Annotated in this window: 51 protein-coding genes, 2 tRNA genes and 1 pseudogene; 20 read left to right on the forward strand and 34 right to left on the reverse strand. The window is 58.3% G+C overall.

The window, feature by feature from the left end; all coding sequences use genetic code 11:
* Window positions 1-164: 164 nt before the first annotated feature.
* From AXW11_RS08625 to AXW11_RS08635, 3 genes are read right to left on the reverse strand one after another with little or no spacing between them, the layout of a single operon-like run.
* Entirely contained in the window at window positions 165-1,691 is a 1,527-nt protein-coding gene (locus tag AXW11_RS08625; protein WP_036204071.1) for a tripartite tricarboxylate transporter permease, read from the reverse strand.
* Window positions 1,691-2,137 carry a tripartite tricarboxylate transporter TctB family protein gene (locus AXW11_RS08630; RefSeq protein ID WP_036204068.1) on the reverse strand — a complete coding sequence of 149 codons (447 nt, stop codon included), beginning with the start codon at window positions 2,135-2,137 and terminating at the stop codon, window positions 1,691-1,693. The genes AXW11_RS08625 and AXW11_RS08630 overlap by 1 nt, the downstream gene beginning before the upstream one ends.
* On the reverse strand, window positions 2,134-3,111 hold the full coding sequence (locus AXW11_RS08635; RefSeq protein WP_036204065.1) for a Bug family tripartite tricarboxylate transporter substrate binding protein: 978 nt from the start codon (window positions 3,109-3,111) through the stop codon (window positions 2,134-2,136). Before AXW11_RS08635 ends, AXW11_RS08630 begins: the two co-directional genes overlap by 4 nt.
* A gap of 266 nt (window positions 3,112-3,377) precedes the next feature.
* Here AXW11_RS08635 and AXW11_RS08640 point away from each other — a divergent pair, with 266 nt between their 5' ends.
* Together AXW11_RS08640 and AXW11_RS08645 are read left to right on the forward strand one after the other, a co-directional pair.
* The gene (locus AXW11_RS08640; RefSeq protein WP_091644349.1) at window positions 3,378-4,970 is read left to right on the forward strand and encodes an ATP-binding protein; all 1,593 of its coding nucleotides are present in this window, start codon (window positions 3,378-3,380) and stop codon (window positions 4,968-4,970) included.
* Entirely contained in the window at window positions 4,967-5,647 is a 681-nt protein-coding gene (locus AXW11_RS08645; protein WP_041333487.1) for a response regulator, read from the forward strand. Before AXW11_RS08640 ends, AXW11_RS08645 begins: the two co-directional genes overlap by 4 nt.
* A 16-nt stretch (window positions 5,648-5,663) precedes the next feature.
* On the opposite strand, the gene AXW11_RS08650 is transcribed toward AXW11_RS08645, so the two are convergent.
* The 11 genes from AXW11_RS08650 to AXW11_RS08700 all read right to left on the reverse strand — a co-directional run bounded on the left by AXW11_RS08650 (window position 5,664) and on the right by AXW11_RS08700 (window position 18,167).
* Window positions 5,664-7,016, reverse strand: a complete 1,353-nt coding sequence (locus AXW11_RS08650) for a sigma-54-dependent transcriptional regulator (protein WP_075195997.1) — start codon at window positions 7,014-7,016, stop codon at window positions 5,664-5,666.
* The gene (locus AXW11_RS08655; protein WP_091644352.1) at window positions 7,013-8,827 is read right to left on the reverse strand and encodes a sensor histidine kinase; all 1,815 of its coding nucleotides are present in this window, start codon (window positions 8,825-8,827) and stop codon (window positions 7,013-7,015) included. Before AXW11_RS08655 ends, AXW11_RS08650 begins: the two co-directional genes overlap by 4 nt.
* Before the next feature lie 113 nt (window positions 8,828-8,940).
* The gene (locus tag AXW11_RS08660; RefSeq protein WP_075195999.1) at window positions 8,941-11,121 is read right to left on the reverse strand and encodes a TRAP transporter permease; all 2,181 of its coding nucleotides are present in this window, start codon (window positions 11,119-11,121) and stop codon (window positions 8,941-8,943) included.
* A 90-nt stretch (window positions 11,122-11,211) separates the two neighbouring features.
* Entirely contained in the window at window positions 11,212-12,192 is a 981-nt protein-coding gene (locus AXW11_RS08665; protein WP_036204049.1) for a TAXI family TRAP transporter solute-binding subunit, read from the reverse strand.
* 241 nt (window positions 12,193-12,433) lie between these two features.
* On the reverse strand, window positions 12,434-13,423 hold the full coding sequence (gene lhpI, locus AXW11_RS08670) for a bifunctional Delta(1)-pyrroline-2-carboxylate/Delta(1)-piperideine-2-carboxylate reductase (protein ID WP_075196000.1): 990 nt from the start codon (window positions 13,421-13,423) through the stop codon (window positions 12,434-12,436).
* Window positions 13,424-13,523: 100 nt separating this feature from the next.
* Window positions 13,524-13,949 (reverse strand): secondary thiamine-phosphate synthase enzyme YjbQ, encoded by a 426-nt coding sequence (locus AXW11_RS08675; protein WP_075196001.1) that lies wholly within the window; start codon window positions 13,947-13,949, stop codon window positions 13,524-13,526.
* A gap of 14 nt (window positions 13,950-13,963) precedes the next feature.
* A complete protein-coding gene (locus AXW11_RS08680) occupies window positions 13,964-15,031 on the reverse strand; it encodes a succinylglutamate desuccinylase/aspartoacylase family protein (RefSeq protein ID WP_036204041.1) in 1,068 nt (355 codons plus the stop codon).
* 1 nt (window position 15,032) lies between these two features.
* Window positions 15,033-15,938, reverse strand: coding sequence for a 30S ribosomal protein S6--L-glutamate ligase (gene rimK / locus AXW11_RS08685; RefSeq protein WP_036204038.1), 906 nt, complete (start codon window positions 15,936-15,938; stop codon window positions 15,033-15,035).
* Window positions 15,935-16,420, reverse strand: a complete 486-nt coding sequence (locus AXW11_RS08690) for an ATP-dependent zinc protease family protein (protein ID WP_087148985.1) — start codon at window positions 16,418-16,420, stop codon at window positions 15,935-15,937. Before AXW11_RS08690 ends, rimK begins: the two co-directional genes overlap by 4 nt.
* The gene (locus AXW11_RS08695) at window positions 16,413-17,273 is read right to left on the reverse strand and encodes a mechanosensitive ion channel family protein (protein ID WP_041336562.1); all 861 of its coding nucleotides are present in this window, start codon (window positions 17,271-17,273) and stop codon (window positions 16,413-16,415) included. The genes AXW11_RS08690 and AXW11_RS08695 overlap by 8 nt, the downstream gene beginning before the upstream one ends.
* A 75-nt stretch (window positions 17,274-17,348) precedes the next feature.
* The gene (locus AXW11_RS08700; protein ID WP_036204032.1) at window positions 17,349-18,167 is read right to left on the reverse strand and encodes a DUF432 domain-containing protein; all 819 of its coding nucleotides are present in this window, start codon (window positions 18,165-18,167) and stop codon (window positions 17,349-17,351) included.
* Between the two features lie 106 nt (window positions 18,168-18,273).
* Between AXW11_RS08700 and phrB the strand changes: the two genes are divergently transcribed.
* Window positions 18,274-19,674 carry a deoxyribodipyrimidine photo-lyase gene (phrB, locus tag AXW11_RS08705; protein ID WP_091644354.1) on the forward strand — a complete coding sequence of 467 codons (1,401 nt, stop codon included), beginning with the start codon at window positions 18,274-18,276 and terminating at the stop codon, window positions 19,672-19,674.
* Between the two features lie 139 nt (window positions 19,675-19,813).
* Here the strand turns inward: phrB and AXW11_RS08710 are convergent, their stop codons facing one another.
* Genes AXW11_RS08710 through hemA form a run of 4 tightly spaced genes read right to left on the reverse strand, consistent with a single transcriptional unit; the run spans window position 19,814 to window position 23,774 of the window.
* A complete protein-coding gene (locus AXW11_RS08710) occupies window positions 19,814-20,572 on the reverse strand; it encodes a HesA/MoeB/ThiF family protein (RefSeq protein ID WP_041333477.1) in 759 nt (252 codons plus the stop codon).
* Window positions 20,559-21,410, reverse strand: coding sequence for a peptide chain release factor N(5)-glutamine methyltransferase (gene prmC, locus AXW11_RS08715; RefSeq protein WP_041333476.1), 852 nt, complete (start codon window positions 21,408-21,410; stop codon window positions 20,559-20,561). Before prmC ends, AXW11_RS08710 begins: the two co-directional genes overlap by 14 nt.
* Entirely contained in the window at window positions 21,403-22,488 is a 1,086-nt protein-coding gene (gene prfA, locus AXW11_RS08720) for a peptide chain release factor 1 (RefSeq protein WP_085681512.1), read from the reverse strand. The genes prmC and prfA overlap by 8 nt, the downstream gene beginning before the upstream one ends.
* On the reverse strand, window positions 22,485-23,774 hold the full coding sequence (hemA, locus tag AXW11_RS08725; protein ID WP_091644357.1) for a glutamyl-tRNA reductase: 1,290 nt from the start codon (window positions 23,772-23,774) through the stop codon (window positions 22,485-22,487). The genes prfA and hemA overlap by 4 nt, the downstream gene beginning before the upstream one ends.
* 231 nt (window positions 23,775-24,005) lie before the next feature.
* On the opposite strand from hemA, the gene AXW11_RS08730 reads away from it, so the two are divergent.
* The 9 genes from AXW11_RS08730 (at window position 24,006) to AXW11_RS08770 (ending at window position 31,657) form a co-directional block, all read left to right on the forward strand.
* Window positions 24,006-25,754 carry a tetratricopeptide repeat protein gene (locus tag AXW11_RS08730; protein ID WP_091644360.1) on the forward strand — a complete coding sequence of 583 codons (1,749 nt, stop codon included), beginning with the start codon at window positions 24,006-24,008 and terminating at the stop codon, window positions 25,752-25,754.
* Complete coding sequence (gene lolB, locus AXW11_RS08735; RefSeq protein ID WP_036204017.1) at window positions 25,751-26,389, forward strand: lipoprotein insertase outer membrane protein LolB; 639 nt, start codon at window positions 25,751-25,753, stop codon at window positions 26,387-26,389. The genes AXW11_RS08730 and lolB overlap by 4 nt, the downstream gene beginning before the upstream one ends.
* Before the next feature lie 5 nt (window positions 26,390-26,394).
* Complete coding sequence (gene ispE / locus AXW11_RS08740; RefSeq protein WP_091644403.1) at window positions 26,395-27,243, forward strand: 4-(cytidine 5'-diphospho)-2-C-methyl-D-erythritol kinase; 849 nt, start codon at window positions 26,395-26,397, stop codon at window positions 27,241-27,243.
* Between the two features lie 19 nt (window positions 27,244-27,262).
* A tRNA-Gln gene (locus AXW11_RS08745) sits at window positions 27,263-27,337 on the forward strand.
* 52 nt (window positions 27,338-27,389) lie between these two features.
* Window positions 27,390-28,340 (forward strand): ribose-phosphate diphosphokinase, encoded by a 951-nt coding sequence (locus tag AXW11_RS08750; protein ID WP_036205696.1) that lies wholly within the window; start codon window positions 27,390-27,392, stop codon window positions 28,338-28,340.
* Between the two features lie 155 nt (window positions 28,341-28,495).
* Complete coding sequence (locus AXW11_RS08755) at window positions 28,496-29,149, forward strand: 50S ribosomal protein L25/general stress protein Ctc (protein WP_036205694.1); 654 nt, start codon at window positions 28,496-28,498, stop codon at window positions 29,147-29,149.
* 30 nt (window positions 29,150-29,179) lie between these two features.
* Entirely contained in the window at window positions 29,180-29,767 is a 588-nt protein-coding gene (gene pth, locus AXW11_RS08760) for an aminoacyl-tRNA hydrolase (protein WP_041333474.1), read from the forward strand.
* A 36-nt stretch (window positions 29,768-29,803) separates the two neighbouring features.
* The gene (gene ychF / locus AXW11_RS08765; protein WP_075196009.1) at window positions 29,804-30,895 is read left to right on the forward strand and encodes a redox-regulated ATPase YchF; all 1,092 of its coding nucleotides are present in this window, start codon (window positions 29,804-29,806) and stop codon (window positions 30,893-30,895) included.
* Window positions 30,896-30,916: 21 nt separating this feature from the next.
* Window positions 30,917-31,657: a 4'-phosphopantetheinyl transferase family protein gene (locus AXW11_RS08770; protein WP_091644362.1), complete on the forward strand. Its 741-nt coding sequence runs from the start codon at window positions 30,917-30,919 to the stop codon at window positions 31,655-31,657.
* Between the two features lie 2 nt (window positions 31,658-31,659).
* On the opposite strand, the gene fhuF is transcribed toward AXW11_RS08770, so the two are convergent.
* Complete coding sequence (fhuF, locus tag AXW11_RS08775) at window positions 31,660-32,430, reverse strand: siderophore-iron reductase FhuF (RefSeq protein WP_177190661.1); 771 nt, start codon at window positions 32,428-32,430, stop codon at window positions 31,660-31,662.
* A gap of 220 nt (window positions 32,431-32,650) precedes the next feature.
* Here fhuF and AXW11_RS08780 point away from each other — a divergent pair.
* Window positions 32,651-32,727, forward strand: a tRNA-Met gene (locus tag AXW11_RS08780).
* 111 nt (window positions 32,728-32,838) lie between these two features.
* Window positions 32,839-33,264 (forward strand): PACE efflux transporter, encoded by a 426-nt coding sequence (locus AXW11_RS08785; RefSeq protein ID WP_041333471.1) that lies wholly within the window; start codon window positions 32,839-32,841, stop codon window positions 33,262-33,264.
* On the opposite strand, the gene AXW11_RS08790 is transcribed toward AXW11_RS08785, so the two are convergent.
* The 7 genes from AXW11_RS08790 to AXW11_RS08820 form a co-directional block, all read right to left on the reverse strand.
* Window positions 33,257-33,958 (reverse strand): transporter substrate-binding domain-containing protein, encoded by a 702-nt coding sequence (locus tag AXW11_RS08790; RefSeq protein WP_091644365.1) that lies wholly within the window; start codon window positions 33,956-33,958, stop codon window positions 33,257-33,259. The two genes, AXW11_RS08785 and AXW11_RS08790, sit on opposite strands and share 8 nt — an antisense overlap.
* A gap of 106 nt (window positions 33,959-34,064) precedes the next feature.
* On the reverse strand, window positions 34,065-34,502 hold the full coding sequence (locus AXW11_RS08795) for a VOC family protein (RefSeq protein WP_091644368.1): 438 nt from the start codon (window positions 34,500-34,502) through the stop codon (window positions 34,065-34,067).
* Between the two features lie 104 nt (window positions 34,503-34,606).
* Window positions 34,607-35,611, reverse strand: a complete 1,005-nt coding sequence (locus AXW11_RS08800; protein ID WP_091644370.1) for an oligopeptide/dipeptide ABC transporter ATP-binding protein — start codon at window positions 35,609-35,611, stop codon at window positions 34,607-34,609.
* The gene (locus AXW11_RS08805; protein ID WP_036203948.1) at window positions 35,608-36,576 is read right to left on the reverse strand and encodes an oligopeptide/dipeptide ABC transporter ATP-binding protein; all 969 of its coding nucleotides are present in this window, start codon (window positions 36,574-36,576) and stop codon (window positions 35,608-35,610) included. Before AXW11_RS08805 ends, AXW11_RS08800 begins: the two co-directional genes overlap by 4 nt.
* A 19-nt stretch (window positions 36,577-36,595) precedes the next feature.
* Complete coding sequence (gene oppC / locus AXW11_RS08810; protein ID WP_091644373.1) at window positions 36,596-37,528, reverse strand: oligopeptide ABC transporter permease OppC; 933 nt, start codon at window positions 37,526-37,528, stop codon at window positions 36,596-36,598.
* Entirely contained in the window at window positions 37,528-38,448 is a 921-nt protein-coding gene (oppB, locus tag AXW11_RS08815; RefSeq protein WP_036203943.1) for an oligopeptide ABC transporter permease OppB, read from the reverse strand. The genes oppC and oppB overlap by 1 nt, the downstream gene beginning before the upstream one ends.
* 8 nt (window positions 38,449-38,456) lie before the next feature.
* Window positions 38,457-40,199 (reverse strand): peptide ABC transporter substrate-binding protein, encoded by a 1,743-nt coding sequence (locus AXW11_RS08820; RefSeq protein WP_091644376.1) that lies wholly within the window; start codon window positions 40,197-40,199, stop codon window positions 38,457-38,459.
* A gap of 145 nt (window positions 40,200-40,344) precedes the next feature.
* Between AXW11_RS08820 and AXW11_RS08825 the strand changes: the two genes are divergently transcribed.
* From AXW11_RS08825 to AXW11_RS08835, 3 genes are all read left to right on the forward strand, one after another.
* Entirely contained in the window at window positions 40,345-41,622 is a 1,278-nt protein-coding gene (locus AXW11_RS08825; protein WP_036203937.1) for an O-acetylhomoserine aminocarboxypropyltransferase/cysteine synthase family protein, read from the forward strand.
* Between the two features lie 140 nt (window positions 41,623-41,762).
* Window positions 41,763-42,809: a lipoyl synthase gene (lipA, locus tag AXW11_RS08830; RefSeq protein ID WP_036203934.1), complete on the forward strand. Its 1,047-nt coding sequence runs from the start codon at window positions 41,763-41,765 to the stop codon at window positions 42,807-42,809.
* A 104-nt stretch (window positions 42,810-42,913) separates the two neighbouring features.
* A complete protein-coding gene (locus AXW11_RS08835; protein ID WP_091644379.1) occupies window positions 42,914-45,400 on the forward strand; it encodes an efflux RND transporter permease subunit in 2,487 nt (828 codons plus the stop codon).
* 167 nt (window positions 45,401-45,567) lie between these two features.
* Here AXW11_RS08835 and AXW11_RS08840 read toward each other — a convergent pair whose 3' ends face one another.
* A complete protein-coding gene (locus AXW11_RS08840) occupies window positions 45,568-46,008 on the reverse strand; it encodes a Spy/CpxP family protein refolding chaperone (protein WP_036203929.1) in 441 nt (146 codons plus the stop codon).
* Between the two features lie 220 nt (window positions 46,009-46,228).
* Here AXW11_RS08840 and ylqF point away from each other — a divergent pair, with 220 nt between their 5' ends.
* The gene (gene ylqF, locus AXW11_RS08845) at window positions 46,229-47,116 is read left to right on the forward strand and encodes a ribosome biogenesis GTPase YlqF (protein WP_041333456.1); all 888 of its coding nucleotides are present in this window, start codon (window positions 46,229-46,231) and stop codon (window positions 47,114-47,116) included.
* Here ylqF and AXW11_RS08850 read toward each other — a convergent pair.
* Together AXW11_RS08850 and AXW11_RS08855 are read right to left on the reverse strand one after the other, a co-directional pair.
* Window positions 47,089-47,910 carry a helix-turn-helix transcriptional regulator gene (locus tag AXW11_RS08850; RefSeq protein WP_228301253.1) on the reverse strand — a complete coding sequence of 274 codons (822 nt, stop codon included), beginning with the start codon at window positions 47,908-47,910 and terminating at the stop codon, window positions 47,089-47,091. The genes ylqF and AXW11_RS08850 overlap by 28 nt on opposite strands.
* Before the next feature lie 40 nt (window positions 47,911-47,950).
* Complete coding sequence (locus AXW11_RS08855) at window positions 47,951-48,475, reverse strand: Mpo1 family 2-hydroxy fatty acid dioxygenase (RefSeq protein WP_091644382.1); 525 nt, start codon at window positions 48,473-48,475, stop codon at window positions 47,951-47,953.
* Between the two features lie 218 nt (window positions 48,476-48,693).
* Here AXW11_RS08855 and fabB point away from each other — a divergent pair, with 218 nt between their 5' ends.
* Entirely contained in the window at window positions 48,694-49,902 is a 1,209-nt protein-coding gene (gene fabB, locus AXW11_RS08860; protein WP_075194951.1) for a beta-ketoacyl-ACP synthase I, read from the forward strand.
* A 13-nt stretch (window positions 49,903-49,915) separates the two neighbouring features.
* Here fabB and AXW11_RS08865 read toward each other — a convergent pair whose 3' ends face one another.
* Complete coding sequence (locus AXW11_RS08865) at window positions 49,916-50,794, reverse strand: sugar nucleotide-binding protein (protein WP_075194950.1); 879 nt, start codon at window positions 50,792-50,794, stop codon at window positions 49,916-49,918.
* 249 nt (window positions 50,795-51,043) lie between these two features.
* Between AXW11_RS08865 and AXW11_RS08870 the strand changes: the two genes are divergently transcribed.
* Entirely contained in the window at window positions 51,044-51,403 is a 360-nt protein-coding gene (locus AXW11_RS08870; protein ID WP_075194949.1) for a hypothetical protein, read from the forward strand.
* 4 nt (window positions 51,404-51,407) lie between these two features.
* Here AXW11_RS08870 and alr read toward each other — a convergent pair whose 3' ends face one another.
* From alr to AXW11_RS08890, 4 genes and pseudogenes are all read right to left on the reverse strand, one after another.
* A complete protein-coding gene (gene alr, locus AXW11_RS08875; RefSeq protein ID WP_091644385.1) occupies window positions 51,408-52,508 on the reverse strand; it encodes an alanine racemase in 1,101 nt (366 codons plus the stop codon).
* The gene (gene dnaB / locus AXW11_RS08880; RefSeq protein WP_036203907.1) at window positions 52,508-53,905 is read right to left on the reverse strand and encodes a replicative DNA helicase; all 1,398 of its coding nucleotides are present in this window, start codon (window positions 53,903-53,905) and stop codon (window positions 52,508-52,510) included. Before dnaB ends, alr begins: the two co-directional genes overlap by 1 nt.
* Before the next feature lie 183 nt (window positions 53,906-54,088).
* Complete coding sequence (gene rplI / locus AXW11_RS08885; protein WP_085681535.1) at window positions 54,089-54,535, reverse strand: 50S ribosomal protein L9; 447 nt, start codon at window positions 54,533-54,535, stop codon at window positions 54,089-54,091.
* A gap of 20 nt (window positions 54,536-54,555) precedes the next feature.
* Window positions 54,556-54,781, reverse strand: a pseudogene (locus AXW11_RS08890) (hypothetical protein); the annotation flags it as partial.

The raw sequence follows: 54,781 nt of genomic DNA on the forward strand, positions 1-54,781 counted from the left end.
CCTTACCGGGCCCATAGGGGACTTGCACCCCCAAGTCATCCGGCCAGCACCACCTGCACCGGAACAGCGCCGTCAAGGCGCTACGCGCCATGCCTGGCGCACCACAAAAAAGCCGCACCGGTCATCCGGTGCGGCAAAGCGGAGGTTAGCGACCGGGAACCGAATCAATCGCTGGCCGGGCTTTCCTTCATCGCTGCGTTCATGCGGCGACGCAGCACCGGACCCACCACATAAGGCAACACCAGGCTCAGAGCGGCAACCAGCCAGAAGCTCTTGGCCAGGGTGCTTTCCCACAGAATGCTCCAGTCGCCGTCTGACAACACCAGGGCATGCCCCAGGTTCTTCTCCATCTCCGGTCCGAGCAATAGCCCGAGAATAATCGGCACCACCGGAATTTCCAGTTTGCGCAGGAAATAACCCGCCACGCCAAACGCCACCATGAAATACAGGTCGAAGGCGCTGTTGCTGATGGAATAGATGCCCACGAAGGCAACCATGGTCACAATCGGCAGCAAGTACATGGGCGGCACCGACAGCAGGCGCACAAAGAAGCCAACCAACGGGATGTTAAGCACCAGCAGCAGCACATTGCCAATCAGCAGGGCGGCAATGACGCCCCAGACAATATCGGCGTTCTGGGTAAACATCAGCGGGCCCGGTGTGATGTTCAATGAAATCAGCATCGCCAACAGCACCGCGGTGGTACCGCTACCTGGCACGCCCAGGGTCAACATGGGTACGAGCGCGCCTGATGAGGCACCGTTGTTGCCCGCCTCAGGCGCCACCACACCCCGGATATCGCCCTCGCCGAACGTGCCCTTCTTGCCTATCACGCTCTTTTCGAGGGTGTAGCTGATAAAACTGCCCAGGGACGCACCGGCACCCGGCAGCACGCCGGAAATGAATCCAAGCACGCCGCCACGAAGCTGGGTGGGAACCGTGGAGACCAACTCCTTGAAGGTAAGGGTCAGCTTGCCCACGTTCATTTTCTTACGCCCACCGCCCATGCGCGACTCGACGAAGAACAACAACTCCGAAATGGCGAAAAGGCCAACAATCGCCAGGATGAAATCGATACCCTCGTACAGCTCCAGCACACCGAAGGTGTAGCGCTGGGTGCCGGTGGAGATATCGATGCCCACGGTGGAGATCATGATCCCCAGGGTCGCGGCAATCACCGTCTTCATCGGGTTCTTGCCGGTAATACCACCCAGGGTGGCGAAGGCCAGCAGGAACAGCGCGAAATACTCCGCCGGGCCGAAACTCAAGGCAAACCTCGCCAGCACCGGGGCAAGCATGATCAACCCGATGGTGCCGATCAGCCCACCGGCAAAGGACGCAATAGCAGAGATCGCCAGCGCATCGGCCGCCCGCCCCTTTTGGGCCATGGGGTAGCCATCGAGGCAGGTCATCATCGCCGGTTCGTCACCGGGAATGTTGAGCAGGATGGAGGAAATACGGCCGCCATACATCGCGCCGGCGTAAACCGATGTCAGCAGGATCATGGCAGTTTCCGGCGGCAAGCCAAGGGTAAACGCCAACGGGATGAGGATCGCCACACCGTTTGCCGGCCCCAGGCCGGGCAAACAACCAATCAGGGTGCCCACGAAAGCACCGAAGAGCGCAAACATCAGGTTGTACGGTGTCAGGGCAACCGCAAACCCCTCCATCAGAAAACCGAGCGTTTCCATCAGTTCACCTCCAGGATGCCAGCAGGCAAGCTCAACGCCAGGCCATAGTTGAACAGGACGAACACCACCACGGCGCTGATCAGGCCCGTTAAAAAGGCATTCCTGGCGGGCGCGCCCATGCGCCAGCTAAGGGTGCCAACCGCCAGGGTTGTCGAGATGACAAACCCCAGGGGCTCAAGCAGCATCGCGTAGACCACCAGCACAACCAGCGACACCACCAGCTCAACTGCGGACCGGCCCAGCGGCCACTGGGCGTCGGGGTCCGGCTTGACCATCAGGTAGATGCTGCCGGCAACCAGAACCACCGCAAGGATGGTTGGAAAGGTTTCCGGCCCAACGGTTTCGGCGCCGCCAAACGGCTCGGGCCACTGCTGTGCAACCCAGCCGTAAGCCACTGCCAGAACCATCAGGCCCAGGCCAAGAAGCCGATCACCCAGGCCTGTCATTTCAGCAGTCCTATTTCGCGGGACAGGTTCTCGATGTCCTGTACCTGTTGCTCGACAAAGCTGTCGAACTCATCTGCAGGCGGATGGAACGGGATGAGACCATTGGCCTTCATCACCTTTTTCCACTCCTCACTGGCATACAGGGTATCGACGGTCTCGACCCAAAACGCCTTGGACTCACTGGAAGCACCCTTGGGCATGTAAAAACCGCGCCAGTTCGGGCCAACGGCGTCAACGCCCTGCTCTTTTGCGGTCGGAATATCGGAAAATTCACCCGGCAGGCGCTCGTCGGCCAGCACGGCCAGAACACGAAGGTCGCCCGACGACAGGAAACCGGTGACTTCGGAGATATCACCGGTGAAGGCGTCGACCTGGCCACCGACCACCTGGGTCATGGCCTCACCACCGTTATTGTAGGAAAGGTACGGAATGGCGGGCAGTCGATCGGCGCCGGCGGCCTTCGCGGTGATCAGCACCTTCAGATGATCCCAGCCACCCCGGGCACTGCCGCCCGCGAACTTGACGGATTTCGGATTCTGCTTGATGGCATCGAGCAGTTGATTCAGGTTCTCATACTGTGAGTCCTTGCCTACGGCAATGACGCCGTAATCCGCGCCCAGCGCGCCAATCCAGGTCACCATATCGGCATCCAGCCCGGGGAACTGTTTCTGGGCGAGACGGGTGGTGGTTGCCGTTGATGCGGCGACGATCAGCTTGTCATCTTCCGCTCGTTTGCTGACCGTGTGAGCATAGGCAACACCGCCGCCAGCACCGGCCATATTGATGGTCTGTACGGTGCCATCAACCAGGCCAAGGTCCCTCATTACATTACCAGCGCTGCGACAGGTAAAGTCCCAGCCGCCACCCGGGTCGGACGGGGCGATGCATTCCACTTTTCCGGAGGGTTGCCATGCCATGGCATTAAGGCTGAAAGCCGCTGCCGCGATAAACGACAAGCTTCGTTTGAGAGTCATGATTGTCACCTCTGTCTTGTTTTTGTGATCGCTTCCAGGGTACGGGCCCGCGTTCAGGGCCAACGTGAAGCGCTACCTGACTGAGGTTAAAGATTCACCACTGAGGCCAGAAGTTTGTGCGCGTAATGCCTTTAAAGAAACTAAAGGGCGTTTCGTTCATAAAATTTACGGGCAATCGTAAAGCGGGTGTTTTAACCTGACCCCATAACGACAACAAACCAATCACTGCTGACAACGTGTTCCGAAAAACCAAACTGAAAACCCGAATGATCCTCACGCTCGGATTCGTCAGCGCAGCGCAGACGATCCTCATAGGCGTGTTCGCCGGCTATTACCTCAGCGACTCCCTGTTTGATGAAATCGGACAACGGGCTCTCATGGTGTCGAAGACCGTCGCGGCAGCCCCCTCGGTGATCGAGGGAGTACGCGAGCGTGATATTGAAGGGCTGAACCGGCTGGCAAATCGACTGACCCGCACCAACGAAGCTTTGTTCATCGTCATTGGTGACCACCAGGGCATACGCCTGGCACACCCCTCCCCTGATCGCATTGGCCACTCCATGGCCGACGATGACGGTGACCTGGGCCGGCGTGCCCTGGTTGATGGCAAGGCCTATGTGGCAAGGGCCACGGGCAGCCTCGGCGAATCCATGCGTGGCAAGGCCCCGGTGATCGAGCCAGAAACTGGCGAGATCATCGGCATTGTCTCCGTGGGATACGGAGTTGACCAGGTGGATGCCACCATCAAACGCTACAGCTTCGTACTGTATACCGTGGTTGGCCTTACCCTGCTGGTCAGCATACTTATCGCGATGGTGATCGCCGGGCGCTTCAAGCGCGCCATTTTCGGCCTGGAACCGGAAGAAATCGCACGCCTGTTCCAGGAGCGGGACGCCACCTTGCAGTCCGTTCGGGAGGGCATCATCGCCATCAACCGCGACGGTGTGATCACGACCTTCAACCGCACCGCCCTGGAAACCCTGGGTATCGACCCCGACACGCCGCTGTCAGGCCGTCCCATTCTCGATGTTCTGCCCGAAAGTGACCTGCTGTCGGTACTAGAATCCGGCACGCCGGACTTCGACCGCGAGGTCTGGCTGAGAAACCGACAGATGATCGTCAACCGCTTACCTGTTCGCCAGGGCGCTGAGATTACCGGTGTTGTGGCCAGTTTCAGGCTGAAGGACGAGGTGGATCAGGTCAGCCGGCAACTGACTCGCATACAACAATACGCAGATACCTTGCGAAGCCAGACTCACGAATACTCGAATAAGCTCCACACCATCGCGGGCCTGATCCAGATTGAAGCCTATGACGACGCGTTGAATCTGATCGGCAGCGAAGTCAGCGACCATCAGGCACTGATTCACCTGCTTCTGGAAGCCGTCCCCGATCCGGTTATCGCCGGTTGCCTTATGGGCAAGTACAATCGCGCCCGGGAGATGGGGCTGGGCTTACAGATCGATGCCGAAAGCCGCATGGTGGATATACCCGCCGACATGCCACGGGATCAACTGGTGAGTGTCCTCGGCAACCTCATCGACAACGCCCTCGAGGCCACCCTTCATCAAACGGGCGAAGGAGGACGGGTTCAGCTATCCATGACAGACTTGGGGCATGAACTGATCTTTGAGGTTGAAGACCAGGGGCCCGGTATCCCGGAACAATCTCAACAGAAGATCTTCGAAAAAGGCGTAACCACCAAGGCGGGCGCTGAAGAACACGGTTATGGCCTGCACCTGGTGCGTCAGTTCCTGAATCGCTGGGGCGGCTCCATCACGGTGGAGAACCTACCGGGTGTGGGCTCGCGATTTACCCTTTACCTTCCGAAAACCAGTCAGGGGAGTGACAGTCATTGAATACCCTTCGGATCCTGATTGTTGAGGACGACCGGCAGATCGCCGAAATCCAGCGCCGGTTTGTTGAGCGACTCGAGAATGTGGAGCTTTGCGGCATTGCCCACAGTCTGGGGGATGCCCGCGACCTTATCGACGTTATGGCCCCACACCTGATCCTGCTGGATATCTATTTTCCCGACGGCAATGGTCTGGATCTGCTGCGGGAACTCCGGGCGCGGGATAGCAGCAGTGACGTTATTCTTATTACCGCCGCCAAGGAAGTGGAACCGCTCAAGAGCGCCCTGCGCGGCGGCGTCTTCGACTACATCCTCAAGCCCCTGGTTTTCGAACGCCTTGAGGAAGCCGTCAACCGTTACCGCGACCACTTGCGGCAACTGTCTGGCCTGGTGCAAATCGCCCAGAAAGAAGTCGATGCCCTGCTGCCCAGAGGGTCAAGCGAAGCCAGTCAGCCCGCACCCACAGACAGACTGCCCAAGGGCATCGATAGCATCACATTGGATAAAATTCGCGAGGTGGTTTCATCCGGCCAGTGGAGTGCCGAGGAAGTCGGCCAGGCCATGGGCGCGTCACGAACGACAGCGCGACGCTACCTGGAATTCCTCGTTGGCCGGGGGGAGTTAACCGCGGAAGTTACCTACGGCAGCGTCGGTCGACCGGAACGGCGGTATCGCGTCTGAACCCCTGCCTTTAGGGTCAATCCCGGAACTGAGACTTGTCCAGCCCGTACTTCTTCATTTTGTCGTACAGCGTCTTACGGGCAATGCCTAGCTGGACCATGGTGTCCTTAATGCTGCCATGGCAGGCATTGAGCGCACTGACGACGGCGGAACGTTCAAAGTCGTCCATCATCTCGGACAGAGTCTGGCGCCCGGACACATTGGCGGTGACGGAGGAATCGTTTTCGTCCAACGCCGCTGGCCCCAGCAGAACGTAGCGCTCGGCCAGGTTCCTTAACTCCCGCACATTCCCCGGCCAGCTATGCTGCATCAGACGCGCGGCCTGGCTGGCATCCAGCGGGATGCTTTCCCGGTCGTAACGGGCTGCCGCAATCAGCACAAAATGGTGAAACAGAACGGGGATGTCGTCCTTGCGTTCGCGCAGTGGCGGAATATCCAGCTTCACCACGTTCAGCCGGTAGTACAGGTCAGCACGGAACTCGCCTTCGTCGCTGAGCTGCTTCAAGTCAGCCTTGGTGGCGGCGATAATGCGAACATCCACATTCTGCACCTGATTGCTGCCCAGGCGCTCCACACGCTGTTCCTCGAGCACCCTCAGCAGCTTTACCTGCAGGGCCATGGGCATGCTTTCCAGCTCATCCAGGAACAGAGTGCCCTTGTGCGCGTACTCGATTTTTCCGATGCGGCGTTTTTCCGCACCGGTAAAGGCACCGGCTTCGTGACCGAAAAGCTCGCTCTCGATCAGATTCTCGGGCACAGCACCACAGTTGATAGCAACGAAGTTGTGAGCGCTTCGGGGGCTGTTCTCGTGGATATAGCGGGCCAAGGCATCCTTCCCCGAACCGGTCTCACCGTGCAACAGGATATTGGCGGAGATATCCAGTACCGGGTCGATGGTCGCCATCACTTTCTGCATACCGGCTGAATCCCCCAGGATTCGGGGGCCTGGCCGGGCCAGATGCTTCAGCTGAGCCTTCAGCCGCCGGTTTTCCAGCGCGAGGTGGCGCTTTTCCAATGCATGGCGAAGCAGCTCCAGGAGCTCGTCGTGATCAAAGGGTTTTTCGATGAAATCATAGGCGCCCTGCTGCATCGCGGTGACGGCCGTGCTGATATCGCCCTGCCCGGTCAGGATGATCACCGGGATGGTTTCATCCATGGCGCGAATCCTGTCGAGCATTTCCAGGCCATCCATTCCCGGCATGTTGTAGTCACATAGCACGACGCCCTCATAGTCCTGTGAGATGCTCTCAAGACCAGACCGCGCATCCTCGAAACACGCAATGGAAAGGTCTTCCAGGGTAAGGGTTTGCGCGATGGCCTGGCGGATGTGCGGGTCATCGTCCACAAAAATTACCGATGCGTCTGTCATTCGGTGGCCTCCCGCTTTCTGAGTGTCAATACGAACTCCGCGCCCGGTCCGTCGCTCCGGTTACGCCCCGTCAGGCTGCCGCCCAGCGCGTCCACGATCTGCCGGGATATCGAAAGGCCCAGCCCGAGCCCCTGCTTCACCGATTTGGTGGTGAAAAAAGGCTCGAAGATCCGCTCCGTACTGCCCGGCAGGCCGGAACCATTATCCCGCACAAGGCAATACCAATGCCCGTCATCTTCTTCCACATCAATGGTGATCTCCGGCCGTTCGCTGCTTTCGACTGCCTGAATGGCGTTCGCCACCAGGTTCACCATAACCTGTTCGATCCGGATCAGATCTCCATGGCACTGTACCGGTTGTTCCGGGCGGTGCCATTGAATGGAGATATCGGATCGGCTCTCCTGCGCCGCCATTATCTTTAGGGCACCGTCGACCGATTGCCGCAAATCAACCAGTGCCGGTGGCCCTTCCGATTTGCGGGCAAACACCTTGAACTGGCGGGTAAGCTCCGCCATTTTGTCACACAGGGTGATGATCTCTGAAAGGTTGGCATCCACCGTCTCCGTCGCCCCTTTCTCAAGGAACCGACGACTGTTGCGGGCATAGGTCTGAATCGCCGTGAGCGGCTGGTTAATTTCATGGTTCAGGCCCGCAGACATCTGACCAAGCACGGCAAGCTTGGCTGCCTGGATCAACTCATGCTGGGTTTCCCGGAGCTCATCGCGGGTTTTCTCCCGCTCGCGGATTTCATCCAGAAGTTGCTGGTTGGAACGCTCAAGCTCCGCCGTTCTGCTGGCGACGCTGAGCTCAAGCTGCTCTCCCCTGTGTGCCAGTTCAGCCTCCCGCCGATAGCGTTCCCGCAAATACAGCGAGGCGAGCAAGCCGACCACGAAGATCGCCACGCCCACCGCCGCAAACCCAAGCCGACTCCACAGCACGGTGCGGGTACTGACCATCACCTGAAGCGTCCAGTCCAGACGTGGCAGAGGTGTAAGCACCCTGAGGTATTCGCGGCTTTCTCCATCATTGTGGATACGCATGGTCCCTGCCATGTCGGAAAGCCCCCAGGGTGATCCCAGGCTGTCGAAATCAATCGGCGAAAGCTCACGGTCAGGGTAACGCTGGCGAGACTGCTCACTGGGAGCGCCGCCGCTGTCACCGGTAAAGTTCCGGTACAGCCACTCGCTCTTGCTGGACAGGAAACTGATGCCAGCGTCGTCCAACACGACCATTTCCGAATCCCTCAATGAGGCGGGGCGACGCCACTGTGATTCCAGTTCATGCACCAGCACTTTCATGGCGATAACACCCAGAATCTCGCCGCTGTCATCACGGACAGGATGGGAGAAATACAGCCCGCGGACATCGGAGGTGACGCCCAGGGCAAAATAGATGGCGGAATCCCCGCTCGCCATGGCGTCCTGAAAATAGGGCCTGAAATCAAAGTTGCGGCCCACAAAGCTGTCCCTGCGCAGATAGTTGTTAGCCGCAATAGTGGTTCCGGAGGCATCCATAAGATAGACATCCGAACTGCCGACGATGGTCGCCATTCGCTGCATCTGGTCGTTAGCCCGCAGAAGTGTACCTGGGTCACCCGGTGATGCCAGGGCTTCTGCCAACAACGGATGCTCGGCCATCAACTCGGGGATGGGCACATACCGGTTAAGCTCATTGGCCACAAGTTGGCGATAGCGAAACGACTCTTCCACGCTCTCCTGTTCAACCTGCCGGTAGCCATACCAGCCACCCAACATCCATGAGAAGGCCAGAGTCACCAGAAAAACAAGAAACGCGATAATCCGGTAGGACATACACTCCGGTTCCTGAAAAACCGTTGAAAGCCGCTAGAGTATAGCCCTGTCCGGGCCAGGGCAATCGAGTTTCAACTCGGCCGCCCTGGCCCGGACACTCCAGCCGCTGCTGTTCAGGTGCTCGCCGGACGCAGTTTGCTCTGACGCTGCGCCAGGAACGCAACCACCGCCAGAGCAATACCGCTGAGGTCTGTCCATAAACCGCCTTCGATCATCAGCAACGCCGCACCGATCAGCAGAAGACGGGTGATCACACCGGCGGAGGCCCGCGCAAACCAGCCCAGCACACCACCGGACAGCATATACACTCCGAACAGAGCGGTGATCAGTGCGCGGGCGATATCAAACCAGCCGGCATCCATCAGCAAGGCGCCGTTGTAGAAAAACATGAATGGCACGATGAACGCTGCAATACCAATTCGGAACGAGGCCACGGAGGTCTCCATCGCATTGGCGCCCGAAATCCCGGCAGCCGCATAGGAGGCCAGTGCAACCGGCGGGGTAATGGCTGACACCACCGCAAAATAGAACACGAAGAAGTGTGCTGTAAGTGGCTCGATGCCCAACTGAACCAAGCCCGGGGCGACCACCGACGCGGCAACTGCGTATGCGGCTGTGGTTGGCATGCCCATACCCAACAGGATCGAGATGAACATGGCGAAGATCAGCGCCAGCAATTGGCTGGCCTCGGCCACGTCCAGCAGCAACACGGAAAACCGCGCTCCAACACCGGTCAGGGAAATGACGCCCACAATCACACCGGCCGCCGCACATACCACAATGATCTGGATGGCCATGTACGACGCAATTTCCAGCGCCTCAAGGATCTTCCGTATGCCCATTTTGTTGGGCGAGAACCAACTGACAACTGCGGCAGACACGGTGGCAAGCGTACCGGCCCGGATCACTGAGTAGCCCATGAAGAGCGCCACAATCAGAATAATAATGGGCACAAACAGGTAGCACTGCTTCACCATGGTCTTGAGCTTGGGCAACTCATCCTCGCGCATGCCACGCATGCCGGTCTTCGCCGCCTCAAAGTCCACCATGAAATAGACCGAGGCGAAGTAAAGGATGGCCGGGATGATCGCCGCAATGGCAATCTCGGTATAAGGAATGCCGGTAATCTCAGCCATGATGAAGGCGCCCGCCCCCATAATCGGTGGCATGATTTGCCCACCGGTAGAGGCTGCCGCTTCCACGGCCCCTGCCGACCGTTTGCTGTAACCCACCTTTTTCATCAGCGGAATGGTCAAGGAGCCGGTGGAGACCACGTTGCCAGCGCTGGTTCCGTTGATCATACCCATCAGGCCGGAGGCAAAAATCGACACCTTGGCCGGGCCACCCCGGGTGCGACCCGCCGCGGCGAAGGCGAAGTTCACGAAATAATCGCCCACTTTTGACGCCTGCAGGAAGGCGGCGAAGACGATAAACAGGATGATATAGGTCGACGACACGGCGGTGGTCGGGCCGAGGATACCAGCGTCGGTATACACCTGACTGAAGAAGCGCTGAACCGATAAACCAGGATAACCCAGGAAGCCAGGCAGGTAGGGCCCAAGGAAGACATATACCAGGAAGACCAGCCCGATAATGACCAGAGCCAGACCTGCCACCCGGCGAGTCAGCTCCATGATCAGGGCTGTGCCGGCAATGGCCGCGAATGAAATGCCGACCGGCGCAAACGAGGTGCCCGTGGACATGCGCATGGAGGTGTTATAAACCACCAGAAAATAGGCAGCGACCGCCACCGAACACACAATCAGCACCAGATCCGGCACACTGAAGCGGGAGCGCTCGCGCTGGTGAAACCAGCTCATCACGATACCGATCGCACTGGCGGCCAACAGCGGCCAGCCGAAATGCCAGGTTTCGAGGTCAACTGGAACTCTCTGGGTGCCATCCAGGATCATCTGGTGGAATGAAAATGTCTGGTACAGCGCGTATAGGGCCGGCACCAGAGCCACGGCACCAATCCATGTTGTCCAGCGATGGCGTGCGGGACCGTCTTCGGCGGAGACAAAACGGGCACCGGCAAACAGGATGAAGCCCAACACCAGGGCCCCCGCAATGTGGACAATCCGGAAAGACCAGGTTTCCAGCGGCGCAATGTTCAAGCTGTAAAGATGAAACGACGAGTAGGCGATGGCCAGTAACGTCACGAGTTTCAGCATACCGCCTTCAAACAGGCGGCGATTGGCCTCAACCGGCTCTTCATCGACATCGTGGGCCAGGACGTGGTCATCGCCAATGTCGTTCACCGGGTGTTCTTCGGGGTGTTGCTTGTCAGTCATGATAGACCCTGCTCACGGGGAAACGGGGCCGGCGGTTCGCCGGCTTTGCTCAGGAGGGCCACCACCGCGACCCTCCTGAGCACACGATGGTTACTGATTGATCTTGCTGTCTTCGATCGTGTAGCCGTTTTCGTTGAACCAACGAGCTGCGCCAGGATGCCAGGGCAAGACGTTGTTCTTCGTGTAGTTTTCCGGAATGGAGTTTTTGGCGGCCTTGTGGATGGACACCATCTTGTCGTTGTTCTCCATGGTCAGCTTGGTAATTTCATACACAAAGCTCTCCGGCATGTCGCAGTTGACCATGGCGAAGTTCCACATGGAGACCACGCGGGACGGCTCATTCAGGGACTGGTAGGTGCTGGCTGGAATGGTGAATTCCGATACCGGGAAATTCGCAGTCACCTTCTTGGCCTCTTCATCCGTCATGCCGATGATGGTCACATCGGTCTGCACTTCCAACTGGCTGACGGCCGGGATAGGAATACCGGCGGCAAAGGCCACCACGTCAATCAGACCATCCTGCAACTGCCCGCCCAAGTCAGACCAGCTACCGTTGCGGCGTTCAAAATTGACGCCCAGGGTTTCCATGATGCGGGGGAAATAGGTGTCGGATGTGGAGCCGGCCGGCCCGAATCCGATGGTGGCGCCATCGGGAATATCAGAGATAGACGTAATGCCGGAACTGGAAAGTGCGGTGACGGAAAACGGCGTTTCATACATGGGAAACATCGCGCACACATTGTCCATTTTCATGCCCGGTGCCAGTGGGCTGTTACCGTCGATGGACTCCTGCGCCGGCCCCATGGTGGTCAGCCCGAACTTCAGATCGCCAGTATGAACCAGCGCCATATTCTGCATCGGACCACCGGTAATTTCAGCACCACCGGATACGCCCAGGTTCTCGGCGACAAAGTTTGCCCATCCGGACCCATACGCAAAGTAGGTTCCCCCCTGACTTGCGGTACCGACCGTGAAGTTATCCGGCCAATCAGACCGGTCCTGAGCAATGGCGGGACTGGTGGCGGCAAACGTTGAGACAAATGCCATGGCAAAGACGGATTGGGTTTTCATAGAGAATGCTCCCGTTTCGTTGTGTTTGTTGGGTGCTAGAACGGAGCCCAGCAGGTTCCGGTTGGACACTTACAGCAACGAACAACAGCAACTAGCAGGCCAGATACGGCAACTAATTGATCTTACAAATATTTCATTAATAAAGCCGGGGCAGATCAAGCAGTAGCGGGTAACATTCCACCCATTTCCAGGAAGGTAATGGGTGGAGATCCACCCATATTGCACGACAAAAACCGTGTGATCAGGCTTTACCCTGTTTACTGGAACTCGAGTAGTTCTCCCAAACCAGGATCGCCGCAGCCAGATCTTCCAGCGAAACACCCACGGATTTGAACAGGGTAATGGCATCATCACCGTTGCGGCCAGCATGGGTACCACTTGCCAGTTCAGACAACTCCGCCTGAATCTTGTCCATGGCAAAAACGCCATCGTTCACAGCAAAGTGCAGATCTCCCGCTTCGCCTCTAGCGCCGGCATAGGAGTCAACAAAGACATCAGAACGAGCAACGCATTCGCTGTCGGTCTCCCGCATATTCTTTCGGAATGCCCCAACCAGATCCAGATGCGTTCCGGGTTTCAACCATTCACCCTGAATCATGGGCTGGGTTGAGAGCGTCGCCGCACTGACGATGTCCGCCTCTGGAACCACCGAGGCCAGGTTGTCGGTAGCGGTAACGGACTCAAATGCCGCCTGCCCTTTACGGTAACCCGAGTACGACCGGGCCAGATCCTCAGCTTTGCTCAGGTTGCGACCATACACCACGACCCGGCGAATCGGCCGCACCGACGCATGGGCTTCAATCAACATTGGCGCCAGCTTGCCAGTGCCCACGACAACCAGGGTCTCGGCATCTTCGCGGGCCAGGTAGCGGGCTGCCAGGGCGGAGGCCGCGGCAGTGCGCCGACGGGTCAGCTCACTACCATCAATACAGGCCAGGGGCTGGCCCGTGGCGCCATCGCTCAGCAGGTAAACGCCGCTGATCGCGGGCATGCCGCGATTCGCATTCTGGGGGAAAACGTTCACCATCTTCACCCCAAGATAGCCCGGCTGTTTACCCTGATCTTCCCACGCCGGCATCAGCAGCATCGTAGCCTCCCCGTCCTGACGCTCAACGGCATGATGGTGGCGAGGTGGTGTTACGATGCCGCCAGCGAAAGCACGTTCCAACTGGTCGACGAGCGCATTCCAGGGCAGGTTTTCGGCGACGATTTCAGGGTCGAGTATTTGCATACTTTGAGCTCCCGTTCAGGGTGCCTACAGAGAAAGGCGCCCGTGATGCATGGTTTACAAGGGCGAACACCCAGCCACTTTCTTATGTGACAGCAAGCGGTTACCACCGTCCCTGCAAAGTTGCTACGACCCGTCTACCGCCGGCCCGGTCCCGGTGTTCGCACAGATAGATCCCCTGCCAGGTGCCCAGGGCAAGGTGTCCTTCGTTCACGGGAATGGTCAGTGAGGGGCCGACCAGAACACTTTTTATATGAGCCGGCATGTCGTCCGGGCCTTCCATGGTGTGCTCATAGTGGGGCGCATTCTCGGGCACCATCACATTGAAATGGCGCTCCAGATCGCCGCGCACGTCCGGGTCGGCGTTCTCGTTAATGGCCAGGGAGGCCGACGTGTGTTGGATAAACAGGTGTAAAAGCCCCACCTGACAGTTCTGCAGGGCCGGCGCCTGGGCCAGGATTTCATTGGTTACCAGGTGAAAGCCCCTGGGTTGGGGCTTCAGTTCGATAAAGGTCTGATCCCAGATCATGTCCAACCTCGTTTCTATTTCTGCCGGTCGTCCCAGGGATGGACGGGCACCACGTCGTCGCCCACATCTCCTTCATAGCTACTGCGGAAATAGTCCATTGCCTTCTCCGCCTCGCTGAGTTCGTCAAATCGGGCAATGTGGTAGATCGCCTCGCCCTCGTTTACCAGCGGCAGGTTATTCACACAAATAACAATGCCGGAACAGGGTGATGTCACTGCGGTTTCCGACTCGCCGAACGGGTCGGCTACCATGGCCAGTCTCTGACCTTTACGGACTTTCTGGCCAAGACTGGCAACCGGGCGCATGATGCCATCGGTGTCCGTTCGCACCCACTGCGAGTTTGCCGCCGTTTCCGAGCGTTTCCTCGGGGCCTTGGGGCCTTTCTTGGCGGGAATCATCTCCAGTTCCCGCATCACCCGGATGACCCCTTTCACGCCGCTGGAAATCACCACATCGTCAAATCGCAGGGCCTCCCCGCCCTCGAAGGTGACCACCGGAATATCCTGGGAATCAGCGTAGGCGCGAAGGCTGCCCTCCCGCAGGCTGGCGTTGATGATAATGGGCGCACCAAAGGCCTCAGCCATACGGATGGTTTCCGGGTTTTTGAGCTCCGCGCGAATCTGCGGCAAATTGAACCGGTGTATGGCGCCCGTATGCAGGTCAATAATGTGGGAGACATTCTCCATGATCTGCGTGCGCAACAGGTAGGCAATGCGACCACCGAGGGAGCCGGTTTCGCTGCCCGGGAAGCAACGGTTCAAATCCCGGCGGTCCGGAAGGTAACGGGTGCGCTGGACAAACCCGAAAATATTCACGATGGGAACCGCCACTAACGTCCCCCGCAAATGCCGCAGGGCGGAGTTGGTCAGCACCCTGCGCACAATCTCGACACCGTTGATTTCATCCCCGTGTATCGCTCCGCAAACCATCAGTACCGGCCCGCTTCGACGCCCATGAACCACTTCAACGGGAATATGCAGTGGCGTGTGGGTATATAGTTTGGCAACCGGAATCTCAACAGTCTGTCGAGTGCCGGCCTTGACCTCGTGACCGGCGATAACAAACGGCGCCCGAGCAGCCATATCAGCCTCTCCCCTTGGTGCGGGTTTTCCAGGGCTTCTGGTTTTTCTCGGTCCAGTTGATGATCATGCCGGCCACGTTCTTGCTGGTGGCATTTTCAATACCTTCCAGGCCCGGTGAGGAGTTCACTTCCATAACCAGGGGCCCGCGGCTGGAACGCAGCAGATCCACACCGGCCACGTTCAGGCCCATGGATTTTGCAGCCGTGATCGCCGTTTTGCGCTCTTCGGGGGTGATCCTCACCAGAGAGGCAGTACCGCCCCGGTGCAGGTTGGAACGGAACTCTCCTTCCCCACCCTGACGTTTCATCGCCGCAATCACCTTGTCACCAATCACGAAACAGCGGATATCGGCGCCACCGGCTTCCTTGATGAATTCCTGCACGAGAATGTCCGCTTTCAGGCCCATGAAAGCCTCAATGACACTTTCCGCCGCTTTGCGGGTTTCGGCCAGCACCACGCCAATGCCCTGGGTGCCCTGCAGCAGTTTAATAACGACGGGGGCACCGCCCACCATCTGCAGCAGTTCCGGCACGTTGTCCGGCTTGTTGGCGAAGCCGGTCACCGGCATGCCAACGCCCTTTCGGGCCAGCAACTGCAATGAACGCAGCTTGTCCCGAGAGCGGGTAATGGCCACGGACTCATTGACGGGGAAAACGCCCATCATCTCGAACTGCCGCAACACGGCCGTCCCGTAGAAGGTCACCGACGCGCCAATACGGGGGATCACCACATCGAAATCTTCCAGGACTTCCTCGTGGTAGTGAATGCGAGGGTCCGCGGACGTGATGTTCATGGAGCAGTGCAGGCAATCGATCACCTTCACTTCGTGGCCCCGATTGATCCCTTCCTCCACCAGACGACGAGTTGAGTAGAGATGACGGTTACGCGACAGAATCGCAATTTTCATGTTTTCGTCCTTAGGGCCGGCTCGCCGGCAAGATAGGAACATTCAGGAAGAACAATGGCGCGCCTGGCCATTGCCGTTCGACCAAGCAGCATACGGAAACGCATGGAGTCACGATTGGTCAATGTCATTTCGATGGGCCACTCGATGTTGCCGAGCACCAACCGGGTTTCGATCACCAGGCGCAGTTCTTTATGACCACCGGAGTCCGAGACGTTGCGCTCATCCAGAACCGCCGCATCGCACTCCACCACGTGATGTAGATCGTTCTGAACCGGGTGCACCCAAAAGCGGACCCGGCGCTGACCGCTCTCTGTGTAGGGTTCGGTACGGAAGGTATGCAGACAAGAGGTGCGGGCACCGGTATCCACTTTCGCCTTGATCCGGGAAATGTCGAACTCCGGCAGGGCAACCCACTCGCGCCAGCCCAATGCCAGCTTTCCGTCTGTGTCCGGCACCGGGCCGGCTTTCGAGGCATCATCCATTCTGGTCGGCATCCGGGCCTCCCTTGTTGGTTGTGGTTTCCGGCCGAAGCAGCTCCACCCGGAAGGGCTCGGAATGGCTTCCGGCATAAATGCTCGTATGAGGGAAGGGTATTTCAACGCCCTCCTCATCAAGCGTTTTCTTGATGGCCACCATCATCTGGCTACGACCCTCCAACACTTTGTTGCTGGGCACCCAGAACGAGAACTGCAGGTCCACTGAGGATGGACCAAACCCGGTGACCAGTACAAATGCCTTCGGCTCTTCCAGACTCGCACTGTTCTGTCTCGCGAGCTCAAGAAGCAGTTTTTCAACCCGCTCCACATCCTCGGCGTAGGCAATGCCCACCGTCAGATCCATACGACGGATGGGAAAGCGTGAGCGGTTGACCACGCGGGTCTTGATCAGGGTTTCATTGGGAATACGCACATACAGGTTGTCCGGCGTGCGCAACTTCACACTTAGCATATCAATGGAAACCACCTCGCCAATGGTGTTCTCCACTTCAATAAAGTTACCTATTTCAAATGGCTTCTCCACCAGCAGGAACAGACCGCTGATCATATTGGAGGCGGACGTCTGGGAGGCGAAACCAATAGCAACCGTCAGTATACCGGCGGCACCGAGCACCACGTCGAGAGAGAAGCCGGCTTCACGCAAGGCGGCGACGAAGAATATGGCCAGCACGATGTAGAAAACCAGCCGCCTCAACATCACCGTGTGGTGCCGTGACGCACGGTCCTCCATGAAGCGGGTAACTCCACGGGCCGCAAATGAAGCCAGCACAATGCCAAGAATCAACAGGAACAGGGTGCTGATCCACTTGCCCCAGGCAATGGCACCAAAAAACTGCATCAGGCTGCTTTCAAACTGCTCAATCAAGGAGGTAACTCCGTTTACGGATTCGATGTCGACAATTGGCCGATGATATCAGCCAAATATACGGTCGTAGGCTCGTACCAACCCGCCACGGGAGGTTTGTTCCCGCGCCGGCGAAATAAGCTCGCACTGCCCGGCAGCAGCAATAAGCGACTGGTCAATCTTCAGGCGTGCTGAGTTCATATCGGTTTCGCAGGTCACCGTCACACGCGGTGTCCATAGCTGCCCCTTGTCATTGCGATGAAGGGACAGCAACGGGGTGGGCAGATTGAACCGCTCCAGCAACAGCGGTTCCTGTCGTTCATTGACGATCCGCACCGGGGTAATCGCCCGCCAGGGACGTTTGGGCACAGCTTCGAGCACCAGGCGCGCAAACGTGGCGGCGGAGTAGCACAGCTCGCCTTCCATGGTGGTTCTTCCCACCCAGGTCAACGACGGATCTGCCAGCGGCAGTTCCATCAGGTGCGTGCCTTTGCTTCCAGCCTGGATTCGCATCCACAGGAGGGTGCCCACGTAAATGGTGCACTCACTCTCGGCGGGGATGGTCAGCGGCTGATAGGGACGTATCACCGTAGCAAGGCTGGACATCGCTGGCAGGTAGCAAACCTGACTGCCATCATCCGGCCGTACGAACCGATGAACCTCCAGATCCGCATCGGGTAGCGTGTGGGTTACCCTTTGCTGCCAACGCTCCTGATTGTCGTCTTCGGGCATACGCTGGTAGCGGATCAGCCATTCCTGATCCAGCAGGGTTATCCAGATTCGGGTGTGGCTGAGTTCGTGGTATTGCGTCTGCCCGGGTTCCAATGTGTAAGGCGTTGCCCAGTGGCCATCCTGCATCGTTCGCTGTGTGTCCAGACTCGTCGTCATTCCGGCCCTTTGTCCATAAATTCTTCCATTAACTATAATCCAATCAGCACGTTCCAGCGAATATCCATCCGTAACTGTCGATCCGCCATCAAACTCAGGAAGCTCAATGACTCAGCTCGTATGGTTCCGAAACGACCTGCGCGTTGCCGACAACGCTGCCCTTACGGCAGCCTGCAAGCAACAGCAACCGGTGCAGGCCTGTTTTATCGTAACCCCGGCTCAGTGGCAGGAGCATGATTGGTCTCCGGCGCGGGTTCAATTTGTGCTGGACCACGCCAATGCGCTGTCGGAAGAACTGGCGAAATTAGGCATACCCCTATCATTCATGACCGCAACCACGTTCGCCGAGAGCGTTGAAAAACTGGAAAAATTCTGCCGGCGCGAGAGTATCCGGCATGTGCATTTCAATGAGGAATACGGAGTTAACGAAAGGCGCCGCGACAAGGCCGTAAAACACACCCTTGATGATATTGGCGTGGCGGTGAATAAATACCGGGACCAGACGGTAGCGCCTGTTGGCACCATCCTTACTCAACAGGGTGAGCCCTATTCCGTGTTCACCCCGTTTTCCCGTCGGTGGCGAAGCTGGGTTGATGAGGCGCAGCCAACCCTCTTTCCCGTTCCCAAGCCCGTCGGCGAGCCTGTTAAGCCTCTTTATTATGAAGGCCTGCCAAAATGCTTCGATAATCCACCACCCCGGCTTGTTGAAACGGGCGAGGACGCCGCCCACCAGCAACTGGAACAGTTCCTCGACGACCACGGCGGGGACTATAAGGATCTGCGCGACCTGCCATCCGTAGATGGTACCAGCCAGCTCTCCCCTTACCTGGCCAACGGGGTGCTTTCCGGCAAACAGTGCCTGATTGCCGCCCGCCAGCAGCAAGGTATGGGAGGCAACCAGGAAGGCCTGGCCACCTGGACCAATGAAATTGCCTGGCGGGATTTCTACATCAATATCCTTTACCACTACCCCAGGATTAGTATGCACCGGGCGTTCAAACCGGAGACCGAGGCCCTGCAATGGAATACACCCGGCGAGAACTTCGAAGCCTGGAAATCGGGCAACACCGGCATCCCCATTGTCGACGCCGCCATGCGCCAACTGAACCAGACCGGCTGGATGCACAACCGGCTGCGCATGATCACGGCGATGTTTCTCACCAAAAACCTGTTCATCGACTGGCGACTGGGTGAGGCCTATTTCATGTCAAAACTGGTGGACGGCTTCCTGGCCTCCAATAACGGCGGCTGGCAGTGGAGCGCCTCCACCGGCACCGATGCGGCGCCGTATTTTCGGGTATTCAATCCGGCCACTCAGAGTGAGCGGTTTGATCCGGATGGCGAATTCATCCGCAAATACGTTCCCGAGATCGCAAAGCTGGACAATAAACGGATTCACCAACCCTGGGCCGGTGGTGTGATTCCCGGTGGGTATCCACGACCTATCGTTGACCTGAAAGAAAGCAGGAAAGAGGCAATTTCAAAGTTTCAGGCCCTGAAAAATTAAAGCGCCGGCTTCGTCGTTGGGAGGAAACGGCCGGCTGGGGGAAGGCTCTGCCAAAACACGCTGTGAATACGTCCATGTACGCTCGGCTCCGCCATCCATGGCTCCGCACGGTTTTGGCAGAGCCTTCCCCCAGCCCGCCTTATGCTGACTCTCTGCTTTTGCAGACTGGACATTCTGGGTCTCTGGCGAGTTTCATTTCCCGCCACTCCATTTGCCAGACGTCAAGAATGAGCAGGCGCCCAATCAACGGTTTGCCGACACCGGTGATGACTTTCACTGCTTCCATTGCCTGGGAAGCGCCGATCATGCCAACGAGGGGGCCGATAACACCAGCTTCGGAACAGGTCAGGTCTTCGTTGCCCTGTTCTGAGTAAAGACAGTGGTAACAGGGACTGATGTCATCGCGGACGTCATAAACCGACAGTTGCCCTTCCCCACGAATGGCTGCGCCAGATACCAGTGGGACGCGGGCAGCAACACACGCGCGGTTGAGGGCGAAGCGGGTATTGAAGTTGTCGGTGCAGTCGACCACCAGGGTCGCCGAGTTTACCTGCCGCTGAAGTTCATCGCCTTCCAGGCGTTCAGTAAGGGTTGTCACCGACACATCGGGGTTTATGCGCCTAACGCGGTCAGCCAGATGTTCGGCTTTGGATTCACCCAGGTCGGACTGTTCGAATGCGATCTGGCGCTGCAGATTGGCGATCTCGATCTGGTCGTCGTCGACCAGCGTCATGTGGCCAATCCCGGCGGCCCCGAGGTAGAGCGCTACTGGGCAACCCAAACCGCCAGCACCGACCACCAGCACTCTCGCGGACTTGAGCTTGGCCTGGCCTGCGATATCAAACCGGGGCATCAGGATCTGGCGACTGTAGCGCAGCAGTTCCTCATCGTTCAGCATCTTGTTTTCTCCCAAGGGTGAAGCGGTCACGCCGGCCGTAGTCCTGGCGGGTTTCCACACAGGTCAATCCCGCATCGGTAAAAAGCTGCCGCACAGCCGCTCCCTGTTCATAGCCATGCTCCAGTATCAACCAACCCCCAAGCGAGAGCCAAGCGGGGGCTTTGGCGGTTATCTGCCGGATATCGTCGAGGCCGTCATCGCCGGCTACCAGGGCCGATGCCGGCTCGAAGCGCACATCGCCCTCTCCCAGGTGGACATCATTCCCTGCGATGTACGGTGGATTGGAAACGATGAGATCAAAAGCAACTGATGGTAAATCCTCGAACCAGTTGCTTTGTCGCACCGTCACCGGCAGGCCCAACTGGTCGGCGTTGTCGGTCGCCAGGTCTACTGCTTCCCGGACGGCGTCGCAGGCGGAAACCCGCCAGCCGGGTTGCTCGCTGGCCAGAGCCAGTGCGATGGCACCCGTGCCGGTACCAAGATCCAGCACATTGGCATTTCTCGGTAAATCCAGCGCCAGCGCTGCCTCCACCAGGCATTCAGTATCCGGGCGGGGAATCAGTGTGGATGGATTGACCTTCAGCGGGAGTGACCAGAATTCCTGTTCGCCCAGCAGGTGTGCAATCGGGTGGCCTTCACAGCGTCGTTCCACAAGGGTTCTGAAGCGGTCGACCAGGGCCGCGTCCACCTCACGCTCGGGCCAGGCCCGGAAAGTGGTTCGGGACCAACCCGTCACATAACCCAGCAGTAGCTCAGCATCGAGGCGCGGAGAATCACCGCCAATAAGCCCGGCAGCTTCTGTCAGCAACGCCTCACAGGCCAGGGGTTTGTCAATCATCAGCCAGGGAGGCCAACAGGTCGGCCTGGTGTTCCTGCTGCAAAGGCATGATGACGGCATCAAGATCGCCGGAAATAACCTCATCCAGCTTGTACAGCGTCAGGTTGATGCGGTGGTCGGTCACCCGCCCCTGGGGGAAGTTATAGGTGCGAATTCGCTCTGAGCGGTCGCCACTGCCCACCAGGCTCTTTCGGGTTGCCGCCATGGTTTTCTGCTGGCGTTCAATTTCCTCATTCTGGAGGCGCGATGCCAGGAAACTCATCGCTTTGGCCCGATTCTTGTGCTGGGAGCGTTCTTCCTGACACTCCACCACAATGCCCGTGGGAATATGGGTAATACGAATCGCCGAATCAGTCTTGTTGACGTGCTGACCGCCGGCGCCAGAAGCTCGGAAGGTATCCACCCGCAGGTCGGACTTGTTGATTTCAACGGCCTCGGTTTCATCCGCCTCCGGCATCACCGCTACCGTGCAGGCGGAGGTGTGAATTCGGCCCTGGGATTCGGTCTCCGGCACCCGCTGTACCCGATGGGCACCGGATTCAAACTTCAGTGCCCCATAGACCGCACTACCAGCAATGCGGGCAATGATTTCCTTGTAACCGCCGTGCTCACCATCGTTGGCGCTGATAACCTCAACCTGCCAGCGCTGGCGTTCGGCATAACGCATGTACATCTTGAACAGGTCACCGGCGAAAATCGCCGCCTCATCGCCCCCGGTGCCGGCACGAACCTCCAGGAATACGTTCTTGCCATCGTTGGGATCCTTGGGCAGCATCAGGCGCTGGAGCTCTTCGTCCAGTTCCTCGCTCTTCTGTTCCGCCAGGCCCAACTCCTCTTCCGCCATGGCTCGCATGTCGGCGTCACCGTCGCGGGCCAGTTCAGTGGCTTCCTTAACATCGTCACGGGATTTCTGCCATGCCTGGAAGCAGTGAACAATGGGCTCAATCTCGGCAAATTCCCGGGACAGGTCGCGGAATTTATCCTGGTTGGCAATAGTACCCTGATCGCTCAGCAACGCGCTGACTTCCTCGAAGCGGTCAACAAGCTGCTCGAGGCGGGACTGAATCGATGACTTCATAGTTTTTCCGGGGTGATGGGCGCATCGGCATCCAGCACATCAAGCTGATGTAGCTCTCTGAGCCATTGAGTGACTTCGGTTCTGCCCTCCGTGGTGGCCTTGCGGACCTGGATGGACGGCTCGTGCAGTAATTTGTTGGTCAACCCCCGGGCCATGCTTCGCATCACGGTTTCGGGGTCTGCGCCATTACGCAGGGCGCGAATGGCCTTTTCGGTCTCCCCGTCTCTCAGGGCTTCGGCCCGCTGACGGAACTGCTTGAGGGTGGAGACAGCATCCAGGGCCCGTAGCTGGCTCAGGAACTGCTGTACGCCATCAGCAACCATGTTCTCGGCTTCCCGCGCGGCGCCCTCTCGGGAACGAACGTTCTCCTCGATAACCTGCCGCAAGTCGTCAACGGTATAGAGATAGACATCAGCCAGGGAACCCACCTCGGGTTCGATATCCCTGGGAACGGCGATATCCACCATGAAATAGGGACGATGCTTGCGCTTTTTAAGCGCACGCTCCACGGCGCCCTTGCCAAGGATAGGCAACGGGCTGGCAGTGGAAGAAATGATGATGTCCACATTCGCCAGGTGTTCTGGAATGTCGGAGAGCATAATGCCCTGCCCGCCACGGGAGTCCGCCAGCGCCTGGGCACGTTCCAGGGTACGATTGGCGACCAGGAAGTTTTTCACGCCAGCGTCGGCCAGATGCCTCGCGACCAGTTCAATGGTTTTGCCGGCGCCAATCAGCAAGGCTCGATTGCGGGACATATCCGCAAAGATGTGGTGCGCCATGCTGACTGCAGCGTAGGCCACCGACACCGGGTTTTCGCCAATAGCAGTCTGCGTGCGCACCCGCTTGGCAACGGAGAACGTATGTTCGAACAGACGGGACAGGAACGCACCGCTCGCCTCATGCTCGCGAGCGAGGGCATAGGCGTCCTTGAGCTGGCCGAGAATTTGCGGCTCTCCAAGCACCATGGAGTCCAGCCCCGACGCAACCCGCATGATGTGGCGCACGGCGTCTGAGTCCCGATGTACGTAGAGCACGTCTTCCAGGTCTGCCGCCTCCATGTCATGAAACCCCGCCAACCACTGCAATACCGCCGGGGCACAGTCGTCATCTCCGGCCAGATACAGTTCGGTGCGGTTGCAGGTAGACAGGATCGCCGCCTCGCTGGCGCCGGAAGTGGCACGCAGTTCGGCAAACGCCTCGGCCATACGCTCGGGCGTGAACGCGACGCGCTCACGCAACTCTACCGGTGCGGTGCGATGATTGATTCCGAGGGTGACCAGTGCCATATCGGGGTTAGACTGCCTTATCTTTGACGACGGTTCGATACCGCCATTTTAACGATCGGGAGCCAGTGTCGCCACCCATAACCATCGTGATATCGGCAACTGCTGACAGGTTGGGCAATATCAAGCGCTTGTGCCATCATAGAGCCTTGTCGCACTACGCCACATCTGAGACCGCCGCCAGACCCTTCTCCGGCCGATCAGGTGCATCGTACACAGATCATGGGATGTTGCATGCATAAGTCTGCATTACTGCTTGGTACCTGCCTGCTTGGGCTTTCCCTGTCCGGCTGCGCTTTTCTCCAGGACAACCAGGAATCGCAATCCACCTCGTCGCCTGATGACGCCACTGCATCATCCGCGGAACCGTCAGCGGACATCCGTTACGCCGATTTCGAACCGGAAGAACTGTACCTGCTGCTTTCCGGCGAGATAGCCGCCCAACGGGGCCGATTCGACGTCACCCTTGTCAATTACATGAAGGCGGCACAGCAATCCCGCGATCTGGGCGTGATTGAGCGGACCATGCGCATTGCCCAGTCACTGAACGCCGATAACGCGCAGCAGAAACTGGCGGCGCTGTGGCTGGAGGTAGCCCCGGACAACATGCAGGCACATCGTATCTCCGCCATCCAGGCCGTGAAGAAGAACGAACTGGAGACCGCCCTGGGCCACATGGAAAAGATCATGGATCTGGGCGGCGACGCGGATTTTGACAGCCTTGCCGCGATGGCCGGAAACCTGCCGCCGGAACAACAGCAGGAACTGCTCGACTTATACCAGCAACTGGAGCAGCGCCACCCTGACAACCCGGAACTGCAATACAGCATTGCCCTTCTACTGAAGGTGACGGGCGAGCCCCAGCAAGCCCTCGCCAAACTGGAGCCCCTTCTGGACAACAAGCCGGATTTCCAGCCAGCACTGATACTCAAGGGCGACCTGCTCTACCAGACCGACCAGAAACAGCAGGCCCTGGATCACCTGAGGGCGAATACACGACAATTCCCCGACAATCGCCAGATGGGAACCCTCTACGGCCGCATGCTGATCGGCGAAGGTGAGCTGCAAACCGCTCAGAACGAATTCCGCCGGCTGGTTAACCGCTTCCCCGACGTTCCCGGCCTGCGGCTCTCCTACGCCCTGGTCGCGCTTGAAAACGATCAGATCGCGCTGGCCGAGGAGGAACTGACACGCCTGATCGAACAAGGCCACCACAGCGATGAGGCTCACTACTACCTGGGCCGGATTGCCGACGAGGAAAACGAAAACGAGCAGGCCATCGGCTACTACAGGAATGTCGAGAAAGGTAATTACTTTTTCCCGGCCCTGGCCCGTGCCAGCGAACTGATGGCGGAACAGGGAGAGCTGGACGAGGCCCTGGCCGACATTCGCGAGATCCGCAAGAACAACCCCGACCAGGACGAGAATTTCCGCCTGCTGGAAATCAATCTCCTGCTGGATCGGGATCATGACGAGCGAGCCCTTCAGGCGGCCAATGAAGCCCTGGAATCCTTCCCTGGCAATGTCCGCATTCGCTACGCCCGTGCCATGCTGCTCGACTCCATGGATAAGCCAGAGCAGGCCGAAGCCGATCTGAGAACAATCATCGAGGAACAGCCCGACAACGCCGTGGCACTCAACGCGCTGGGTTATATCCTTACCACCCGCACGGACCGACTCGATGAAGCCAGGGACTATATTGAGAGAGCCCTGGCCATCGATCCGGAGAACCCTGCCATACTCGATAGCATGGGCTGGGTACTGTATCTGCAGGGCAACACCGACGAGTCACTGAGCTATCTGTCACGTGCCTGGGAGGCCTACGCTGACCCGGAAGTAGCCGCTCATTACGGCGAAGCGCTCTGGCAAACCGGCAATCAGGAACAGGCCCGCTCGATCTGGAGAGAAGGCTTCGAGCAGGACCCGGACCACCCGATACTGACTGAAACTGTTGAAAGGCTGACCGGGGAGCCGTCCCTGTGAAATTATCGGTTATCGCGCTGACGTTCGCCGCCCTGGTTCTGAGCGGCTGTAGCTCACTGACAGTTGAACCACTTCCCGAAGGCCTGACTGAACAGCCACCGGCCGACTGGCGCAAGACCAGTGCCCGACTTGACCAGCTTCAGCACTGGGAACTGACCGGCAAACTCGCCGTTCGCCAGCCCTCGGACAGCGGCACCGCCGTCATCAACTACTGGAAACAGGACCGGGAAACCTACGAACTGGCGCTGTCATCATCGTTCCTCGGTATGGGCCGCACTACCCTTGAAGGCGTTCCCGGGTTCATCGAACTCACACTTCCCAACGGCGAGCGCTACCAGTCCGGCGACCCGGAGTCCCTGGTCAACGCCGCCACCGGCTGGCTGCTCCCCATTGACAGCCTGGCCTGGTGGATACGGGGCCTGCCCGGCCCTGACGGGGACTTCCGGCTGTTCTTCGACGACAAGGGTCAACTGGCCGTCATACGCCAACTGGGCTGGGAGATCCGCTACGACCGCTGGCAAGCATTCATAGAGGGCTACCCTCATCTGCCCGCCCGTATCACGGCGGTCAAGGGCGAGAAGCGCGTGAGGGTGGTGGTTACCAGCTGGAACCAGACCGATGGAGACAGCCGGTGAACAGCATGGTTCTGCCCTCCCCGGCAAAACTGAACCTCTTCCTGCATATTCTCGGGCGTCGACCGGATGGCTACCATGAACTGCAAACCCTGTTTCAGTTTCTGAATTATGGCGACACCCTGACCCTGACCGCACGCACCGATGGCAGAATCGTCCTTGAGCAATCCCTGCCCGGGGTGCCCGACGAGGAAAACCTGATTGTCCGTGCCGCGCGACAACTGGCGGCAACCGCAGGTCATACGACTCCCGGTGTCAGTATTGCAGTCGACAAGCAGTTGCCCATGGGCGGTGGCCTGGGTGGTGGCAGCTCCAATGCCGCCACCACACTGGTGGGGCTGAACCGCCTGTGGGGCCTGAACCGCTCCCTGGACGAGTTGGCTGAACTGGGCCTGTCCCTGGGTGCCGATGTGCCCGTATTCGTTCGCGGACATGCAGCCTGGGGCGAAGGCGTGGGCGAACGACTCACCGACGCCAACCCACCAGAAGACTGGTTTCTGGTTATAAAACCACCTTGCGATATAAGCACCAAAGAGATTTTTTCCGAGCAAGGGTTGACAAGGGATACCCCCGGAATCAAAATAGCGCCCGCTTTTGAGGGAGACGCCTCGAGGTACCGAAACGACTGTGAGGATGTAGTTCGAAGACTGTATCCTGAGGTTCATCAAAGCCTGGAGTGGCTTGCACAATTCGGACCTGCAAGATTAACCGGAACCGGGGCTTGCATATTTGGACGTTTCCCGACAGAATCCGCAGCCCGGATTATCTGGGAAAGCAAACCCTCCGGCATCACGGGGTTCGTAGCTCAAGGGGTGAACATTTCACCACTTCACAAAAAGCTGACAGAGCTGAAATGATGCCAAAAAAGCACGATACTGGGGTGTCGCCAAGTGGTAAGGCAACGGGTTTTGATCCCGTCATGCGCAGGTTCGAATCCTGCCACCCCAGCCACCTTTCTCCCGCTTCTTCTGAATCAAACGCCGATACCGAGAAGGATGCCGTCGTGTCCAAACTGATGATTTTTACTGGCAACGCCAACCCGGAGCTTGCCAAGGCCATCGCCCAGAAACTTCACATTCCCATGGGCCAGGCCACCGTTGGAACCTTCAGCGATGGTGAAACCACCGTTGAAATCAACGAAAATGTTCGCGGGCATGATGTCTTCATCATTCAGCCCACCTGCAACCCCACCAACGATAACCTGATGGAACTGATCGTGATGGCCGACGCCCTGCGCCGTGCATCCGCCACCCGGGTTACCGCGGTTATCCCCTACTATGGCTACGCCCGCCAGGATCGCCGTGTTCGCTCCACCCGCGTTGCCATCAGTGCCAAAGTGGTTGCAGACATGATTTCCAGCATTGGCGTTGACCGGGTCCTGACCGTTGACCTGCACGCCGACCAGATCCAGGGCTTCTTCGACATTCCGGTGGACAATATCTACGCCACCCCGGTCATGCTTGAGGATATCGAGAAGCAGCGCTTTGAAAACTTCGTAGTGGTATCTCCTGACGTCGGCGGCGTTGTTCGTGCCCGCGCCGTGGCCAAGCGACTGGACGACGCCGACCTCGCCATCATCGACAAGCGCCGTCCCAAGGCCAACGTGTCGCAGGTCATGCACATCATCGGTGATGTAAAAGACAAGACCTGTATCCTGGTGGACGACATCATCGACACCGCCGGCACGCTTTGCAAAGCCGCCAACGCTCTCAAGGAGCATGGTGCCGCCAGCGTGGTCGCCTACATCACCCACCCCGTCCTTTCAGGCCCGGCTGTTGACAACCTCAACGCCTCCGAATTGGACGAACTGGTTGTCTGCGACACCATCCCACTGGGTGACAAAGCGCGTAATTGTGATAAGATCCGCATCCTCACTATGGCTGGGCTGCTTGCGGAATCCATTCGTCGCGTCAGCAACGAAGAGTCCATCAGCGCGATGTTTGAGAACGCCTGATCAGCTAACCACCTGATTTAGTGAAAAGAATCCAGACCGGGAGCCCAGTGGGCTCCCGGTCTGTTTAGTCCGCCGGAAAACAGCCGGCATATCGAAAATATCACCGGTTCAGGACCTGGTCGCGGGCCGCTCTGGTGAAAATTGAGGTTATAACCATGTCTCAGGAATTTCTTATCGAAGCATTTCCTCGTGGCGATCAGGGGAGAGGTGCGAGCCGCCGCCTGCGTCGTGAGGAGCGTAAAATTCCGGCCATCATTTATGGCGGGAAGAAAGAAGCCGTTTCGATTTCCATCTGGCACAACGAGCTGAAAAAAGCTCTGGAAAACGAAGCCTTCTTCTCACACATTCTGACCATCGAACTGGAAGGCAAGAAAGAAAGCGTGATCCTGAAGGATCTGCAGCGTCACCCGTACAAGCCGCTGCTGACCCACGCTGACTTCCTGCGCGTTGACAAGGATCACGAAATCCACGTTAACGTACCGCTGCACTTCCTGAACGAAGAAACTGCACCGGCCATCAAGCTCCAGGGCGGCGTTGCCAACCACCAGATCAACGAAGTAGAAGTGATCTGTCTGCCGCAGAACCTGCCTGAGTTCCTCGAAGTCGACATGACTGCCGTGGAGATGGACCAGGTTGTTCACCTGAGCGACCTCAAACTGCCGAAAGGCGTTCGTATTGCGGCTCTGCTGCAGGGTGAAGACCACGACCTGCCCGTCGTTGCAATCCACAAGCCGCGCGCTGCCAAGACAGAAGATACTGACGAAGGCGAAGACGGCGAAGCGGGTGAAGAAGGCGAAGACAAGGAGTAATCGCTCCTGTACGAATGAGGGCAACGGCAGATGGCACAGGATATCCTCATGGTGGTGGGACTGGGTAACCCCGGCCCCGACTATGCGAATACCCGCCACAACGCCGGTGCCCTGTTCGTGGAAGCACTGGCCCGTGAAACGGGCCAGTCGCTCCGCCCCGAAAAGAAATACCACGGGCTCTACGCCCGAATTCAGCTTCAGGGTCTCGACCTGCACCTGCTGAACCCTTCCACGTATATGAACCGCAGTGGCCTCTCCATCAAGGCACTGGCGGACTTCTTCAAGATTCAGCCCCAACAGATTCTGGTTGCCCACGACGAGCTCGATCTGCCACCGGGTACCGCCAAGCTAAAAAAAGGCGGCGGCCATGGCGGACACAACGGCCTGCGGGACACCATTGCTCACCTCGGCACCAACGACTTCCAGCGCCTGCGCATCGGCATCGGCCACCCCGGCGACAGCCGCCAGGTCACAGGCTATGTTCTCGGCCGCCTGGGCAAACGGGAAACCGAAGAACTCAACGCCCTGATCGACGAAATCATTCGCGTACTGCCGGACGCTGCCAGCGGCAAACTTCCCGCTGCGATGAATCGCTTGCACAGCTTCAAACCGGTATAATCCGCCCAAATTTTCCAGCACCAGCAGAGGCATTCCATGGGATTTAACTGCGGCATCGTCGGCCTTCCCAACGTCGGCAAATCCACCCTGTTCAACGCACTGACCAAATCCGGTATTGGCGCGGAAAACTTCCCCTTCTGCACCATTGAGCCTAACGCCGGCGTCGTGGCCATGCCCGACCCCCGCCTCAACAAGCTCGCTGACATCGTAAAGCCGGAAAAGGTGGTGGCAACCACGATGGAGTTCGTGGATATCGCCGGCCTGGTAGAAGGTGCCTCGAAAGGCGAAGGCCTGGGCAACCAGTTCCTGGCCAACATCCGTCAGACCGACGCCATTGCCCATGTGGTGCGTTGCTTCGAGGACGACAACGTCATTCACGTCGCCAACAAGATTGACCCGGCGTCGGATATCGAAATCATCAACACAGAACTGGCCCTGGCTGATCTGGAAACCGTCGAGAAAGCCATCAAACGGGTTCAGCGAGTCGCAAAGAGCGGCGACAAAGAGGCCAAAGCTCAGCTTGAAGTCTTCGACACCCTGCTTCCCGTGCTGAACGAAGGCAAACCGGTTCGCAGCATGAATCTCGACAAAGAGAAGATGGCACTGATCCGCGAACTCTGCCTGCTCACCGTAAAGCCAACCATGTACATCGCCAACGTCAGCGAAGACGGGTTCGAGAATAACCCTCACCTGGACACCGTGAAAAAGATTGCGGAATCCGAGAACGCAGTTGTGGTGCCTATCTGCAACAAGATAGAAGCCGAAATCTCCGAACTGGAAGACGACGAAAAATCCATGTTCCTGGAAGAAATGGGCATGGACGAGCCTGGCCTGGACCGGGTCATTCGCGGCGGCTATGGCCTGCTGAACCTTCAGACCTACTTTACCGCAGGGGTGAAGGAAGTCCGCGCCTGGACGGTAAAAGTGGGCGCTACCGCACCACAGGCGGCAGGCGTGATCCATACCGACTTCGAACGCGGCTTCATCCGCGCCGAAGTGGTGAGCTACGATGACTTCGTCAAGTACAACGGCGAAGCCGGAGCCAAGGAGGCCGGCAAGTGGCGTCTTGAGGGCAAGGAATACATCGTCCAGGACGGTGACGTTGTCCACTTCCGGTTCAATGTCTGACCGCGCTGGAGCGTTCTGACGGTGAGCCTCTTGCCAGCATGCTGCAGTACCCCGGATGACCGGTGGCCCTGGCCGCAATCGTTGCCAGGGCTTGAACTGATCAGCCTGGACTTTGATCCCGATAACCTCAAACCGGACGACTTCACGATCAGTGACATCGTTCCGCCACCGTCCGTGGAAAGGGCCGTTGCCAAACGCCAGGCGGAATACCTGGCCGGCCGTTTCTGCGCCCGTGAGGGCTTGCGGCGCGCCACCGGGCAACCGGTGGTGCCAGCCCTCGGCGATGACCGGGCGCCGGTATGGCCGACTGGCTGCGTGGGCTCGATCACCCACACCCGGGGTTGGGCTGCGGCGGTTATCGGCCAGCAACAGGATTACGCCGGAGTTGGCCTGGACGCGGAAGTCATCATGCCCGATGAACGCGCCCTGCCGCTTTGCCGGCAAATATTGACGCCTTCTGAGCAGGAACGATTCAGCGCCGAGCTAACCAGTCAGGCGGGTTTTTTTATTACCCTGGCATTCTGCCTCAAGGAAACGCTCTTCAAAGCACTCTACCCCCTTGTTCAACAGCGATTCTACTTTGAACACGCAGAAGTTCTGTCCTGGCACCCCGACGGCAGCGCCCGATTGCGCCTGCTCAAAACACTGTCACAGGAATGGACATCGCACACTGAACTGGACGCATGGTTTATCCGGGAAGAGCATCGGCTTGTCAGCCTGATAGTGGTTCCGGCCTACGGACATTCTGCTTCCGGCGCGTAGCGTCAGACGCTATAAGCAAGACTTTCAGGCAGCTTTGCCCCTTTGGGTGGCCGATCAATATGGGGGCAATTCTCACACAGCTCCAACCCTGGCAAGCGGTACCGTATACAGCATTGTCGACGCTGCCGTAACGGAGAGGGGCCCACGTTACGGGGAATATACCGCACGGGACGGTACATCGGGTTTCGCTTTCCGTCTGGGCGGTACTCGGATTCTATAAGCCGCCTTCCATCTTCCAGGCAGGCCGACGGCACACCCATTTGTGTCAACGCCCCTACCAGCCATTCAATGTAATTCGCAGCATTATTCCAGAGCACCTTGCCAGACAGTTTAACCTGGCGACTCCACCCCACGACTAATGGCTCGAAATTCTCCTCCAGGAGCTCTCCAAAACGCTCAAACGGGCTCGCTGGCACCCGCTCAAAGGGGCGACCTTCATCGGGAATACGAAAAGCCTCAGGAAGACCATCGCAACCCATAATAATCTCAAGTGTGTCGAGCCCTACCGGCAATTCCCGATCCAACACGAGGTTGGCCGTTATCGTCGGAATAACGAGCTTTGCAAAATAGGTACGCGACCATTGGGAAAGCAGTGCGCGGTCATCGTCACCGGGTTGGGTACGACGATAACACTCCAGCAACCACGACAAGCCATCCTCCGTAACCAGGTCCCGCGCCGGTGTAGCGGGGCGCGTATCGTCGGGCAACACCAGGATCGTCCGGTAGTACTCAAAGTCACCAATAAACAGCGGCGCAAGCGCGGGAATGGTCATGGATAAAACAACGAAAGTGGTTAAATGGCCGGAATGGCACGCTGATACGAGCGGACATATAATGATAATAATTATCATTATATGTTTTTTTGGTTCCCGAACAAGAGGCAACCATCGCAATCCAAGATATCCGAGCACACAAAACCTAAAAGAGGGTTGACAGTACCGGGTAAAATCCAGAAAATACGCGCCTCGTTTGGAGCTCATCCAGAACGAATTTGGCAAGGTAGCTCAGTTGGTTAGAGCACGGCACTCATAATGCCGGGGTCGGCGGTTCGACTCCGCCCCTTGCTACCAGAATTTAAAAGGTCGCGACTCACGTCGTGACCTTTTTTCGTTTCGGGGACGCCCCCGCCCTTCCCGGGAATTGAACGCGGGACGACCCGCCTCCATTGTTCCTGAATTTCCATGAGAACCACTAAAGACAGAATCCGTCAGGCCGTCTCGTTCGAGATCATCGGCCTGCTTATCGCCATCCCATTAGCCGCACTTGTGTTTGGCTTCGAGCTCGACAAAACCAGCGTCCTGGCTGCCATAGGTGCAACCATGGCAACCGGCTGGAACTACCTCTTCAATCTCATGTTCGATCACGGCCTGAAACAGCTTACCGGCTCTACTCGCAAGTCACTGAAGATGCGGTTATTTCATGCGCTCAGCTTTGAACTGGGCCTGATGATAACCTTCCTTCCGGTCATCGCCTGGTGGATGGGCATTGGGCTGGTTGAGGCACTGATCGTCGACATTGCCTTCGTGGTCTTTTACCTGGTGTATGCGTTCGTTTTCACCTGGTGCTACGACACGGTGTTTCCTGACAACGACGCCAGCCTCAGTTGAGATCGTTTCGATACCGGCACCATCGAATGGCCTTGCGCAGATCTTCCGTCAACCGGCCATTCCCATGCTCATGGGAAACGTATAGGGAAATGTCTACCCAGGCTGCCCTACGCACAAAATAATCGCCCTCATAACCGTCCATATACTTGTCAACGAGCACCCAGGGAATGACCACCACATCTGCCCGGCCCAGCTTGAGCAGGTAGACTGCCTGGCGCCATTCGGAGACGGGTAGAATCTTTGCGTTTTCGCCTTGAACCAGTTGATCCCCGACGAACTTCCTAACGAACGCATAGGTGAGGCCAGCCGTCTGGTTGAGGGGAGGCATCTCTTTCAGAAACAGGTAGACGTACTCTGTCTGGAAGAGCCTCCCACCGAAATCAGCGTAGCGGTCCCGTTCAGAGGTCTGGACCAGGGGAAGGCCTACCGCAACACCGCCCTTTCGCAGTTGGTAAAGCAGTTGCGCCAAAGGCATTTCAACGAACTGAAAATCCCCGGGAACCCGTTCGAACACGCACCGATAGAAACCGGAAAAGCGCCCCTCCAACGCTCCCTCCGAAACCGTTATTTCCCGCTCTATCCCGGCAACAATTCCGACGCGCACCGGTTCCTGTGCGCGCGAAAGATTCACGGGCATTGCGATCGCGAGGAAGGCGATAAGTAGAGGCTGATAGCGCACAGACTTCCTGTCCATAAGAGTGACTCGTCAACGGATATCCATTCACACCGCAAGCTTAGTTCAATTTTTCCTCGCGCTCCACGTAATGACAGGCCACCCAGTGCCCGGCCTGGTCTTGCCGTCAAGCACCGGCACTTCCCTGGCCTTCGTCATTGGCTCCGGGAATCGCTGTGGGGTCCATCCACATGGCTTCCCATACGTGCCCGTCCGGGTCGGCGAGATTTCTGTTATACATGAACCCCAGGTCCTGTAACGGGTTGATGTCTGCAACGCCGCCGTTGTCAGCGGCAGCATTATTCATCGCGTCGACGGCTTCGCGGTTGTTGCAGGAGATGGCCAGCATCACCTCGCTGGAGGTGGTCGGCGGAATTGGGCGGTCAGTAAATGTGCGCCATTTGTCGTGGGTGAGCAACATGACGTGAATGGCCTCACTCCAGACCATGCATGCGGCAGTATCGTCGGTGAACTGGGGGTTGTTCCTGAAACCAAGCGCCTCGTAGAAGGCCATGGAAGCATTGAGGTCTTTTACCGGCAGGTTTACAAAAATCATTGATGTCATGGTTCACGCTCTCCAGATTGTAGGTGGTAGAAACAGGTTGTTAGTGCCCTGTTACCTTCTTGTCGGATCAGCGTTGCGAATTTCGACATCGTTTCCACACTTTATTACGATTCCCGTCGCTCTACGTAGTGACAGGCCACCCAATGCCCTGCCCCGGTTTTGTCTTCCAGTGCCGGCACTTCCCCACTGCAATAGTCCGTCGCCAGCGGGCATCGTGTACGAAACACGCAGCCGCTGGGGGGATTCATCGGCGACGGCAGGTCGTCTTCCAGTTCCGCCGGGGGCTTGGCCCGTTCCCTCTCCGGGTCCGGGATCGGCACCGCGGCCATCAGGGCCTGGGTGTAAGGGTGCCGGGGGTTGGCAAACAGTTCAGCACGGGGGGCGTTTTCGGCCACATTGCCCAGGTACAGCACCATCACCCGGTCACTGATGTGTTTGACCACGCTCAGGTCGTGAGCAATGAAGATCAATGACAGGCCCATGTCCCGCTGCAGGTTTTTGAGCAGATTAATCACCTGGGCCTGTACCGACACATCGAGGGCGGAGACGGGCTCGTCGCAGATGATCAGTTTCGGCTCCAGTATCAACGCCCGGGCAATGCCCACCCGCTGGCACTGGCCGCCTGAGAATTCATGGGGGTAGCGGTTTTTCTGGTGAGGGTGCAGGCCAACGCGATCCATGATGGCATCCACTTTCTCCCTTAGCTCGGCGCCCTTGATATCCGGGTAGTGGGTACGCAGGGGCTCAGCAATGATGTCGCCGACGGTCATTCGTGGCGACAGGGAAGCAAGCGGATCCTGGAACACCATCTGCAGGCGTTGGCGACGTTTGCGCAGTTGTTTCAGGTTGAGCCCCCGCAGGTCCTCGCCCAACCACACCACCTTTCCCGCCTGGCTGGGTACCATGCCCATGATGGCCCTTGCCAGGGTGGACTTGCCGCAGCCGGACTCACCCACGATGCCGAGGGTTTCGCCCTCGTTGAGGGTGAAGCTGACGTTGTTCACCGCTTTTAGTGGCTGCGGCCGGGTCCAGGGCCAGGCGTTGCGAGGCATGATGTCGAAGGTGACCCGCAGGTTTTCCACCGTCAGCAGGCGCTGTTGCTCGCTCATCGAATCGCCTCCCTTGGCAGGTTGCATACACGAATCCGCTCTGCCCCGAATCGCTCCGGTGGGTCGAGTTCGTGATAGCAGCGCGGCTCCGCCACGGGGCAACGGTCGCAGAATGGACAGCCCGGCGGCAGGTTCATCAGGTTGGGCGGGTTGCCGGGGATGGTGACCAGTTCATCCATCTGCTCATCAATACGCGGAATGGCGCCCATCAGGCCTTTGGTATAGGGATGGGAGGGATCCCGGAACAGGTCCCGGGTGGCAGCGAATTCCATCATCTGGCCACCGTACATCACCAATGTCTGGTCGCAGCTTCCGGCCACTACGCCCAGGTCGTGGGTGATCAGGATAATCGCGGTATTGAATTCCTGTTGCAGCTCCTGCAACAGGTCCATCACCTGAGCCTGAACTGTGACATCCAGGGCAGTGGTGGGTTCGTCCGCAATCAGCAGGCGCGGCCGGCACAACAGGGACATGGCGATCATGACCCGTTGACGCATACCCCCGGAGAATTCATGGGGGTAACAATGAATTCGGTTGCGGGCCTCGGGGATACGAACCGCTTCCAGCATCTGCAGGGATTCCTGAAGAGCCTGTTTGCGGCTGATGCCTTTGTGTTGCACCAGCACTTCGATGAGCTGGTCGCTGACTTTCATGAACGGGTTCAGGGACGTCATCGGGTCCTGGAAAATCATACCGATGCGGGCCGCACGGATCTGATTCATCCGCTTTTCCGGCAAGTTAAGCAGTGGCTCGCCTTCAAAGATCACCTCGCCATTGACCCGGGCGTTGTCCGGGAGCAGGCCCATCAGCGCAAATACCCCCTGGCTTTTACCCGCGCCGGACTCACCCACGATGCCCAGAGTCTGCCCAGCCTCCAACTGGTAGCTGAGCCCCCTCACTGCCTGCAAGGTGCCATCCGGTGTATCGAAGGCCACTTCGAGGTTATTGACTTCCAGCATTGCCATAGATCGGGTTCCTGCCGGCTCAGCGGTCTTTAGGGTCGAGGGCATCCCGCAGCCCGTCGCCGAGAAAATTGAAACAGAACAGGGTGAGCACCAGCATCAGCATCGGGAAAATCAGGGTCCATGGCGCGGTCCACATGGCATCCGCGCCTTCGGAAATCAGCGCACCCCATGAGGTGTAGGGTTCCGACACCCCAAGCCCCAGGAACGAGATAAAGGATTCGAACAGGATCATCTCCGGCACCAGCAGGGTTGCATAAACAATCACCACGCCCAGCACATTGGGCACGATGTGGCGGAGCACGATCAGGAAGGGATGCACACCGACGGACATGGCGGCCTCAATGTACTCCTTGCGCTTCAGGCTCAGGGTCTGGCCCCGCACAATCCGGGCCATATTCAGCCAGCTCACCGCGCCAATGGCTACGAAAATGAGCAGTACATTGCGCCCGAACACCGCCATCAGAACGATCACCAGGAACATGAAGGGAAAGGCGCTGAGCACTTCGAGCGTCCGCATCATGATGGCGTCGGTACGGCCACCCACGTAACCGGAAATGGCCCCATAAAGCGTGCCGATGACCACCGCCGTCAGCGCTCCGAGAACGCCGACCATGAGGGAAATACGGCTGCCCTGCACAGTGCGTTGGTAGAGGTCCCGGCCGATGGGATCAAGACCGAAATAGTGCTGGCTCGCCAGGCTGGGCAAGCCATCTTCATCCAGGTTTGGCAAACTGGCCCAGTCGATGGACTCGTTATCCCAGGGTGACAGGTACTGGCCGAAGGCCGCGAACAACAGCAACAGTGCCAGCACGACCAGGCTAGCCACCGCCGCACGGTGGCTCATAAAACGCCGTCGCGCGTCACGCCACAGGCTGCGGCCTTCGGTGTAGGCGTCTTCCGCAAGGGTGTCCGCCAGTTCGCCCATGCCCGCATGTTTGTCGGAGAAAAACATCAGTAACGCACCCTCGGGTCCAGCCAGGTATAGAGAATATCCACCGCCGCGTTAAAGACGATGGTCAGTACGCCCACCAGAATGGTGACCCCGAGAATCAGTGAGTAGTCCCGGTTGATGGCACCGTTGACGAAGTGCTGGCCAATGCCGCCCGTGGAAAATACCTGATCAATGATCACCGAACCGGTGATGATGCCCACGAAAGCCGGCCCAAGGTACGACACCACCGGAATCAACGCGGGCTTGAGGGCATGACGCAATACGATCTTGTGGCGGGGAATGCCCTTGGCTCGGGCGGTGCGGATGAACGGACTGCGCAGGGTCTCTATCATGCTGCTACGGGTAATCCGCGCCACCTGCGCAATGTAGGACGTCGCCATGGCGATGATCGGCAGCACGATGTATTCCACCTGACCGCCTTCCCAGCCGCCGGCAGGCAACCAGCGCAACGTGACGGCAAACAGCAGCACCAGCAACGGCGCCATCACGAAATTGGGGAACACCACCCCGGTCATGGCGGCGGTCATCACCGTATAGTCCGGCCAACGGTTTTGTTTCAGGGCCGCAACCACACCCAGCCCCACCCCGAACACAACCACGAACAGGAAGGACCAGGCACCGATGTAGGCGGACCGGGGAAAGCTGGACTCGATCAGCTCATTGACCGTGAAGTCCTTATAACGAAACGAGGGCCCCAGGTCGCCCTGGGCGACGTTGCCCACGTAAATGAGGTACTGCTGCCACAGGGGCTTATCCAAGTTGTATTTGGCCTCGATGTTTTCCATCACCGCTTCCGGCACATTACGCTCGTTGGTAAACGGGCCGCCAGGTGCCGCGTGCATCAGCACGAACGAGACAGTGATCAACGCCAGAATGGTTGGTACCGCTACCGCCAGACGCCTGATGATAAAACTGAACATGGCTTCCCTCAGTCCGCAGTGATGTACATATCCTTGCTGTAAACAATGTTACGGGGATTCTTCTCCGGATAGCCCTTCAGGGACGGGCTCACCAGCGCCACCGTGGTGTTGAAGTACACCGGCACCACCGGAAACGCCTGCCACAGGATCTCCTCGGCCCTGACATAGTAGGGATTAGGGTCGTCGCTGGAACGGGCATCCAGCAGCAACTGGTCGTATGTTTCATTGCTCCAGCCGCCGTCGTTATTACCGCTGTCGCTGGTTAGCAGGGTCAGGAAGGTGGAGGCTTCGTTGTAATCCCCTTTCCAGCCAAACCGGGCGATACCATAGTTGCCAGCCTGCTTCTCGGAGAGGAAGGTTTTCCACTCCAGATTGCTGATGGTGACCTTTGCCCCCAGCTTCTCTTTCCACATCTGGCTGACCACGATGGCCAGCGCCTTGTGGCTCTCGTCGGTGTTGTAGAGCAGTTCGAATTCCAGTGGGTTGTCTTCATTGTAGCCGGCTTCCTCAAGGGCTTCGCGCGCCTCTTCGTCGCGGCGGGTCTGGGACCAGGTAGCGTACTCCGGCTGCCGGAAGTCGAAACCGCTGACGTAGGGCGGTGTCAGTGTGAATGCCGGCATCTGGTTGCCCCGGGTGATGTAGCTGACGATGATATTGCGGTCAATGGCGTAGGTCAGCGCCCGACGCACTCTCACGTCGTCAAAGGGCGGCCTGTCGACGTTGAAGGCATACATGTACGTGGCCATGCTGGGTACCATCACCAACTCTTTGGGCCGCTCTTTTTTCAACCGGGCCATCTGGGACACCGGCACCGTGGAGGTCATGTGCAGCTCGCCACTGGCGTAGCGCTGAAGCTCGGCGGACGAAGATTCGATCGGCAGGTAAACCACCCGGTCGATGATGGTGCTGTCATCCCCCCAGTAGCGGGGATTGCGAGCCGCCACCAGCTTCTCGCCGATATGCCAGGCGTTCAACGTATAGGCTCCGTTGGAAACCATCTTGCCAGGCCTAGTCCAGTCCTCGCCGTGGGCCTCGATGGCCTGGCGGGGGGCAGGAAACATCGTGTAGTGGACGGTCATATCCGGCAGGTAGGTGATCGGCTCGTCCAGGGTCACCTCGAAGGTGAAGTCGTCGACAGCGCGCACACCCAGCGTATCCGGTGTCTTTTCCCCTGCGATGATCTCGCCGGCATTGGCCACCCCGGCAGACTCGATGTAATACGCATAGTTTGAGCCTACCTCCGGGTCGACCGCCCGGCGCCACCCATACACGAAATCCTGGGCGGTAACGCGACTGCCATCGCTCCAGCGGCCGTCTTCACGGAGCTGGAATGTCCAGGTCAGGTTATTGTTCGATGAGGCCCAGGACGTCGCCATCGCCGGTTCGGTATCCCCTCTAGGGCCGCTGCGGGTCAACCCTTCGAACAGGTCAACCACGATGGCGCCACCCACGCTGTCCTGGACCAGCTGGGGGTCCAGGGAAGCAGGTTCACTGGCATTGCCACGAACAAGCACCTGCCTTTCGGCCAGTCTCTCACCGGTTTCCGGATGTTCCAGCAGACGGCTTTTCGGAGCGTTTACATCAGCGCCGGCTGGGGCCCGCCCACCATCATCTTCCGGATAATCATCACTGCAAGCGATCAGAAACAGGGAAAGCAGGACGGCCCAAGCGGCCCCCGTCTTGGAGCCAAGGGGGGGCGTTGTTGTCTGGCGGATGATGCCTGTTGTTATTTGCAGGTTTGTGGCTGTCATATCTGTTCGAACCTAGCGCGGAAACACGGAAGTCACAAGCCAATGAGGGTCAACATGAAACAATGCTCACGTTCCTGTGCCTGTGGCATACTCAATCGGGATGTTCGACCTCAACAACAACGCTTGATAAAAGGGATGCTCAACCATGAAACCGGAAACTCTCGCCCTTCACGCTGGCTTCAACGGCGATCCGACAACCAACGCCGCGACCACGCCCATCTACCAGACCACCTCCTACACGTTCGACGACACCCAACACGGTGCGGACCTGTTTGACCTGAAGGTACAGGGCAACATCTACACGCGCATCATGAACCCCACCAACGCCGTACTGGAGGAACGTATGGCGCAGCTTGAAGGTGGTGTGGGTGCGCTCGCAGTCGCCTCGGGCATGGCGGCCATCCTTTACTCGCTCCAGACCATCTGCAAAGTGGGGAATAACATTGTCAGCACCGGCCAGCTCTATGGCGGCACCTACAATCTGTTCGCCCACTCACTGCCGAACCAGGGCATCAACTGCCGCATGGTACGACACGATGATTTTGACGCGGTGGAGAAAGCCATTGATGACAATACCCGCGCCCTGTTCTGCGAATCCATTGGCAACCCGGCCGGTAATGTGGTTGATATCCAGCGCTGGGCGGACATTGCCCACAAACACGGCATTCCGCTGATCGTCGACAACACCGTGGCAACGCCTTTCCTGTGCCGGCCCTTCGAACACGGTGCAGACATCGTGGTGCACTCGCTGACCAAATACATCGGCGGCCACGGCACCACCGTAGCGGGTGTGGTGGTCGACTCCGGGAAGTTCGACTGGGCCGCCAACAAGGCGAAGTTCCCCATGCTCAACGAGCCGGACCCGTCCTACCACGGCGTGGTCTATACCGAAGCCCTTGGCGCAGCGGCTTTCATCGGGCGCTGCCGCGTGGTTCCCCTGCGCAATACCGGCGCCGCTCTGGCTCCGTTCAATGCCTTTTTGATCATGCAGGGCCTTGAAACACTCGGCCTGCGCATGGAAAGACACTGTGAAAACGCCGAAAAAGTGGCCAATTTCCTGCAAAACCATCCGTCGGTGGAATGGGTAAACTATGCCACCCTGGACGACAGCCCCTACAAAGCCACCTGCGACAAAATCTGCGGCGGCCGTGCGTCAGGCATTCTCAGTTTCGGCATCACCGGCGGGCTTGAGAATGGCGCGAAATTCATCGATGCCCTGCAACTGATCTACCGCCTGGTCAACATTGGTGATGCCAAATCCCTGGCCTGTCACCCCGCCACAACGACACACCGGCAGCTCAATCCGGAGGAACTGGCAAGTGCGGGCGTCAGTGAGGATCTGGTGCGCCTGTCCATTGGCATCGAACACGTGGATGACATCATTGCCGATATCAGCCAGGCGCTGGACAAAGCAACCGCCTGATGTGATTGCCGGGTACGACGAAAGTCGTGCCCGGAACCCCCGTGATTGTCCGTACCTGCCTTGTATCCTCCGCCGGCGCAGATTACCCTTTAGGGTCAGCCAAGCCTTTTATCCGCCGCCGAGAAGAGAGTCCCCCAGTAATGAGCGACAGTGCCAAATCACGCGTCACCAGTGGTTCAAAGTTCCGCAACGAACATGGATTCTCAGCGATCAAGGATGGCATCAAGCGCTCGGGCTCGGGCATCATCGACACCAAAACCCAGCGTAAACCGTCCTGGCTGCGTGCACGCATGCCCGGTGGCGAGCGCTATGAAGCGGTGCGCAAGAACGTCAGCGAACACCGGCTGAGCACGGTCTGCCAGGAATCCCATTGCCCGAACATCGGCGAATGCTGGGCCAACGGTACCGCCACCATTATGGTGATGGGCTCCGTGTGCACCCGCGCCTGCCGCTTCTGCGCCGTTGATACCGGCAACCCCAAAGGCTGGCTGGACCATGAGGAACCGGAAAATACCGCGAAGTCCGTTGAACTCATGGGCCTGCGCTATATCGTACTAACCTCCGTAGACCGGGACGATCTGGACGACGGCGGCGCCGCTCACTACGCAGCCTGCGTGTCCGCCATCAAGCAGCGCACTCCCCATGTCGCAGTGGAAGCCCTGACACCGGACTTTGACGCCGTCATGGCGCACGTTGAGAAGGTCGTGGACTCCGGCCTGGACGTTTTCGCACAGAACGTGGAAACCGTGAAGCGCCTGACCACCCGCGTGCGGGACCCCCGCGCCGGCTACGAGAAAACCCTCAGCGTACTGGCGCACGCCAAGCAATACCGTCCGGACGTGCTCACCAAGACCAGCCTGATGCTGGGCCTCGGTGAAACCGAAGAGGAAATCCTCGAAACCATGGACGACCTGCGGGCTATCGGCGTCGACATACTGACCCTGGGCCAGTATCTGCGCCCCACTCAGAACCACCTGCCGGTAGAACATTACGTAACCCCGGACGACTTTAATCGCTACCGCGAGATTGGCCTGGAAAAAGGTTTCATGGAAGTGCCGTCAGGCCCCATGGTGCGTTCCAGCTACCGTGCCGATCGTGTGTTCGAAAAGAATAACCTGGGCCTTGCGGTGCCAGACGTACCTGCTTCCTCCAACGCACAGCAGATTCCGGTCAAAGCGGTAGACTGAACCACTGATCAATTCCCTGGAATAGGCCTCAAACAGGGGCACCGTCGACGGACAGTTTGTGGCACACTCTGCACTCGCTTTCACTGTGTAGGGTAATTCTTACGATGTCCTGGCTTCGATCTTTCTATGACCGGCTGATTTTCCCCCGTCCTGTTCTGGTACTTCTGCTGTTTGGTGCCCTGCTGTTGATAGCCAGCCTGCGGCTGGACCAGTTCCGCCTGGATGCCTCGGCCGAGTCGCTGGTTCTTGAAGATGATCGCTCCCTGGAGCAGTACCGGGAAGTGAACCGCCGCTTCACTACCTCCGACGATTTTCTCGTTGTTACCTATACGCCCGACCAGGAATTGTTCAGCAACGAGGGCCTGGCGTTGCTGGCGTCATTGCGAGATGAGCTCGCAGCCCTGGAGAATGTCAGCTCCACCAACAGCATTCTCAACGTCCCCCTGCTCCACAGCCCAGACCTGACCCTGGACACCGTTAACTCAGAGATCAAGACCATTGACGAGGACGACGTTACTCCGGACACCGCCAAAAAAGCGCTGCTCAACAATCCACTGTACCCCAACCTGCTGATCAGTGAAGACGCGCGCACCACTGCGATACAGGTGAATCTGCCCACTCCCGAGCGCTATTTTGAACTGCTCCGGGAGCGCAACGAGCTGCGGGATAAAGTGCAGAGCGGCCAAGCCTCGGCAGAAGAACAGCAAAGACTGGAAACCGTCAGCCAGGCATTCATCGAGTTCACCGAGGCCCAGGGCGAGGAAAGGGACCGCACCATCAAACGGGTCAGGGGCATCCTCGACAGCTACCGTGACCGCGCCGAGATCTACCTGGGCGGCGTACCCATGATCGTTGCCGACATGATCCGTTTCATCCAGAACGACCTGTCCACCTTCGGTGTTGGTGTGCTGATCTTCCTGCTGTTGACCCTGGCAATCATTTTCCGCCAGTGGCGCTGGGTGCTGGTACCACTGTTGTGCTGCAGCTTTACGGTGTGGCTGGTGATTGGTTACCTGAGCTGGGCGCAATGGCCAGTCACGGTGATCTCATCCAATTTCGTGTCGTTGCTGCTGATCATGACCCTGTCGCTGACCATCCACCTGATCGTTCGCTATCGGGAGTTCCAGCACGACGACCCTGAAGCCGAATCACGGGATACGCTGCGGCACACCTTGCTGGCGATGATCAAACCCTGCTTCTACATGGCCATCACCACCATTGTTGCTTTCGGCTCGCTTACCTTCAGCGGTATCCGCCCGGTGATCGATTTTGGCTGGATGATGACCATCGGCCTGACCGTGGCCTTCCTCATCACATTTATCATCTTCCCGGCCCTGCTGGCACTGCTGCCACCGCCGGTGGACGACCGGGTTCGCTCCAACCGAATTCCCTTTACCGATTGGTTTGCGCGGTTTACCGAGCACTACGGCAAAACCGTACTAGTCGGCTCCGCCATCCTCGCGGTGCTCTGCGTCATCGGCCTAAACCGCCTGACGGTGGAAAACAGCTTCATCGACTACTTCAAGTCCAGCACCGAAATCCACCAGGGCATGATCACCATTGATGACCGTCTGGGAGGCACGACCCCACTGGATGTGGTAATCACAGACGAGAAACCACCCGAAAGCGAAGCCGGCGGCGACCCCTTTGCCAGTGATTGCGATCCGTTTGTGGAGGACTGCGAGGGTGCCGAGGAATACCGGGACACCTGGTTCACCTATCAGAAGATGGACCGCCTGGGTAAGGTTCACGACTACCTGGACAGCCTGCCAGAGACCGGCAAGGTCATGTCCATCGACACCACCCTGGACATCCTTGCCCAGGTTAACGGTGGCGAGCCCCTGAATGCCCTGGAACTGGCGTTCGTACCCTCGGCGGTGCCGGACGATCTGAAGGACATTCTTCTGACCCCCTACATCAGCGAAGAACACGACCAGGCCCGCTTCAGCATCCGCATCCTGGAGACCTCCCCGGACCTGCGCCGGCAGGCATTGCTGGACCGCATACGCACTCACCTCACTGAAGAAATGGGCTTTGAGGACGATCAGGTGAAGCTCACGGGCATGACGGTGATGTACAACAACATGCTGCAAAGCCTGTTCGATTCCCAGATCAAGACCATCGGCATTGTGTTCCTAGCCATCATGGTGATGTTCCTGATCCTGTTCCGGTCGATAAAGCTGGCGCTGATCGGCATGGCCCCGAACCTGATCGCGGCGGGTTCGGTGCTGGGTCTGATGGGCTGGCTGGGCATTCCGCTGGATATGATGACGATCACGGTGGCGGCCATCACGGTGGGGATCGCAGTGGACGATACCATTCACTACATCCACCGTTTCAAGACGGAATTCGAGAAAGACGGCGACTACCTCGCCACCATGCACCGCTGCCACCGCAGTATCGGGCAGGCGATGTTCTTTACCTCGCTGACGATTATCACCGGGTTTTCGATCCTGGTGCTGTCGAATTTCATCCCGACCATCTACTTCGGGTTGTTTACGGGCTTTGCCATGTTTATGGCTCTGGTGGGGGCGCTTACGTTGTTGCCTCGGCTTATTGTGCTGGTTAAGCCGTTCGGGGCTGAATTGTGAGTAACACTCTCCTAGCCTTCACAATTTGGTGATTGTCGCACCGATGTAGGCCCGCCCCGCCGCGACCTGACTCCCAACCAGCAGGCTACCGTCACAAAAAAAACCGCCCAAGCCAGAGGCAAAGGCGGTTTTTTCGGGCTCCGGGGGTTAACCCGGAAAACAGATGTTTACTGCATACCCTGCTGCATCTGACGCTGCTGTTGCATCTGCTGCTGCATTTGCTGCATGCGCTTGTTCAACTCGTCACGCTGCTCCTGAGTGAACACAGCATCCACCTTGGCCTGCATCAGAGTAGACATTGCTGTCATCTCGCCAGTTACATCACCCAGCTTCTCGGCGTTGTCACGAATCGCGTCTTCGTCGTAATCCGGCTTGATCTGAGCCTGGATCTGCTGCTGCAGTTGCTGGGCTTCGCCCTGAAGCTCCTGAATCTCAGCCTGCATCTCTTCAATGATGCCGCGAATTTCTTTCTGCTGGTCTTCACTCAAGCCAACCATCTGAGCCAGCTGATCAACCTGGTCCGGCTGCCCGCCAGATTGCTGCGCCATCGCCGGAGAAGACAGCCCGATAGCAATCAGGGCAATTCCGAACAGTTTCACGAGCTTCATAGAAATCTCCACTAATCGATTATTTAAGTCGCTTTGGGTTTTCGAGCCCTACACCCTAAATCAAAACAACCGGGTATTTCACCCCGAACCCCCTTCTTTTTGTACATACTTCACACCCTCACATGCCTCAGCTCCCACCATGGGCGGGTTGAGAGAAATGTGAAAATTTAGTCATTCCCGTCCATAATGGCGCCGTTCAGCCACTTCAGGAGTATCAACCATGGCCATTAACTGGTTTCCAGGGCACATGCACAAGGCCCGCAAGGAAATCAAAAAGGTAATGCCCCAGATGGATCTCATTATCGAGGTCGTGGACGCGCGCCTGCCGTTCAGCAGTGAAAATCCGCTGGTCCCTGCCCTGCGCGGCGATACGCCCGTCATCAAGGTGCTTAACAAGCGAGATTTGGCTGACCCGGCCATTACCGAACAATGGCTCGGCTGGTTGGAAAAGGAACGTGGCGTTCGGGCCATCACCATGACCCACAACCAGCGCGCGGAAGCCCTCGACATCCTGCGACTGGCCGGTGAAATGACGCCGGATCATGATCGCCAGAAACGGGCGTTGCGGGTGATGATCCTGGGCATCCCCAATGTCGGGAAGTCCACGCTGATCAATACTATGGCGGGCCGGCCGGCGGCCAAGACCGGAAATGAGCCCGCAGTGACCCGGGCGCAGCAGGCCATCAAACTGCCAGACAACGTTCTGCTCTATGACACACCGGGGTTTCTCTGGCCCAAGCTGTCTCCGGAAGCCTGCGGATACCGCCTGGCTATTAGTGGCGCCATTCGCAGTGCGGTGATTGAGTTTGAGGACGTGGCGTTATTCGAGGCGGATTACCTGCTGGACGCGTATCCCGAACTGGCAATGGCGCGCTACGGGTTTGAAGAAAGGCCCCGGGACGGCCTGGCACTGATGGACGGCATCGCGGAAAAACGACGGTTCCTGGGGAGAGGCGGGGTTCCGGACCTGCACAAGGTGTCGGAAATACTGCTCAACGAATTCCGCTCCGGGAAGCTCGGGCGAATTTCGCTGGAGACGCCCGCCATGGTCGAGCAGGAAGCCCGGGAAGAGGCTGAACGTCAACGCGAGAAATCCGACAAAGCCTGATCATCGAGACCACAACGGCATACGTTGAACCATCCCGCCGCCACATAGGCGGACGGCAGTGCGTCGAACATATCACGTGCCGTGCGAACCAGATGGGGCTGGTCGTAGAACCCGGCCTCTGTCGCCAACCGGGAGACGGATATACCCGGTTTCCAGAACGCCAATGCCCGGTTGATCTTCAGGTGCAGGAGAAAGCGGCGCAGCGGCACGCCCGTTTCCTGGCGAAACAGATGCGTCAGCCGTGACGAGGACAGCCCGACACTTTGAGCCAGAGCGTTCAGTTCCAGGCGTTCCGGCAGTTCTGCCCTCAGCTTCCCGCAAATGCCCGCTATACGGTCGTCCAGCGCAACGGGCGCGTGCCCGCTCTGAGAGATCACTCTTGCCAGCGCGCAAGCCATGGCCTCGCAGTCAGTCGCCCCGGGATCAGGCAGACCCACACCGGTCAACGAAAGATCCGTGGAGGCCATGCCTGCCGTAACGGATTTCAGGGACCGCCAGTAAACGCTGTCGGGGTCGAGCTGGACGCTCCAGATTCTGGCCTCCCCAGGCTCCAGTGCCTGGGGAACGTCAGGGGCTACGATGGCGGCGCGGGTTTCCCGCCATTCACCGTCCACAGCCAGCCGAAAGGGACTGTCGAGCCCGACCAGCAAGGAAGCGCTTATGTGGCGGTGTGAGCGGTTGGGCATCAACTGTCCGAGTACCTGCCAGTGATCCTGCCACAAAAACAAGGTGCCCTTGTGGCCCTGACCGCTCGTTGGCGTTTTGAAGGGCGGTGCCTGCATGGTGTCACTCAACTCTGCATTTCCCTGCAAGCATACCTCAAGCAGCCTTGGTTCAGTGACTCTGAGGCTGGCGCCCACCGTCATGGCCACCCTGGGCATAAGGTACCGGTATGCCCAGCTTCGCCGCAAACTCGATGCTAACGAAGATCGGCCCGATCAGCAGGAACACAAGGTCTTCCACGAACGACGGCTTCTTGCCTTCAATTTTATGGCCGACCACCTGGACCGCCCAGGCAACGATCCAGACCACAAGGCTGGTCCAGAACAGGGACAGACCGCTGGCCAGCACACTCTGTATGGCCCACAAAGACAGTACAAACCAGCCCGCCATCAATACGAACACCCAAAGCGACAAACGCAGATAGACGATACCCGACAAGCCCGCGAGAATCGTGGCGCCGTTGACCCAATAGGCCCCAGAGCCAGAAAGGCCAAGCCAACTGCCTACCGGTATCAGCCAGAACAATCCCAGTGTTGATATCAGGATTGCCGGAACGCAGGCAATATGGACCCACTGGTTGACGGTGTTCTGATGGCTGTCGCCGTAGTCATGCAGAAATTGAGACAGTGAACGCACGGTGAATCTCCCTCGGGTTATTGTTGATAAACGCCATCTTACCAACGTCCATGATCGCAGCCTTGTACGTAACGGCTATGCCAGCTCGCCTGGCCTCTTCTTGCACCTTACCAAGGTCAAATATCGCCGCAGCGCCAAAGCGCCTAGACTGATGGTTATAGTCAGAGACAGAGGGGACCGGCCCGGTTCGCGGTGCAGGCCCTGCTAAGGAGGAAAGTATGAGACGGGTTGTAGTTACCGGAATGGGCATTGTTTCCTGCCTCGGCAACTCCACGGATGCGGTGCTGGAAAGCCTCAAGGCCGGCAAATCGGGCATCCGGTTCAATGAAACCTATCGTGACATGGGCTTCCGCAGCCAGGTGGCAGGTTCTGTTGATGTGGATACGTCGGTCATCGACCGTAAAACCCGACGCTTCATGGGCCAGTCGGCGATGTACAGCTACCTCGCCATGGAGCAGGCCATTGCGTCCTCACGATTGACAGACGATCTGGTCTCCAATGACCGTACCGGCCTGATTGCCGGCTCCGGCGGCGCGTCCAGCGCCAGCCAGGTCGAGGCCGTCGACATCATGCGTGAAAAAGGTGTCAAACGCATCGGGCCCTACATGGTGCCACGGATCATGACCAGTACCGTCTCGGCCTGCCTGGCCACTGCCTTCAAAATTCGCGGCGTGAATTACTCCATGTCGTCCGCCTGCGCCACCAGCGCCCACTGTATTGGCCACGCCGCGGAGCAGATCCAGTCTGGCAAGCAGGACATTGTATTCGCTGGCGGTGGCGAGGAAGAGGACTGGAGCCTGACCATGCTGTTCGACGCCATGGGCGCCTTGTCCACCAAGTATAACGATGCCCCGGAAACCGCATCCAGACCCTTCGACGCCGGTCGTGATGGATTCGTTATCGCAGGGGGTGGCGGCATGGTGGTAATGGAAGAGCTTGAGCATGCCCTCAAGCGCGGTGCCCCCATTATTGCCGAGCTGACCGGTTATGGCGCCACGTCCGACGGACACGACATGGTCGCCCCCTCTGGCGAAGGCGCCATGCGTTGCATGCAACAGGCGCTGTCCACGGTTGAGACACCGGTGGATTACATCAATGCACACGGCACCAGCACGCCGGTGGGCGATGTGGCGGAGATGAAGGCGGTACGGAACGTCTTCGGTGATAAAGTGCCGCAGATTTCGTCCACAAAGTCGCTATCCGGCCACTCTTTGGGCGCATCGGGTGTTCATGAAGCGATCTATTCCCTGATCATGCTGCAGAACGGATTTATTGCGGGCACTAAAAACCTGACAAACCTGGATGACACCATTGCCGGAATGCCGGTTGTGGGGCCTGATTCCAAAGCGGCGCCACTGAATACAGTGATGTCCAACAGCTTCGGGTTCGGCGGCACCAATGCCTCGCTGGTATTCGGAAAAGCCTGACTTCCTGACGAGCCTAGCTTGTGGGCTCGTCCGTGAGTTCCTTGCCGCCGTTCAGGGACAGTAGCTCCAGCTCCTCGGCCAACCCCGAACGCCACGGGAGCTGCTTGACGCCAAAGGTGTTGCGGATCTTGGTGCAGATCATGGTGGCGTTCGCGGGCTCCAGGGTTGCCCATGCGGGCGTTTCATCCACCACCCGGATACCATCGGGAATACCCCTCAAACCGGTGATTGCAAGCCCCAGCTCATAGAGAGAGATATCTTCCGCACCGGCATACTGATAGGTGCCCCACACCTCCGCACCACAGTCTATCTGCTGCACAATCGCGGTAATCACCCGGGCAAGATCACTGACAGTCACAGGTTGGCCACGGCATTTACCGGGTAACTTGATGGTGTCGGACCCTGCGGCAACGGACTGCACCTTGCGAACAAAGCGCCCCAGGCTCCAGCCCGTCCTCAGAATGATATGCCGCGGCAACAACGTTCTCAGCGCCTGTTCGCATTCCCACTGCCAGTTACCCAGCTCGTTACAGGGCTGACCGGGATTGGAGGCAATATAGGCACTCTGCTTTCGGCCGTCGAACACGTATGAAGACGACAACTGCAACAACGCGATATTGTGCTCACAGGCGTGCTCAGCCAGTGCCACAGGCAACGAAAACGACGCCTTGTGGGCCAACTCGGGGTTCTTTTCCGCACTTTCAGGGTCCGCAAGCCAAAGCGCGTTCACGATCAGATCAGTGTCGTCGGGAACCCAGCCTTCCAGCGCCGAAAGATCCGCGGTTTCAAGCTCGCTGATCAGCAACGGGCTGACATGGAGCGAGGTATTCCTTAAACGCTCCAGCAATACCCGCCCCAATGGGCCATAATCATGAACTACAAGAACGTGCACGAGCGCTCATCGCCTCCGGTTTCTATCTTCGCAACGGGTAACAATACCGTTGCCACTTTATCGGTATGCTGCTGTAAGTCTTTACCACACTGTAATCGTTCCCACAGCTTGTTGGAACGCGTGCACGGGATATCACTGATATGACGGGCACCCGATACCGTTCGAGCCAATGGCACGCGATGTACACCCCATAGAATACGTGTCGGAGTACTGAGCAGACCTGACGAGCATACAACAACAGGATCCTACATGCTGAAACAACAAAGCCATATCGTTGCCCCCATCCCGGATGAGCTCCGCACCCGCGCACTTTATACCGTCAATGAGCTCCGGGAGCGGGGAAAGGCGGACAAGATAGCCATCGACAAACTGTTCGAACTGATTGTCGAGATGACCGACAACGGTCTGGATTTCTTTTTCCTGGAACCCCTGCGCCGGCTGAATGCCAGCAGCATGCTGATGGGTATGGCCAGAATGGGCATCGGCAGCATGCTCAAAGGCAGCAAGATGGTCGTCCACAAAGTCCTGAAGAAACTGGACGACCGCAGCCTGGCCGCGATTCTCGACTTCATCGAGGAAATCATCCACGAGCCGGAACCCGCTTCCTGATCACCTACCCTGCTGCGGTGTTGCCCGAATCCTCGTACAGCCTGGGCACCCGGGCTGTAATACCCGTTAGCAGTTCGTAGCCAATGGTACCGGCGTGTTGCGCCACTTCATCCACACTGACATGCCGCCCCCAGAGCTCCACAGGGTCGCCAGGACAGGCGTCAGGGGCGCCCGTCAGGTCCACGGCCAGCATGTCCATGGACACCCTGCCAATCAGGCGTATGCGGTTACCGCCGACCCACGCCGGAGTGCCCGTGCCGGCATGGCGAGGATAGCCATCACCATAGCCAATGGCCACAATCCCCATTCGTGTTTCCTGAGTCGCGGTCCAGCTGTAGCCATAGCCCACGGACTCTCCCGGTTGTAGCGTTCGCACGGCGGTTAAAGGGGCTTCCAGTGTCATTACCGCTTCCAGTCCCAGCTCCGGGCCAGTCTTGCCCAAGGTCGGGGAGGCGCCATAAAGCATGATGCCGGGACGGGTCCAGTCGAACGACGGCTGGGCAGGAAGAAAATGGGCGGCGGAATTGGACGCGCTTTTCTCAAGTTTTGGCCAGTCCACCACGGCTTCACTGAATATCCGCGTCTGCTGGTCCGTGTCATCGCCGGAGATATCATCCGCACAGGCAAAGTGCGTTACGAAACCCGCCACCTTCTCCGCCGCGGCAATGGTACCCAGTCGTGCCATAACATCGGCCAGTGCGCTCGGCGCGAAACCAAGCCGATTCATGCCGGTATTCACTTTTACCCAGACCGTCGGCGTCCCACCAGCCTGCTCCAGCCAGTCCAACTGATAATGACTGTGGACCACCACTTCAAAACCTTCGCGAACACACATCGCGACGTCCTCGGCACTGTGCATGCCCTGCAACAACACCACAGGATGGTCAACACCGGCCTCACGGATCGCCAGGGCTTCTTCCAGACAGGCAACGGCAAATTTGGGTGCATCGCTCGCCAGGGCCCGTGCGACTTCACGGATGCCATGGCCATAGCCATCGGCCTTGATAACGGCCATCGCCCGGGCCGGGCTGGCCAGCCGACAGGCGAGGCGATAGTTGTGGCGGAGTGCACGGGTATCAATACGGGCAAGGGTCTTCCGTGGCATTAATAATCCCCGCCGTAATCGCCGTGGGCCAGATCCTCGAACTTGGTGTACTTGCCGATGAAGGCCAGTCGCACAGTGCCAATGGGGCCGTTACGTTGCTTACCGATGATGATTTCGGCAATGCCCTTGTCGGAGGTGTCTTCGTTGTAGACCTCATCCCGATAGACAAACATGATGACGTCCGCGTCCTGCTCGATCGCACCGGATTCCCGCAGGTCCGAGTTGACCGGGCGCTTGTTCGGCCGCTGCTCCAGGCTCCGGTTCAGCTGCGAAAGCGCCACGACCGGGCAGCTGAGCTCCTTGGCGATCCCTTTCAGGGAACGGGAGATCTCGGAAATCTCGGCGGTCCGGCCCTCGGTGTTGCCGGGCACCCGCATCAACTGGAGGTAATCGACCATGATCAGGCCGAGCTTGCCTTCGTTCTCCCGGGCAATACGACGAGCCCGGGAACGCATTTCGGTTGGGCTCAGACCAGGCGTGTCGTCGATATAAAGCGGCTTGTCTTTCAGCAGACTCACCGCGGATGTCAGCCTGGGCCAGTCGTCCTCTTCAAGCTTACCGCTACGAATCCGGCTCTGATCAATACGCCCTAATGACGACAACATACGCATGACCAGCGCATCCGCCGGCATTTCCATACTGAACACCAGAATCGGCGCGCCGGTGCTTATCAAGGCGTTCTCGACGATGTTCATGGCAAAGGTGGTTTTACCCATGGACGGTCGCCCCGCCACGATCAACAGATCCGAGGGCTGCATCCCCGACGTCCACTCGTCCAGGTCCTTGAAGCCCGTAGTCAGACCCGTTGTAGTCTCGCCGGACTCGAACAGCTCCTCAATGCGACTGAGGGCCTTGGTGAGAATCGGGTTGATGGCCTGGGGGCCGGAGCCTTCCTTGACCCGCGATTCGGCGATCTGGAAGACGTTACGCTCGGCTTCATCCAGGATCTCGTTGCTGTTCCGGCCCTGGGGGTTAAACGCCGAATCGGATATCTCGCCGGACACCTGCACCAGTTGTCGCAGAATAGAGCGCTCCCGCACAATCTCGGCATAGGCGCGGATATTGGCGGCACCGGGTGTCTTCTCGGCCAGCTCTGCCAGGTAGGAAAGCCCACCCGCGTCTTCGATATCACCAGCACGCTCCAGGAATTCGGTCAGCGTGACAACATCAAGCGGTTCGCTTTCGCCCGCCAGTCGCTCGGCAGCACCAAAAATGAGGCGGTGATCCTGGCGGTAAAAGTCGCCAGCGGAAATGATCTCCGAGATTTCATCAAATCGGCGGTTGTCCAGCATCAGGCCACCAAGCACCGCCTGTTCGGCCTCCACGGAATGAGGTGGAACCTTGATTCGGCTGGTCTCAGGGTCGCTGTTTACCGGTTTGAAATTCGGGTTGGCCATGGAAACGTCTTCGTCTGGGCATCACATCCGTGACAGTTTACGGGGATTGTCGATGCGATGGGAGAGCTACGGAAAACACAAATCATACACCAGAAAGCAACAGGCCCGGAATCCACCTGAGTGGATTCCGGGCCTGTATGGCTGCACCGGGTAGTAACCCGATGTTCAGACTAAACCGTCAATTTACTCGGCCACAACAGCCAGGTTAATGTGAACGGTTACGTCAGAGTGCAGCTGAAGCTCGATTTCGTACTCGCCAACCACGCGGAGCGGGCCTTCGGGCAGACGAACTTCACTTTTCTCAACGTCGGTACCGGTGGCGGTAATCGCATCTGCGATGTCACGCACACCGATGGAGCCGAACAGCTTGCCTTCTTCACCAGCCTTGGAGGTAATGGTGACTGAGGCGCCTTCCAGAGCTTCGCCACGAGCCTGAGCTGCAGACAGCTTCTCAGCTGCCGCTTTTTCCAGCTCTGCACGGCGCTCTTCGAACGCTTTCAGGTTGTCAGCGGTTGCCGCAACAGCCTTGCCATAAGGCAGCAGAAAATTACGACCGTAACCGGCCTTTACCTTGACCTTGTCACCCAGTGAACCAAGGTTTGCTACTTTTTCGAGCAGAATAACATCCATCTCGTTAACCTCTTCGTGCTTTATTCAGCCGGGCCGGAGGGCTTCATTCGCCTCCGGATATCCAGCCAGCTATCCACAAAAGCCAGAACTACCAACAGAATCATCAGGCTTGGACCAAGCAGTACCAGCGCCAGGTAGAACAGCACCAACCACTGACCACTCAGATTCTTACGACCGACAACGCCATGAACCAGGGACAGACCCGCCACAAACAGCGGCAAACCTCCAACCCAGCCCAGCAACATG

Source organism: Marinobacter sp. Hex_13 (assembly GCF_001566815.1).
GTDB classification, from domain to species: domain Bacteria; phylum Pseudomonadota; class Gammaproteobacteria; order Pseudomonadales; family Oleiphilaceae; genus Marinobacter; species Marinobacter salarius.

What these genes read in the sequence shown, in the direction of transcription:
- fabB (WP_075194951.1), top strand. Translation starts at nt 48,694, where the DNA reads ATGAGACGGGTTGTAGTTACCGGAATGGGCATTGTTTCCTGCCTCGGC.
- dnaB (WP_036203907.1), bottom strand. Translation starts at nt 53,905, where the DNA reads ATGGCCAACCCGAATTTCAAACCGGTAAACAGCGACCCTGAGACCAGC.
- AXW11_RS08805 (WP_036203948.1), bottom strand. Translation starts at nt 36,576, where the DNA reads ATGGCAATGCTGGAAGTCAATAACCTCGAAGTGGCCTTCGATACACCG.
- lipA (WP_036203934.1), top strand. Translation starts at nt 41,763, where the DNA reads ATGAGCGACAGTGCCAAATCACGCGTCACCAGTGGTTCAAAGTTCCGC.
- fhuF (WP_177190661.1), bottom strand. Translation starts at nt 32,430, where the DNA reads ATGACCATTCCCGCGCTTGCGCCGCTGTTTATTGGTGACTTTGAGTAC.
- alr (WP_091644385.1), bottom strand. Translation starts at nt 52,508, where the DNA reads ATGCCACGGAAGACCCTTGCCCGTATTGATACCCGTGCACTCCGCCAC.
- oppB (WP_036203943.1), bottom strand. Translation starts at nt 38,448, where the DNA reads ATGTTCAGTTTTATCATCAGGCGTCTGGCGGTAGCGGTACCAACCATT.
- ychF (WP_075196009.1), top strand. Translation starts at nt 29,804, where the DNA reads ATGGGATTTAACTGCGGCATCGTCGGCCTTCCCAACGTCGGCAAATCC.
- AXW11_RS08835 (WP_091644379.1), top strand. Translation starts at nt 42,914, where the DNA reads ATGTCCTGGCTTCGATCTTTCTATGACCGGCTGATTTTCCCCCGTCCT.
- pth (WP_041333474.1), top strand. Translation starts at nt 29,180, where the DNA reads ATGGCACAGGATATCCTCATGGTGGTGGGACTGGGTAACCCCGGCCCC.
- phrB (WP_091644354.1), top strand. Translation starts at nt 18,274, where the DNA reads ATGACTCAGCTCGTATGGTTCCGAAACGACCTGCGCGTTGCCGACAAC.
- AXW11_RS08695 (WP_041336562.1), bottom strand. Translation starts at nt 17,273, where the DNA reads ATGCAGTTTTTTGGTGCCATTGCCTGGGGCAAGTGGATCAGCACCCTG.
- rplI (WP_085681535.1), bottom strand. Translation starts at nt 54,535, where the DNA reads ATGGATGTTATTCTGCTCGAAAAAGTAGCAAACCTTGGTTCACTGGGT.
- AXW11_RS08795 (WP_091644368.1), bottom strand. Translation starts at nt 34,502, where the DNA reads ATGACATCAATGATTTTTGTAAACCTGCCGGTAAAAGACCTCAATGCT.
- AXW11_RS08790 (WP_091644365.1), bottom strand. Translation starts at nt 33,958, where the DNA reads ATGGACAGGAAGTCTGTGCGCTATCAGCCTCTACTTATCGCCTTCCTC.
- oppC (WP_091644373.1), bottom strand. Translation starts at nt 37,528, where the DNA reads ATGTTTTTCTCCGACAAACATGCGGGCATGGGCGAACTGGCGGACACC.
- AXW11_RS08630 (WP_036204068.1), bottom strand. Translation starts at nt 2,137, where the DNA reads ATGACAGGCCTGGGTGATCGGCTTCTTGGCCTGGGCCTGATGGTTCTG.
- AXW11_RS08825 (WP_036203937.1), top strand. Translation starts at nt 40,345, where the DNA reads ATGAAACCGGAAACTCTCGCCCTTCACGCTGGCTTCAACGGCGATCCG.
- AXW11_RS08680 (WP_036204041.1), bottom strand. Translation starts at nt 15,031, where the DNA reads ATGGCTGCTCGGGCGCCGTTTGTTATCGCCGGTCACGAGGTCAAGGCC.
- AXW11_RS08635 (WP_036204065.1), bottom strand. Translation starts at nt 3,111, where the DNA reads ATGACTCTCAAACGAAGCTTGTCGTTTATCGCGGCAGCGGCTTTCAGC.
- AXW11_RS08625 (WP_036204071.1), bottom strand. Translation starts at nt 1,691, where the DNA reads ATGGAAACGCTCGGTTTTCTGATGGAGGGGTTTGCGGTTGCCCTGACA.
- AXW11_RS08840 (WP_036203929.1), bottom strand. Translation starts at nt 46,008, where the DNA reads ATGAAGCTCGTGAAACTGTTCGGAATTGCCCTGATTGCTATCGGGCTG.
- AXW11_RS08655 (WP_091644352.1), bottom strand. Translation starts at nt 8,827, where the DNA reads ATGTCCTACCGGATTATCGCGTTTCTTGTTTTTCTGGTGACTCTGGCC.
- AXW11_RS08660 (WP_075195999.1), bottom strand. Translation starts at nt 11,121, where the DNA reads ATGACTGACAAGCAACACCCCGAAGAACACCCGGTGAACGACATTGGC.
- AXW11_RS08755 (WP_036205694.1), top strand. Translation starts at nt 28,496, where the DNA reads ATGTCTCAGGAATTTCTTATCGAAGCATTTCCTCGTGGCGATCAGGGG.
- ispE (WP_091644403.1), top strand. Translation starts at nt 26,395, where the DNA reads ATGGTTCTGCCCTCCCCGGCAAAACTGAACCTCTTCCTGCATATTCTC.
- hemA (WP_091644357.1), bottom strand. Translation starts at nt 23,774, where the DNA reads ATGGCACTGGTCACCCTCGGAATCAATCATCGCACCGCACCGGTAGAG.
- AXW11_RS08820 (WP_091644376.1), bottom strand. Translation starts at nt 40,199, where the DNA reads ATGACAGCCACAAACCTGCAAATAACAACAGGCATCATCCGCCAGACA.
- AXW11_RS08870 (WP_075194949.1), top strand. Translation starts at nt 51,044, where the DNA reads ATGCTGAAACAACAAAGCCATATCGTTGCCCCCATCCCGGATGAGCTC.
- AXW11_RS08665 (WP_036204049.1), bottom strand. Translation starts at nt 12,192, where the DNA reads ATGAAAACCCAATCCGTCTTTGCCATGGCATTTGTCTCAACGTTTGCC.
- prmC (WP_041333476.1), bottom strand. Translation starts at nt 21,410, where the DNA reads ATGATTGACAAACCCCTGGCCTGTGAGGCGTTGCTGACAGAAGCTGCC.
- lhpI (WP_075196000.1), bottom strand. Translation starts at nt 13,423, where the DNA reads ATGCAAATACTCGACCCTGAAATCGTCGCCGAAAACCTGCCCTGGAAT.
- rimK (WP_036204038.1), bottom strand. Translation starts at nt 15,938, where the DNA reads ATGAAAATTGCGATTCTGTCGCGTAACCGTCATCTCTACTCAACTCGT.
- AXW11_RS08650 (WP_075195997.1), bottom strand. Translation starts at nt 7,016, where the DNA reads ATGACAGACGCATCGGTAATTTTTGTGGACGATGACCCGCACATCCGC.
- prfA (WP_085681512.1), bottom strand. Translation starts at nt 22,488, where the DNA reads ATGAAGTCATCGATTCAGTCCCGCCTCGAGCAGCTTGTTGACCGCTTC.
- AXW11_RS08730 (WP_091644360.1), top strand. Translation starts at nt 24,006, where the DNA reads ATGCATAAGTCTGCATTACTGCTTGGTACCTGCCTGCTTGGGCTTTCC.
- AXW11_RS08800 (WP_091644370.1), bottom strand. Translation starts at nt 35,611, where the DNA reads ATGAGCGAGCAACAGCGCCTGCTGACGGTGGAAAACCTGCGGGTCACC.
- AXW11_RS08640 (WP_091644349.1), top strand. Translation starts at nt 3,378, where the DNA reads ATGATCCTCACGCTCGGATTCGTCAGCGCAGCGCAGACGATCCTCATA.
- ylqF (WP_041333456.1), top strand. Translation starts at nt 46,229, where the DNA reads ATGGCCATTAACTGGTTTCCAGGGCACATGCACAAGGCCCGCAAGGAA.
- AXW11_RS08710 (WP_041333477.1), bottom strand. Translation starts at nt 20,572, where the DNA reads ATGCTGAACGATGAGGAACTGCTGCGCTACAGTCGCCAGATCCTGATG.
- AXW11_RS08675 (WP_075196001.1), bottom strand. Translation starts at nt 13,949, where the DNA reads ATGATCTGGGATCAGACCTTTATCGAACTGAAGCCCCAACCCAGGGGC.
- AXW11_RS08700 (WP_036204032.1), bottom strand. Translation starts at nt 18,167, where the DNA reads ATGACGACGAGTCTGGACACACAGCGAACGATGCAGGATGGCCACTGG.
- AXW11_RS08785 (WP_041333471.1), top strand. Translation starts at nt 32,839, where the DNA reads ATGAGAACCACTAAAGACAGAATCCGTCAGGCCGTCTCGTTCGAGATC.
- AXW11_RS08690 (WP_087148985.1), bottom strand. Translation starts at nt 16,420, where the DNA reads ATGGATGATGCCTCGAAAGCCGGCCCGGTGCCGGACACAGACGGAAAG.